Source organism: Prolixibacter sp. DSM 2831 (assembly GCF_056493735.1).
Window position 1 is genome coordinate 1,557,130 of record NZ_CM151379.1, and the last position, 57,671, is coordinate 1,614,800.

51 protein-coding genes (1 of these 51 running past the window's edge) are annotated in these 57,671 nt (G+C 45.6%); 20 read left to right on the forward strand and 31 right to left on the reverse strand.

Translation table 11 applies throughout. From position 1 onward, the window contains the following. From AC060N_RS06185 to nspC, 8 genes are all read left to right on the forward strand, one after another. Positions 1-2,975 carry the 3' portion of a proton-conducting transporter transmembrane domain-containing protein gene (locus tag AC060N_RS06185; protein ID WP_479526320.1) on the forward strand. 157 nt of this gene lie to the left of the window's left edge, so the window shows 2,975 of its 3,132 coding nt (coding positions 158-3,132); its start codon lies beyond the left edge, outside the window; it ends in the stop codon at positions 2,973-2,975. Next, on the forward strand, positions 2,976-3,890 hold the full coding sequence (locus AC060N_RS06190; RefSeq protein WP_479526321.1) for a respiratory chain complex I subunit 1 family protein: 915 nt from the start codon (positions 2,976-2,978) through the stop codon (positions 3,888-3,890). 12 nt (positions 3,891-3,902) lie between these two features. Beyond that, positions 3,903-4,544 (forward strand): NADH-quinone oxidoreductase subunit B, encoded by a 642-nt coding sequence (locus AC060N_RS06195; RefSeq protein WP_463231144.1) that lies wholly within the window; start codon positions 3,903-3,905, stop codon positions 4,542-4,544. A 29-nt stretch (positions 4,545-4,573) separates the two neighbouring features. Further along, the gene (locus AC060N_RS06200) at positions 4,574-5,101 is read left to right on the forward strand and encodes an NADH-quinone oxidoreductase subunit C (RefSeq protein WP_036984376.1); all 528 of its coding nucleotides are present in this window, start codon (positions 4,574-4,576) and stop codon (positions 5,099-5,101) included. Beyond that, positions 5,094-6,284 carry an NADH-quinone oxidoreductase subunit D gene (locus AC060N_RS06205; RefSeq protein ID WP_153638401.1) on the forward strand — a complete coding sequence of 397 codons (1,191 nt, stop codon included), beginning with the start codon at positions 5,094-5,096 and terminating at the stop codon, positions 6,282-6,284. The genes AC060N_RS06200 and AC060N_RS06205 overlap by 8 nt, the downstream gene beginning before the upstream one ends. A gap of 2 nt (positions 6,285-6,286) precedes the next feature. After that, positions 6,287-8,083 (forward strand): FAD-dependent oxidoreductase, encoded by a 1,797-nt coding sequence (locus AC060N_RS06210; protein WP_479526322.1) that lies wholly within the window; start codon positions 6,287-6,289, stop codon positions 8,081-8,083. 163 nt (positions 8,084-8,246) lie between these two features. Continuing rightward, a complete protein-coding gene (locus AC060N_RS06215; protein WP_463237781.1) occupies positions 8,247-9,230 on the forward strand; it encodes a dihydroorotate dehydrogenase-like protein in 984 nt (327 codons plus the stop codon). A 358-nt stretch (positions 9,231-9,588) separates the two neighbouring features. Next, the gene (gene nspC, locus AC060N_RS06220) at positions 9,589-10,731 is read left to right on the forward strand and encodes a carboxynorspermidine decarboxylase (protein WP_479526323.1); all 1,143 of its coding nucleotides are present in this window, start codon (positions 9,589-9,591) and stop codon (positions 10,729-10,731) included. Between the two features lie 492 nt (positions 10,732-11,223). Here nspC and AC060N_RS06225 read toward each other — a convergent pair whose 3' ends face one another. The 7 genes from AC060N_RS06225 to AC060N_RS06255 form a co-directional block, all read right to left on the reverse strand. Beyond that, entirely contained in the window at positions 11,224-11,757 is a 534-nt protein-coding gene (locus AC060N_RS06225; protein ID WP_479526324.1) for a hypothetical protein, read from the reverse strand. Positions 11,758-12,030: 273 nt separating this feature from the next. Continuing rightward, positions 12,031-12,579, reverse strand: coding sequence for a hypothetical protein (locus tag AC060N_RS06230; RefSeq protein WP_479526325.1), 549 nt, complete (start codon positions 12,577-12,579; stop codon positions 12,031-12,033). 156 nt (positions 12,580-12,735) lie between these two features. After that, positions 12,736-13,083, reverse strand: a complete 348-nt coding sequence (locus AC060N_RS06235) for a hypothetical protein (RefSeq protein ID WP_479526326.1) — start codon at positions 13,081-13,083, stop codon at positions 12,736-12,738. Between the two features lie 135 nt (positions 13,084-13,218). Then, entirely contained in the window at positions 13,219-13,887 is a 669-nt protein-coding gene (locus tag AC060N_RS06240) for a hypothetical protein (protein ID WP_479526327.1), read from the reverse strand. A gap of 128 nt (positions 13,888-14,015) precedes the next feature. Beyond that, entirely contained in the window at positions 14,016-14,576 is a 561-nt protein-coding gene (locus AC060N_RS06245; protein ID WP_479526328.1) for a hypothetical protein, read from the reverse strand. 608 nt (positions 14,577-15,184) lie between these two features. Beyond that, a complete protein-coding gene (locus AC060N_RS06250) occupies positions 15,185-15,919 on the reverse strand; it encodes a DUF3800 domain-containing protein (protein WP_479526329.1) in 735 nt (244 codons plus the stop codon). A gap of 98 nt (positions 15,920-16,017) precedes the next feature. Then, positions 16,018-16,269 carry a hypothetical protein gene (locus AC060N_RS06255; protein ID WP_479526330.1) on the reverse strand — a complete coding sequence of 84 codons (252 nt, stop codon included), beginning with the start codon at positions 16,267-16,269 and terminating at the stop codon, positions 16,018-16,020. 322 nt (positions 16,270-16,591) lie between these two features. On the opposite strand from AC060N_RS06255, the gene AC060N_RS06260 reads away from it, so the two are divergent. From AC060N_RS06260 to AC060N_RS06270, 3 genes are all read left to right on the forward strand, one after another. Further along, positions 16,592-17,155, forward strand: a complete 564-nt coding sequence (locus AC060N_RS06260) for a cupin domain-containing protein (RefSeq protein ID WP_479526331.1) — start codon at positions 16,592-16,594, stop codon at positions 17,153-17,155. Positions 17,156-17,207: 52 nt separating this feature from the next. Beyond that, positions 17,208-18,650: an NAD(P)-binding domain-containing protein gene (locus AC060N_RS06265; protein WP_479526332.1), complete on the forward strand. Its 1,443-nt coding sequence runs from the start codon at positions 17,208-17,210 to the stop codon at positions 18,648-18,650. A gap of 176 nt (positions 18,651-18,826) precedes the next feature. Next, the gene (locus tag AC060N_RS06270) at positions 18,827-19,765 is read left to right on the forward strand and encodes a cation diffusion facilitator family transporter (protein WP_479526333.1); all 939 of its coding nucleotides are present in this window, start codon (positions 18,827-18,829) and stop codon (positions 19,763-19,765) included. A gap of 470 nt (positions 19,766-20,235) precedes the next feature. On the opposite strand, the gene AC060N_RS06275 is transcribed toward AC060N_RS06270, so the two are convergent. Next, positions 20,236-21,663 carry a nucleoside hydrolase-like domain-containing protein gene (locus AC060N_RS06275; protein ID WP_479526334.1) on the reverse strand — a complete coding sequence of 476 codons (1,428 nt, stop codon included), beginning with the start codon at positions 21,661-21,663 and terminating at the stop codon, positions 20,236-20,238. A gap of 170 nt (positions 21,664-21,833) precedes the next feature. On the opposite strand from AC060N_RS06275, the gene AC060N_RS06280 reads away from it, so the two are divergent. After that, complete coding sequence (locus AC060N_RS06280) at positions 21,834-22,589, forward strand: helix-turn-helix domain-containing protein (RefSeq protein ID WP_479526335.1); 756 nt, start codon at positions 21,834-21,836, stop codon at positions 22,587-22,589. 156 nt (positions 22,590-22,745) lie between these two features. Here AC060N_RS06280 and AC060N_RS06285 read toward each other — a convergent pair whose 3' ends face one another. The 3 genes from AC060N_RS06285 to AC060N_RS06295 form a co-directional block, all read right to left on the reverse strand. Then, positions 22,746-23,522, reverse strand: coding sequence for a PIG-L deacetylase family protein (locus AC060N_RS06285; protein ID WP_479526336.1), 777 nt, complete (start codon positions 23,520-23,522; stop codon positions 22,746-22,748). An 89-nt stretch (positions 23,523-23,611) separates the two neighbouring features. Continuing rightward, positions 23,612-24,835, reverse strand: a complete 1,224-nt coding sequence (locus AC060N_RS06290) for a glycoside hydrolase family 172 protein (RefSeq protein WP_479526337.1) — start codon at positions 24,833-24,835, stop codon at positions 23,612-23,614. A gap of 165 nt (positions 24,836-25,000) precedes the next feature. Continuing rightward, entirely contained in the window at positions 25,001-28,201 is a 3,201-nt protein-coding gene (locus AC060N_RS06295; RefSeq protein WP_479526338.1) for a DEAD/DEAH box helicase, read from the reverse strand. A gap of 589 nt (positions 28,202-28,790) precedes the next feature. Here AC060N_RS06295 and AC060N_RS06300 point away from each other — a divergent pair. Further along, on the forward strand, positions 28,791-29,171 hold the full coding sequence (locus AC060N_RS06300; protein WP_479526339.1) for an HU family DNA-binding protein: 381 nt from the start codon (positions 28,791-28,793) through the stop codon (positions 29,169-29,171). Positions 29,172-29,711: 540 nt separating this feature from the next. Here AC060N_RS06300 and AC060N_RS06305 read toward each other — a convergent pair. After that, a complete protein-coding gene (locus AC060N_RS06305; RefSeq protein ID WP_479526340.1) occupies positions 29,712-30,653 on the reverse strand; it encodes an aldo/keto reductase in 942 nt (313 codons plus the stop codon). A 267-nt stretch (positions 30,654-30,920) separates the two neighbouring features. On the opposite strand from AC060N_RS06305, the gene AC060N_RS06310 reads away from it, so the two are divergent. Further along, on the forward strand, positions 30,921-31,919 hold the full coding sequence (locus tag AC060N_RS06310; protein ID WP_479526341.1) for a zinc dependent phospholipase C family protein: 999 nt from the start codon (positions 30,921-30,923) through the stop codon (positions 31,917-31,919). 91 nt (positions 31,920-32,010) lie between these two features. On the opposite strand, the gene AC060N_RS06315 is transcribed toward AC060N_RS06310, so the two are convergent. The 9 genes from AC060N_RS06315 to AC060N_RS06355 all read right to left on the reverse strand — a co-directional run bounded on the left by AC060N_RS06315 (position 32,011) and on the right by AC060N_RS06355 (position 41,488). Further along, complete coding sequence (locus AC060N_RS06315; RefSeq protein WP_479526342.1) at positions 32,011-32,709, reverse strand: LytR/AlgR family response regulator transcription factor; 699 nt, start codon at positions 32,707-32,709, stop codon at positions 32,011-32,013. Next, on the reverse strand, positions 32,706-33,755 hold the full coding sequence (locus AC060N_RS06320; RefSeq protein WP_479526343.1) for a sensor histidine kinase: 1,050 nt from the start codon (positions 33,753-33,755) through the stop codon (positions 32,706-32,708). Before AC060N_RS06320 ends, AC060N_RS06315 begins: the two co-directional genes overlap by 4 nt. Next, positions 33,755-34,399, reverse strand: a complete 645-nt coding sequence (locus tag AC060N_RS06325) for a hypothetical protein (RefSeq protein WP_479526344.1) — start codon at positions 34,397-34,399, stop codon at positions 33,755-33,757. The genes AC060N_RS06320 and AC060N_RS06325 overlap by 1 nt, the downstream gene beginning before the upstream one ends. 300 nt (positions 34,400-34,699) lie before the next feature. Next, a complete protein-coding gene (locus tag AC060N_RS06330) occupies positions 34,700-35,080 on the reverse strand; it encodes a GxxExxY protein (RefSeq protein ID WP_153638428.1) in 381 nt (126 codons plus the stop codon). A 246-nt stretch (positions 35,081-35,326) separates the two neighbouring features. Next, the gene (locus AC060N_RS06335) at positions 35,327-37,528 is read right to left on the reverse strand and encodes a xanthine dehydrogenase family protein molybdopterin-binding subunit (protein WP_479526345.1); all 2,202 of its coding nucleotides are present in this window, start codon (positions 37,526-37,528) and stop codon (positions 35,327-35,329) included. A gap of 4 nt (positions 37,529-37,532) precedes the next feature. Beyond that, positions 37,533-38,516, reverse strand: coding sequence for an FAD binding domain-containing protein (locus AC060N_RS06340; protein ID WP_479526346.1), 984 nt, complete (start codon positions 38,514-38,516; stop codon positions 37,533-37,535). Positions 38,517-38,539: 23 nt separating this feature from the next. After that, the gene (locus AC060N_RS06345) at positions 38,540-39,142 is read right to left on the reverse strand and encodes a (2Fe-2S)-binding protein (protein WP_479526347.1); all 603 of its coding nucleotides are present in this window, start codon (positions 39,140-39,142) and stop codon (positions 38,540-38,542) included. Between the two features lie 221 nt (positions 39,143-39,363). Beyond that, positions 39,364-39,876: a hypothetical protein gene (locus AC060N_RS06350; RefSeq protein WP_479526348.1), complete on the reverse strand. Its 513-nt coding sequence runs from the start codon at positions 39,874-39,876 to the stop codon at positions 39,364-39,366. Positions 39,877-40,081: 205 nt separating this feature from the next. Beyond that, positions 40,082-41,488 (reverse strand): methyltransferase RsmF C-terminal domain-like protein, encoded by a 1,407-nt coding sequence (locus AC060N_RS06355; RefSeq protein WP_479526349.1) that lies wholly within the window; start codon positions 41,486-41,488, stop codon positions 40,082-40,084. Positions 41,489-41,663: 175 nt separating this feature from the next. Here AC060N_RS06355 and AC060N_RS06360 point away from each other — a divergent pair, with 175 nt between their 5' ends. Next, positions 41,664-43,436, forward strand: a complete 1,773-nt coding sequence (locus AC060N_RS06360) for a glycoside hydrolase family 16 protein (RefSeq protein WP_479526350.1) — start codon at positions 41,664-41,666, stop codon at positions 43,434-43,436. A gap of 141 nt (positions 43,437-43,577) precedes the next feature. On the opposite strand, the gene AC060N_RS06365 is transcribed toward AC060N_RS06360, so the two are convergent. The 5 genes from AC060N_RS06365 to AC060N_RS06385 all read right to left on the reverse strand — a co-directional run bounded on the left by AC060N_RS06365 (position 43,578) and on the right by AC060N_RS06385 (position 49,784). After that, positions 43,578-44,504, reverse strand: coding sequence for a YitT family protein (locus AC060N_RS06365; RefSeq protein ID WP_106542045.1), 927 nt, complete (start codon positions 44,502-44,504; stop codon positions 43,578-43,580). Between the two features lie 232 nt (positions 44,505-44,736). Continuing rightward, positions 44,737-45,087: a 50S ribosomal protein L19 gene (gene rplS / locus AC060N_RS06370; RefSeq protein ID WP_479526351.1), complete on the reverse strand. Its 351-nt coding sequence runs from the start codon at positions 45,085-45,087 to the stop codon at positions 44,737-44,739. 140 nt (positions 45,088-45,227) lie between these two features. Continuing rightward, the gene (locus AC060N_RS06375; RefSeq protein WP_479526352.1) at positions 45,228-46,901 is read right to left on the reverse strand and encodes a dipeptidase; all 1,674 of its coding nucleotides are present in this window, start codon (positions 46,899-46,901) and stop codon (positions 45,228-45,230) included. Between the two features lie 115 nt (positions 46,902-47,016). After that, positions 47,017-48,069 carry an anhydro-N-acetylmuramic acid kinase gene (locus tag AC060N_RS06380; RefSeq protein ID WP_479526353.1) on the reverse strand — a complete coding sequence of 351 codons (1,053 nt, stop codon included), beginning with the start codon at positions 48,067-48,069 and terminating at the stop codon, positions 47,017-47,019. After that, positions 48,066-49,784, reverse strand: coding sequence for a M23 family metallopeptidase (locus AC060N_RS06385; protein ID WP_479526354.1), 1,719 nt, complete (start codon positions 49,782-49,784; stop codon positions 48,066-48,068). Before AC060N_RS06385 ends, AC060N_RS06380 begins: the two co-directional genes overlap by 4 nt. A 123-nt stretch (positions 49,785-49,907) precedes the next feature. Here AC060N_RS06385 and AC060N_RS06390 point away from each other — a divergent pair, with 123 nt between their 5' ends. From AC060N_RS06390 to rny, 3 genes are all read left to right on the forward strand, one after another. After that, positions 49,908-50,201 (forward strand): hypothetical protein, encoded by a 294-nt coding sequence (locus AC060N_RS06390; RefSeq protein WP_025863942.1) that lies wholly within the window; start codon positions 49,908-49,910, stop codon positions 50,199-50,201. A gap of 14 nt (positions 50,202-50,215) precedes the next feature. Continuing rightward, positions 50,216-50,509: a cell division protein ZapA gene (locus AC060N_RS06395; protein ID WP_025863943.1), complete on the forward strand. Its 294-nt coding sequence runs from the start codon at positions 50,216-50,218 to the stop codon at positions 50,507-50,509. Between the two features lie 121 nt (positions 50,510-50,630). Beyond that, the gene (rny, locus tag AC060N_RS06400) at positions 50,631-52,187 is read left to right on the forward strand and encodes a ribonuclease Y (protein ID WP_479526355.1); all 1,557 of its coding nucleotides are present in this window, start codon (positions 50,631-50,633) and stop codon (positions 52,185-52,187) included. Between the two features lie 50 nt (positions 52,188-52,237). On the opposite strand, the gene AC060N_RS06405 is transcribed toward rny, so the two are convergent. Together AC060N_RS06405 and AC060N_RS06410 are read right to left on the reverse strand one after the other, a co-directional pair. Beyond that, a complete protein-coding gene (locus AC060N_RS06405; RefSeq protein ID WP_479526356.1) occupies positions 52,238-53,098 on the reverse strand; it encodes a transglutaminase family protein in 861 nt (286 codons plus the stop codon). A gap of 9 nt (positions 53,099-53,107) precedes the next feature. Further along, entirely contained in the window at positions 53,108-53,983 is an 876-nt protein-coding gene (locus tag AC060N_RS06410) for a nucleoside phosphorylase (protein ID WP_479526357.1), read from the reverse strand. A gap of 152 nt (positions 53,984-54,135) precedes the next feature. Between AC060N_RS06410 and AC060N_RS06415 the strand changes: the two genes are divergently transcribed. Together AC060N_RS06415 and AC060N_RS06420 are read left to right on the forward strand one after the other, a co-directional pair. Then, positions 54,136-54,948, forward strand: coding sequence for a prohibitin family protein (locus AC060N_RS06415; RefSeq protein ID WP_153638442.1), 813 nt, complete (start codon positions 54,136-54,138; stop codon positions 54,946-54,948). A gap of 61 nt (positions 54,949-55,009) precedes the next feature. Further along, positions 55,010-55,474 (forward strand): DUF4293 domain-containing protein, encoded by a 465-nt coding sequence (locus AC060N_RS06420; protein WP_106542035.1) that lies wholly within the window; start codon positions 55,010-55,012, stop codon positions 55,472-55,474. A 72-nt stretch (positions 55,475-55,546) separates the two neighbouring features. Here the strand turns inward: AC060N_RS06420 and AC060N_RS06425 are convergent, their stop codons facing one another. Genes AC060N_RS06425 through pyrB form a run of 3 tightly spaced genes read right to left on the reverse strand, consistent with a single transcriptional unit; the run spans position 55,547 to position 57,441 of the window. After that, positions 55,547-56,005, reverse strand: a complete 459-nt coding sequence (locus tag AC060N_RS06425) for a GAF domain-containing protein (protein ID WP_479526358.1) — start codon at positions 56,003-56,005, stop codon at positions 55,547-55,549. A 59-nt stretch (positions 56,006-56,064) separates the two neighbouring features. After that, positions 56,065-56,517 (reverse strand): aspartate carbamoyltransferase regulatory subunit, encoded by a 453-nt coding sequence (pyrI, locus tag AC060N_RS06430; RefSeq protein ID WP_106542033.1) that lies wholly within the window; start codon positions 56,515-56,517, stop codon positions 56,065-56,067. Positions 56,518-56,529: 12 nt separating this feature from the next. Continuing rightward, complete coding sequence (gene pyrB, locus AC060N_RS06435; protein WP_106542032.1) at positions 56,530-57,441, reverse strand: aspartate carbamoyltransferase; 912 nt, start codon at positions 57,439-57,441, stop codon at positions 56,530-56,532. Positions 57,442-57,671 lie beyond the last annotated feature (230 nt).

Genomic DNA, 57,671 nt, shown 5'->3' on the forward strand with positions numbered 1-57,671 from the left:
TGTACGACAGGGCTGCCGAGTATATTTATACGGCAGGCTTTCAACCGCCATTCTCCATCAACCTGTTGATGGGAAAAGAGGAAGCACTGTTTACGTCCATGATAAACGTAGCCGGATTTTTCGGAGCGGTTTATCTCTGGGATAAGTTAAAGAAAATTGGTTCGAACGGTTACGTTACCCTGATGGGGATGATTCTCGGTCTGAACGTGATCATCATGACCCGCGACCTGTTCAACCTGTTTGTATTTCTCGAAATCAGCAGCATTGCAACGGCCGGTCTGATTATCTTCAGTCAAAACCTGAAGACCATCGCCGCCGGTTTTAAATACATGCTGGCCACCGGAATTATCTCCGGAATCCTGTTGCTGGGAATCATTTTCATGTACTATTTTACCGGTACCCTGAATATTGATGATTTCCTGTCCGTTCATTCCCTCGCGGTGAAAGGATTTGGCGTGGCTGTCTTCTTTGTGCTGATTGCCATTGTACTGGAACTGAAACCTTTCCCGGCTAACGGTTGGGGACTGGATGTATACGAAAGTGCCGATTCGGGCATTGCTGCATTGATTTCGGCCGGAACAGCCACTGCATCATTCTTCGTGATGTACAAACTGTTGCCGCTGGGAACTCCGCAGTTCCATATGGTACTGGCCGGCATTGGTCTGGCTACCTTCATCGGTTCCAACCTGATGGGCCTGAAACAAACCAATCCGAATCGTTTGTTGGGGTATTCATCCATCGGACAAGTTGGTTTGCTGGTAACCATTCTGGGACTTTCTGAATTCCTTGGTGATCGTACCACGTTCATCGCGTACAGCATTTTGATTAGTCACTTCTTAGCGAAAGCCGGATTGTTCTGGATTTCCGGAATTGTCAAGCGTTCGTCAATTAAAGAGTGGGCTGTATTACGTAACAATCGCTTGCTGATGATTCTTTTCGGCGTGTTCGTTTTCACGCTGATTGGTTTCCCTCCGTTCCCTTCTTTCTTCGGAAAATGGGACATGATGCTGCAGCTGGCTTCTTCTAACCAGTATTTCTGGATTATTGGCGTGCTGCTAGGCTCGTTGCTCGAAGGTGTTTATCTCTTCCGCTGGTTGGGATACGCGCTGAAACTGGACAATACGGAACTGCCTTCTTTCGAAGTGAAATGGAATAAGGTATTGCCGGTAGTTGTCTTCGGAGCTGCCACCTTCGTAATTGGCTATTTCGTTAGCTCGATTCATCCTTATGCAAAAGTGATTAACTACATCCCGCTGGCGGTTGCTCTGGCATTCGTGCTGATTGACTTCCTTCCGGTGTATGTAAAAAATACCCTGGCTATTCTGGCCATGGCTTACTACTATTATTACCTCTACCCAACACTTTCCAGTTTTGGAGCCGTGTTCGGAGCCATCTTTATGGTAGGAGGTATCGTTACCCTGATTGCCGGTTATGCTTACAAAGGTCAGCGTCGCGGATTTTATCCGTTTGCCCTGATGATGTTTGCCGGTTTGATTGGCCTGATTGAAGCAAAAACCACCATTGCATTCTTCTACGCATGGGAAGTGATGACCGTTGGTTCATATTTCCTCATTATCCGTGGTAAGAAATCGATGCCGCACGCATTGAGTTACATGATCTTCTCGATGGGAGGCGCTTACCTGATGCTGGCTGGTTTTGCCATCGCTTCGGTTGGTCAGTTCAACCTCGACATCAGTACGCTGTCACATGTGCTGGTTTACCCAACCTGGGTGTTTATCCTGTTGGCGGTTGGTTTCATGACGAAAACCGCGTCGCTTGGATTGCATATCTGGCTGCCGGGTGCACACGCTGAAGCAGAAACCGATGTTTCTCCGATGGTGTCAGCCATCCTGCTGAAAGCTGGTGTTTTCGGTCTCGTAACACTGTTCCTGGCCATGGGTGATCAGTTGATTGGCGGAGACGTTAGCGTGATTTACCTGCTGGGTTGGCTCGGAGCCATCACCGCTGTCATGGGTAACCTGATGGCTGCTTTCCAGGAAGATGCCAAGCGTTTGCTGGCATACTCCAGTGTGGGTGTACTCGGTTACATTCTGTTCGGCCTGTCGCTGATGTCGCACCTGGGATGGTTGTCAGCCATTTCTATTTCGGTGACTCACTTCATGTTTAAATCGTTGCTCTTCCTCGCTATTGGTGGGGTAGTATGGCGCGTGAAAACAAAAGAGATGTACCGCATGGGAGGACTCATCAAACGGATGCCGTTCTCATTCTTCTCGGTACTCATCGGTATCATCGTGCTGGCTGGTTTGCCACCGTTGTCTGGTTTCTCCGGAAAGTGGATTTTCTACAACGCTATCATGATGAAACAATGGTACCTGCAGGGAGCCCTGATTTTCTTCTCAGGAATTGTTGCTTTCCTCTACGTCTTCCGGTTAATTCACACCGTTTTTCTTGGTCAGTTGAAGGACGAGCATCGTGAAGTAAAAGAGGCTCCGTTCTGGTTGCTGGTTCCGCAATACATGATTATTGGCGTATTGTTGTACTTCTCAGCTATCCCGAACTCATTGCTCAAGCCGATTGGTAAGATCATCAAGCCATACTTCCCGGTAGGAGCGCTGGAATGGACCGGCCAGCATGCCGTAAGTCCTTATGGTTACTGGAATGGTTTGGTCATCTTCTATATCGTGATAACCATCTTCCTGGTCGCCCTGGTTTGGCTAATCATCAACAACCGAAGAGCACAGAAAGTGAAACAGTTCAACATCGTATTTGCTGCTGAGCGTCCGTTCAAACCGGAGACTTCACATTACGCCTATAATTTCTATGCGCACTACCGCAAAGCCCTTGGTATTCTGGTAGAACCGAAAATCACCGGCTGGTGGGAAGGTGTTGCCGAATGGGCGCACGCTGCAGGCGATAAATTCCGGAAAATCTACAACGGTGACGGACAGACCTATATGGTTCACATTATGGCATTCATCGTTATCATCTACCTAATATCATTTGGAGGTTTTTAAATGGGAACTATTGTAACGAAAATACTATATGCGCTGCTCACCCTGTTTATTGTGACCAACTACGGATTGATTCTTTCCGGTGTGGTTCGCAAGATTGGAGCCAGGGTAGGGCGCCGGCATGGCATACGGTTTTACCAGCCATACATCGACTTAATTAAGAACTATACATTCCGTACCCGGATTACCCATGGGATCATGTACTACATTGGCCCGGTTTTCCGGTTAACCGGAGGAATTGGCTTGTTGCTGTTCCTGCCTGTTATCTACGGCTCGCCGGTATTCGATAACTTCTCGTTTGCTGGTGACTTAACCTTTGTGCTCTACTTTCAGTTCTTTGGAGTTCTCGGAATGGCACTGGGAGCAGGCGAAAGCGGTCACCCGTATTCGGCACTGGGCGTTTCACGCGGTCTGGCACAGACCACAGCCATGGAGCTTCCGCTGACACTGGGTGTTCTGGCACTGGCCGTTCAGTATCATACCCTGAATATTCATGAAATTGTAGCTGCTCAGCAGGGAAGCATCCTTCACTGGACGCTCTTTACCAATCCGCTGGCTGCTATCGCGATGATGCTGTCGTTCCTGGCAATGATGGGACGCTCACCATTCGACGTGGTGCTGGCACCGCAGGAAATTCCGATTGGCCCGCCAACCGAGTACCATTCAGCATTGCTGGGTGTCCTGCAGCTCAACCGGGCTATTTTCCCGGCAGCCAAGCTCATCCTATTCATGAACCTGCTGTTTGGTGGCGCTACCAATTGGGGCGAACTGATTATCAAAACCTTCTTCATATACATGTGGTCGGTATTTGTTGGAATCGCTTACCCGCGTTTCCGGGTCGACCAGTCGGTGCGGTGGTACCTGGGTATCCCGCTGTTAATCGGGGTGGCCGCCATCCTGGTAGTCAAATACTTTTAAAGCTTAGTTGACATGGGTAAAGAATATATAGAAAAGAGGACCGTCATCTCACCGGAAGGTAATCCGATTGAGGTGGATCCGTTGAAGGATTACTTCTGTGATGCCGCTCCTAAATCATGCAAATCGGCCAGTGGCATCATCGAAAAGTTTGCCAACTGGGCCCGAAGCGAATCACTCTGGGTGCTTGGTTTCGGAACCGGGTGTGGTGCGATTGAAATGCGCCCGCTCATGACGCCCCGTTTCGACGCTTACCGTTTTGGTATCCAGTGGCGGCCGACACCCCGTCAGGCTTCGGTGTTCGTTATCTCCGGTTACCTTTCGGTGAAAACACTGAAACGTGTGGTTCGCAGTTACGAACAGATGCAGAACCCCAAATTTGTGGTAGCGCTCGGAAGCTGTACCATCAATGGCGGGATGTACTGGGACAGTTACAACACCATTAACCGTCTCGACCATTATATGCCGGTTGACGTGTACATTGCTGGTTGTATGCCGCGTCCGGAAGCATTGCTGGCCGGTTTCGACAAACTGAAGCATATCATCCGCGAAGGAAGAGGAGAGGGCGCCAACAAATACGCTGAGAACTTCGAATGGTACAAAGGCAACCAGAAGAAAATCATCAAGGACTGGGATATGCCCGATTATAACTGGTAAACTGGTTTGAACCTGTAAAAAAGAAGATTATGCAAACGATTATAGAAAATCTGCAAAAGCACTTTCAGGTGGTCAGCTATCACCAGCAACGGGAAAACCTCGGTTTTCTGATTGCCTCAAAAGAGGTGGCTGTTGGTTTGATTACACATCTGAGAGACTATGAAGGTTTCGCTCACCTGGTGCTGCTGACGGCAGTCGACTGGATTGAAGACGAGCATTTTCAGCTGACCTATCTGCTTCACCATCCTGAAAAGAAAGTGGATTTGGGTGTTCGCGTGATGATTAGCCGCGAAAACGCTGAGATGTACTCCATCCACCACTTGTGGGAGCAGGCTCGTACTTATCAGCGAGAACTGCGCGAGATGTTTGGTATCAACTTCCCCGGCAGTCCAGATGTGGACAAGCCGTTCATCCTCGAGGGATGGGAAGAAATTCCGCCGTACCGGCGCGATTTCGATACCAAAGAGTATTCGGAGAAAACGTATTTCCCCCGTCCGGGACGCGAAACACACGATCCGGCGGAATACATGAAGAAAAAGCTTTATCCCAATGAGTAAGAAGCTGCTGAAATGGAATGAGGACAGAACCCTCTTCCCCGAGAAAAATAGCGAGGGCAAGATTGACGTGGATTACGATTCGCATAAATTCATGAAAATCTGGCACGGCCCTCAGCACCCCGGTATCACCGGAAACATGTCGCTGGAGCTGACTTTGCTGGGCGATGAAGTAATGGATTGCGAAACACACGTGGGCTACCTGCACCGTGGTTTCGAAAAGCTGATGGAGCGCCGGAAATACATTCAATGTTTCCCGATTGTATGCCGTGTAGCCGTTCCGGAACCTGACTTTAACGAGTACTGTTTCGCTTCCGCGATGGAAGAGCTGGCCGGCATTGAAGTACCGGAAGCAGCCGAGTGGTTGCGTACTCTCGTACTCGAGATGTCTCGTCTGCAGAGTTTCCTCGCATGGATTGGCGGACAGGCTGGTTCCCTCGGACAAGGTATCATCGGACAGTGGACGATTTACCTGCGCGACCTGATTCTCGACCGTTTTGAGGAACTGACCGGAGGCCGTATTTATCACATGTACATGCTGCCCGGTGGTGTTCGTGGTTTGCTGCCTGATGGTTTCCGTCAGCGGATGACCGAGAACCTCGACGAAATCGAGAAGTTCATGAAGGATGTGAAGAAGGTAATGTTCGACAACGCCGTGTTCAAGAAGCGTACTGTTGGTATGGGCGTTATTGACCCCGCATGGATCAATCCCTTCGGAATCACCGGTCCCAATGCCCGTGCAGCGGGTGTGGCCAAAGATGTTCGTAAGGACAATCCGTATCTGAAATATCCGGAACTGGATTTCGAACCGGTAGTAGGAAAAGATTCCGACATCTACACCCGTGCTGATGTTCGCCGTCGTGACTTGCTGATGACCGTCGATTTGATTCGTCAGATCATGACGAAGATTCCCGATAAGGGCGATATCCGCGCGAAAACTCCGAACGTACTGCACTGGAAAGTGCCAGCTGGCGAGACTTACAGTCGTGCTGAGTGTACCCGCGGAGAGTACGGTTACTACATGGTTTCGGACGGAACGGAATACCCACGCCGAATCAATGTACGCGGACCGAGTTATACGCACGCTGTGGCCCTCCTCGAGAAGATGATTGTGAATGCCAACATCGCCGATGTGGCCGGATTAATGGTTTCATTGCATACGTATCCACCTGAAATTGAACGATAATTATGGCAAAGTTAAATGATATACTGTCCCCGTTCACAGCCTGGAAACATGTGGTCCGCGAACCCGTGACCATCAAGGATCCGCTGAACCGTGAGGCCGCCGACCGGTACCGGGGATTTCATAAGAATGATATCAGTGAATGTATTGGTTGCGGTACCTGCGAGTCCATTTGTCAGAATGCTGCCATCGACCTGGTGCCGGTGGAAGGTGTCGACACAAAGGATGGTGACAGTGGTCTGCGTCCCCGTGTAGACTACGGACGCTGCTGCTGGTGCGGTCTGTGTGTGGATGTTTGTACCACCAATTCGCTTTCGCTGAGTAATGAATATACCTGGGTTGACGAAGATCCGGATAGTTTCCGTTTCGTACCCGGAGCTGAAAACAAGTCGTGGGATAACCGCGAAAAAGGTTACAAGAAACCGGGTAACGGTTACGAACTGTACAACCCGAAACGTGAAGCGATGGAAGAGCTGGAGCCGGAAAAACGCGACCAGTCATTCATCGAAATCGTACAGGGATACTCGAAAGAGCAAGCTGAGAAGGAAGCCGACCGTTGTGTGGAATGTGGTATCTGTGTGGCTACCTGTCCTGCGCACATGGGAATTCCGGAGTACATCAAAGCCATCCGTAACGACGATTTGAACGAAGGTTTACGTGTGCTGTACGACACCAACCCGCTGCCTGAAATTTGCGGTCGTATTTGTACTCACAAGTGTGAAACCGTTTGTTCCGTTGGTCATCACGGCGATCCGTTGTCGATTCGCTGGCTGAAGCGTTACATCGCTGACCAGAACCCGGCTGAAGAGTACAAGCAAATACTCAATACTGAGAACATTCAACCTAGCGGGAAGAAAGTCGCTATCATTGGTTCCGGACCTTCCGGCTTGTCGGCTGCACACTATCTGGCCCTCATGGGTTACCAGTGTACCATCTACGAAAAATTGCCGGCTGCCGGTGGTATGATGCGTTTCGGTATTCCGGAATATCGTCTGCCGTACGAGCAGCTCGACAAGGATATCAACTACATCCTTTCATTGGGCGTTGAAATTAAATACAATGTCACGATAGGTAAGGATATCACCCTGGAAGAGTTGCACAACCAGTATGATGCGGTCTTCTCAGGAACCGGTTTGCACATGGGACGCAGTACCCGCGTACCCGGAACCGACCATCCGAAAGTTTACCAGGCAGTCGATTTGCTGCGTGATATCGTGCTGGGTAAAGAGATACCGCTGGAAGAGAATATCGTGGTGATTGGTGGTGGTAACGTGGCAATGGACATTACCCGTTCACTGGCTCGTCTGCAGAAACAGAAATACGGCAAAGTGGGTGTGTTGGCCACTTCTCTCGAATCGGAAGACATTATGCCGGCCGACCGGGAAGAGGTAATCGAAGCCCGCGAAGAGAACGCCGTTATCGATCCGGGATGGGGACCAGTTGAAATCGAAACCGAAGGTGATAAAGTGAAAGGTCTGCACGTGGTGAAATGCCTGTCGGTATTTGATGAAAACCGTCGTTTCGCTCCGAAGTTCGACGAAGAGCAGAAGAAGTTCTTCCCGGCTGACATGGTGGTTGAATCCATCGGTCAGGGAATGGATCTTTCGTACCTGCCGGAAGCGTTCAAAGAGCAGCTGGATATGGATCAACGTGGTCGTATCCTCGTAAACGACGATTTCCAAACCAGTGCGGGATGGTTGTTCGCCGGTGGTGACATCATCCAGGGACCTGATGTAATTCACGGTATTGCCAACGGTCACAAAGCGGCCATGGGCATCGATAAATATTTGTCTGAAAAATAATGTTAACCCGAGGCTGTGTTGGAATAAAAGGAGTTGAAGTTTGAGTGACTATTGGGTTTAACCTGTCGAGACCTCCCCGAAAGGGGAGGCTTTGGGGCCCTCAAAGGACACTCAATTCATCGTCCTGAAAGTTTCAGACGCAGTCTTATAAAAATTAAAGACAATGACCGATCTTTCGACAAAATACATGGGATTGGATTTGAGAAATCCCATTATCGCCGCCAGTTCAGGCCTGACCGATTCGGTTGAGAATGTCGTGAAACTGGAAATCAACGGTGCAGGTGCTGTCGTGCTCAAGTCGCTTTTCGAAGAGCAGATCATGATGGACATCGACGAGCAGCGCATGAACAACATGTATGGTTCGTACGACGATGTGGAAAACTACATCGGTTTCTACACCAAAAAACACCGCATCGACCATTACCTGGAATTGATTCGCGAAAGCAAAAAGAAAACTTCCATCCCGATTATCGCCAGTATCAACTGTGTGTCGGCATCGGAGTGGACCGAGTTTGCCAGCCGCATCCAGGAAGCGGGTGCCGATGCACTCGAGCTGAACATGTTCATCATGCCGTCGGACGGTAATTACGAAGGTGCCGATATCGAGCAGATTTACTTTGATATTGTGGCAGCCATTAAACAGCACATCACCATTCCGGTGGCCCTGAAGATTAGCAATTTCTTCTCGGGTATGGCTAATTTTGCCATCAAACTGTCGGAAACCGGAATTTCATCGCTGGTACTGTTCAACCGATTCTATCGCCCGGATGTGGACCTCGAGAAGATGAAAATCACCTCGTCGCACATTTACAGTAACCCCGACGAGAATGCCATGGTCCTTCGTTGGATTGGCATCCTGAAGGGAAAGCTGGCTTGCGACATGGCGGCTTCAACCGGTATTCATGATGGAGAAACCATCCTGAAGAACCTGTTGGTAGGGGCCAACGCGGTAGAAGTGGCTTCGGCTATCTATAAAAACGGCATGGGCATCATTCCGCAAATGCTGACCGATATGACCAACTGGATGAAAGCACACAACTACAACTCGGTAAGTGAACTCATTGGCAAACTGAGCCAGGAGAGTGTACACAAACCGATGATTTACGAACGTGCTCAGTTCATGAAATACTTTTCGGATGTAAAATAGAACCACCTGGGACTTTCTGTAAAGTCTGGTTGAAAAGATTGGAATTGAGAATTTAACAGTAACCTGGATTAGACCCCTAAAAACCAATCCTGAAGGAAGACTTAAAGTCCCCTTCAGGGGAGGTTTAGAGGGGAAAAAACGTGACTGCTACAATTTGACCGTTCTGATCAAAACACAACCCCGATTTTACGAAAGGCCTATTCAATACTACCGGGTGCCGCAACGACTTCCTGCTTTATAACGTTACTCTCTGTCGTTGCTGGTGCCCGGTTTGTTTTTATCTATTCCCTTCCTATTCTATCCTACCGGGAAAAACGTAACTTTGCTGCTGCATTTGAATAATTACGGCAGTTAAGTTATGGCTATCGATCTGAGTAAAGTTCCTTCGCCCTGTTATGTGCTCGACGAAGGTTTGTTGCGGAAAAATCTCGAACTCATCCGGGGCGTGAAAGACGCGGCGGGTGTGGATATCATTCTCGCGTTTAAAGGCTTTGCCATGTGGAGCGCTTTCCCCATTGTTCGCGAATACATCAGCGGGGCAACGGCCAGCGGAGCGTATGAGGCCCGTTTGGCAGTGGAGGAGATGAAGTCGCTGGCGCATACCTATTCGCCGGCTTATACCGAGGATGATTTCGATGAGGTACTCGAATGTTCGTCGCACATCACCTTCAATTCCCTTTCGCAACTGGAGCGGTTCCTGCCGGCCGTGAAAAACTATTCGCGCAAGATTTCTGTGGGTCTCCGGGTCAATCCCGAATTCTCTGAAGTCGATACCGATTTGTATAATCCCTGTTCGCCGGGAACGCGTCTGGGCATCTTATCCTCGCAACTGGGCGACGATTTGCCCGAAGGGGTGGAAGGCCTCCATTTTCATACGCTGTGCGAATCGAACTCTGTTGATTTGGAAAAAACACTGGCGGCGTTCGAAGAGCGTTTTGCCCGTTTCCTTCCCAACGTAAAATGGGTGAACATGGGCGGCGGCCATCTGATGACCCGCAAAGGATACGATACGGAGCATTTGATCAATCTCCTGAAAGCTTTCCGCGAAAAATGGGATGTGCAGGTGATCCTGGAACCGGGAAGCGCGTTTGCCTGGGAAACCGGCGTGCTGAAATCGACCGTGGTGGATGTAGTGGAAAACAAAGGCATCCGCACAGCGGTGCTCAACGTGTCGTTTACTGCCCACATGCCCGACTGCCTCGAAATGCCTTACAAACCCCGTATCCAGGGAGCTCATTTCGACCCGGTGGATGGCAAACCGACCTACCGCATGGGCGGAAATTCCTGCCTGGCCGGTGACTTTGTGGGCTACTGGTCATTCGACGAAGAACTTCAACCCGGCTATTCGATTGTCTTTGAAGATATGATTCACTACACGATGGTGAAAACCACCATGTTCAACGGGGTGGCCCATCCGTCCATCGGCATCTGGAACGACGAAACCGGCTTTCACTTGATGCGGGAGTTCAGTTATTCGGATTACAAGCAAAGGTTGTCGTAATATTTTCCACGGATAGGCTCGGATTTGAATCACGGATTTACACAGATGGGCCTTATTGTTGTGAGTAAGGACGAAGGGGCGAAATGCTTTTCGCCCCCGAGGCAATGCCCCGAAAGAAGAGGCGCACGTTTTGTCGTGGATTAGAATATAAATGTCCCTGCGCCGCACGTAGTCACCAATCTGTAACCGAATATTTCGTACAGAGCTGTAAAGGGCGACTACCGCGTAGCGGTTGCAGTATTGTAGCCTCAGGCCAACGAGCGCAGGTATTTCCCTGTAGGGGATATACCTATTTCCGGTCCGATTAGATAAATAATAATGTGTAACACCTACGGCGTAAAGGTTTGTGGTGCGACATTTCTGCTACAATACCTGATGCCCTACGGGCAACTCGGTTCATGATTGGCAGGCATTTCATTCTTAAACCTGAACATCCAACGCAAGCCGGTAAGATTTCCTTAAAAGGCCACCATCGCAAATCCTTAGCAGCACCTATTCTTTACTTTTTGCATCGCTGCCGTGGTCTCTCAACTGGGCATCAAACCATACATGAAGCGCATCGATGACGGCAGCATCTTTCGACGCAAATGTGAGCTTTGCTCCATCCGGTAATTGCTTGTAGTCAACCGTAAACTTACCTTTTGCACCTGAAAGTGTTTTGAGTCCCGGCATATGCATCCCGTGAAGGGTTTTGGGGTCTTTAAAATCGGCCTTCGAAAATAAGATTCCCTCTTTGTGAAGGTGTTTCCTAATCAGCGAAATCTGCAACGTATCTGTCGGGTCTTTTGCCTTGATTCGTAAAACGCCACCGTTGTTGGTTTTGATAAAGTAGTGGGTGACTTTATTCATATCAAAAGGCATTACCATATGACTCCGGGAGTGTATCATTTCCTGCCGCTTCATCAGGGTCGAATCCTTCATTTGCAGGCATGGATGGTGATGGTTATCCCGGGCCAGTACATTGCCCGAAAGAAACGGGCTTGCAAAAAACACAATGGCAATAGCCGTTTTCAGTTGACCAGGCATTGAAAATCTTTTCATATTCGTCTCCTCAAGATTGTTCTGAATGATAATACTGAGACATCTGGTTCGGGAAAAAGTTGAGTTCCCATCACAACTCTTTTGTTAAAGAAACTTAATCGTCAAAGCTTGTTTGTGGCCAATAAGGATGTCATCCCTCTGAGGGATGACATCCTTAGCAATGCGGAACGACGAAACCGGTTTCCGGTTGGTACAGGAGTTCAGCTATTCGGATTACAAGCAGCGGTTGTCGTAAATTAGGCGTGGAAAAATGCTATATTATTTTTCTTCTGCTCTCAATGTGTCAATTTCTTTATTAGCCGTATTATTAGAATCTTGATTGGAGTTAAATGTGTTTACTACACTATCCAGAGTAATCATTCTTTTCTCTAAATCGTGCACCGTTTTTTCTGATGGCTTTTTATCAATAAAAAAACTAACTATGGCGATGAGACTAACAGTAATTGTCAATATTGTCATTGGCCAATAAGCTCTTTTCTGTCTCCTTGAATTTGATAGTTCTATTTGTAGTTTTTCAATTGTAATCTTATTAATCTCATTTTGATTTTTTAGTTCATTTTCAAAATCTCCAAAGCTTGTAAATTCCCAACCTTTTTTGGTCAAGACAGTCCAACCTGTCCTATCTGAGAATTTATACTTTATTAAATCAATTGCAATTGCTTTGTCAACATACACATTGAGTATTCTAAACTCACTTCCAATCGATTTAAAAAAATCAGAGCTTTGGTCGTAACTCATTGTACCACCTTTTTTCTTATGAAATTCAATAAGTTTCTCAATTATGTATTTTTCTTCATCACTTAACATTTTACATATATTTTAGCTTTGGATAAAAGAAGACATTGTCAAATACTAAAATTGGTTTGAAGACTGTTTGCAATAAATTGACACGTTAAATTTTGGTATTAAATGCTATAAAGAACGGTCAAGATATAGATGATCTATTGAAGAAGTATAAAAGTTCTATTCTTGGCTTAATAGATTGTAAGAGTCTAATAAATCGACGTATTCCTCAAGAAGATTAACTGCTTTTACTGCTAGGTTTTTCATTGTATCCAAATTTAAATTCGGTGGATTTTTAACTATAGTATTCTCTACGTCATACGCAAAATCCATTCTTTCTCTTCTTGTAGGCCTAACGTCTATTTCTATAGGATTCATTTCATTATCTAGAGTGAAATCTTGAGATTTAAGTACGTAAGAACTAAGAATACTTGGCAAATAATCTTTGTTGTCTTGCGAACAGATGTTATCTTTTGCTAATTTCGTTTCTTTTCTAAATTCATTTAATGTCATCTTCATTTTTTTCATTGTGATATCAGATATTCATCCTCCTAGTTTTAATTTAATAATCTAGTTTTCATCACTGAAAGTAGCGTTTTTTATTATATATCAAAAGCGAGGCAAGGGGAAGTTGTCCTGTTTTGGAGTGGGGCTTTCTGTTAGCTATTTCAAATCTAGCGTTCTTAATTCTTCAAAGATATCGTCAAATTTGTCATAATACGCCGTTACGTTTGGTTCGTTTCGAGACTTCATAAACTCAATTTGTTTCCTAAGTATTTGGGCCATTTCATCAAATCTTTCGAACTGGCACAATTTGACAGCTGCCAGATATTCAAAAATCCAATCAGCCCCAACATCACTGAACTCTTGTTTTCTGTTTAAGAATGGCAAGACGTCATTGGTAAAGAAGTTCTCAATACTCTTATACTTGGAAAAGTATTTAGTGCTAATGTTTCGTACGGTTTCTGTAAAAGAAATAAAATCTTTATCAAATTCTGAACGTGAATCAAGAAAATAGAACTTGTCTATTGATTCTAAAGTTTTTCCATCGGCCATTGACGTTGAATTGTTTCTTTGGTCACTTGATGATTTAAAACTGTATTTTTCAAACCACGTCATCAATGAGTCAAAACGAACTCCATAAACCGGACGAATCTCCAAGGCTGGTTGCTCTCTTTTTAAATCATAGGATTGATGTATATAAAGTTCAATGTTATAAAAACCAAAATCTGTCTTTTGTCGAAGAGCCATTTGACTTTTTATAAACTTGAATTTCGAAAAATAGTCTTCATTTTGAAGTCTGGGGAGAATGTCTGTTGTAAATTCAACCATATTCAACTTGTTAACTTAATTTCTCTTTGAACGTTGTGTATCTAATTAGGCAGTATGTGGATTCTTCTTTGTGCCTCATTTTCTTGACGTCTTTTCCTCTCTTAGGGATATAGTTTAATAGCCAGCATTCAAAACCGGTATCCAAACTTCACCGACATTTCCGGGTCCAGGAGCGGCGGATCAAAGGTTTTATTATCAACCGGAATATGGCGGTCGCCTCCCACGCGGAGACTCAATCCGGCCCACGGACTGAGATAAAACCGCTGCGAAAGATTGAAGATATACCCCATGCTTCCGTTCAAAAGATAAGTTTGATACGATGCCGTTTCGAGCCGTTGGTTGGTTTGAATCTTTCCATCCCACAAAACAAGGCCGCCACCCAGCCAAAAACCGGTCTGTTCTTTTTTCAGAAAATAATCTTCCAGCAAGGCATACGAACGGATGGTATTGTTCGTAAATCCATCCCGCACGATAAAGTCGGGCATATGCACTTTGGCAAAAAGCGCCCGGGTGCGCAAGTGTCCTTTCCCTGCCCAGGCGGCACCAAAGTACCCGCCGGTCAAATAGGGCAGTACATCCAGTTCCACCCCGGCTTTCACCCGTTCATGTGACCGGGCCGCATGAATGGAAAAAAGGGGTATCAAAAGACACAAACATATCTTCATCGTCGTTCGGTGGGAGGCTTTCATCTTGCTTTGTTTTCTGTGTCGTGATTCGTTTCACACCCCTGAAAGTAACTTTTTCCCCCGGAAAACAAAAGAATCCGGCCAGCGGAGTCTGCCCACCACCCAGCGGACAATCAGCACCACCCAGCGAACGATCCACACCGGTAAGCGAAATCCCTGTCAGTGGTCTTGTAGCCTGACAGTGGTTGGTTCATCAAGCCTTCGCACAGTTCATTGAATAGACCCGAATAGCCCCGCAGCAGTAGCTAAAACATGTTAAGCATACATACTTTTGCCCGCAGGGGTGGCTGAAATATGTTGAGGATACATATTTTTCTCCGGAGCGATGTCGGAAATATGTTGAGCATGCATACTTTTTTAAACGGCGCACCCTAAAACATGTTCCGGGTACATACTTTTTCTTACGGCATACATACCTTTACCGGCTGTTGTGCATACCGCTGCGTCCACGGGCACATCACCAAACAGCGCAGGCAAGTGGTTGCCGGGGGAGGCTACTTGCATCTTTCGCATTTGTTATGTAGCTTTGTACCAGAATCAAACGCACTTAAATATTTTTTGGATTGGGGTGTCCCCGGTCGGCAAGAGTCCAGTAATGGGCTCTTGTTTTTTTATGGAAAGATCTTTAAGCTGTAAAGCTTGTTTCCCTTTGAATAGATTTTGGGTCTAATAATTTCGAAAGCCGGATTTGCCCTTTCTTTGTCCATACAGTAGCGGGCTATGGGATATGCTATTAAGTCGGACATCTGCAATCCATTTATATTTTGTTTCTTATCTCTGAATTCAACTTTAATTTGATATGCTTTCAATCTTTCAGGAGTAACATAGTAGGTTCCTAACTGAAGAAGTGTCTCAACGTGTTGTTTAAGCCTGGCATCTTCCTTTTTGCCGCGCTTTTCAATTATAAGGAAAAGTTTATTGACATGATTTGTATGCGAATCAAGATAAAATACCACCCGTTCAATGATAAATGAAAGAGCAATTTCGTAAACATCATTTCTGAGTTTTCCGTATTTTTTGATGTACCGTTCCTTATCGATCGCAGAGGAAATAACGGAATAGGTAGATTCTGAAATAATCTTATCAAGTTTCTTGTAGAACTTACTTTTTACATTGTTGTCAAGGAGAATTTTAAATTCTTTCTCACATTTCCGTATATCCCTCGAATGAAAAATGACCTTATGGTCTCCCCAAAATGTATGTTTTATGGTATTAAAATCATTTCGCAGGTTTTGATAATCAGCCTCTGAAAATATTACTCCGCAAAGAACAAATACAGGAAAAGACTTATCAATATTTTTAAGTCCATGGTCACCGGATTCGTCTAAAAACAAATAATAATTCATAGGAAAGACGTTAGGTAACCAAAGTTAACAAAATCCAATAGTACATAAGGAGTTACACAACATGGTTTTGAAGGTTTGGGGGGATTGGATAATTTTAATCAGAGCAGAGCAGTCTGTGCATATCGCTGCGTCCACGGGCACATCACCAGACAGCGCAGGCAAGTGGTGCAGAGTGCAATGTTTTGTTCTTCCGGTAAGTTCGAAACATCGACAAATTGGACGAAATCGACCCCGTGCTGGTTGAGTTGCTCTGTCAGTTCAGCCTGAATGGACATGTCGGTTGGTTTGGTTATTTCCTGATAAAGATACAAGAAGATAGCCGTAGTTCCCAGGTATAGTTGAAACCTCACACTCCCAAAGAATGTAACCTTCTCAAGGCAGCTCGGCATTTATTTGGAAGGCTGAGTGTTCACGAACGTCAGAAAATGAACCACAAAGTGCTCAAAGGAAGCACAAAGGTCACAATAGAACCTTCGTGTGCCTTGTGAAAAACTTAGTGCTCTTAGTGGTAAGTGAATTAATCACGAGGAACACAAAGAAAACTCAAAGTACACTATTCGCCTGCACATTTAAAAGGAACACAGCGTGATTTTGGTAGTCGATTGAAACCGGAATTCAGATGCAGAACTCCTTTATCCTATTTTTCTATATTTGCACAACAAGCCTGAATGGATGACACGAAAAATGGAGAACCCGGTCACGGGTGTGAAGGTTGAAATATTGGTCAGTACGGCGGAAAGCAACGGCGAGCTGTTTAAAATCCGCAGTACCATGAAAGCCCGGCAGATGAACCGGGCGCCTTATCATTACCACGGCCATTTTAGCGAGCATTTTCGTGTGGTGGAAGGGCAATTCAACCTGATTGTCGGTAACAACAAGGAGCAATTAATCCTGCATGCCGGCGAGTCTTACCTGGTGAAACCCGAATGTCCGCATACCTTTTGGAACGAATCTTCCGAACCGGTGACCTACACCGTGGAAGTAACACCGGCCAAACAATTCGAAAAAGCATTAAGGCTCAACCATGCACTGGCGGCTGCCGGAAAAGCATCCCCCAAAGGAACTCCTTCCAATCTTTTTCACATGGCTATACTGGCGCAGTTGGGGGATACGTGGCTATATGGAATTCCTTGCTGGTTACAGAAGGCGGCGTTTTTTGTTGTAGCCAGAATAGCCAAAGGGTTGGGGTTGGATAAGAGACTTCAAGAGCTGTTGCCAGTAGACGGAGATAAATAAAAACGGTGTTGATATGCCGGATACAGAAACGAAATAGAGAAAAGATAAACACATGAAAAGTGTGGCCATCATCGGGGCCGGAGCAGCCGGCCTGACCTGTTTGAAAAGCTTATTGGAATACGGTATTCAGCCGGTTGTTTTTGAACGAAGCGACCGATTCGGGGGACTGTGGAAGGTTCATGAAAACGGGCAGGAATGTGATACCGCGGCTTACCGATCGTTGATCACCAACACCTCGAAACAGATGATGGCCTTTTCTGATTTCCCGTTTGAAAAGGAGGTAGCTGATTTTCCTTCGCGGGAAGTGGTTTCGGATTACCTGAAGAACTACACGGAACAGTTCCACCTGGCGCAATACATTCAATTCAATACAAACGTTATCCGGGCCGATAAAGAAGCTGACGGACGATTTATCGTTGAGGTGGAATCGGAAGGAAATAAAGAAACACACACCTTCGACTGGCTGATTATTGCCAATGGCCGCCACGAGAAAGTATTTATGCCGGACATCGAAGGCTTGGATACGTTTCCCGGAAAGGTTTTACATAGCCGCGACTATTTCTCACCGGAGAGCTTTGAAGGTAAAACGGTTTTGGTGGTGGGAGCGGGGAGCAGTGCCATTGATATTGCCTCGGAAGTAGCGGAGGTAGCTTCCAGTACGTTTCTCTCCATGCGGAGCCCGTCGTGGCTGGTGCCCCGGTTCATCGATAACAAAGCCTACGATTTGCAACTGACCAAATTGTCAGCCAGTCTGCCCAAAGCAGTTCGGGAAAAAGCTTTTCGAAGTAAGCTAATAAAAGCTTACCGGCAGTATGATGTCGAAGCTATCCGGCAATATTTTGGTACACCCAATCACTCCCTCGATTTGGAGAAGCAGCGGTTTGTGCCGAATGATTTGTTGTTGAAACGGCTGGAACAAGGGAAGCTGGAGGTCAAGCCGGTCATTCAGTCCGTTTCCGGTAACGAGGTCACGTTTGAAGATGGCAGGGTCGAAACGGTGGATACGATTATTTTTGCTACCGGCTACCAGATTGACATTCCCTTTATGGAACCGGCCTTCACGGGAGTGGAGAACAACTATGTTCCCTTGTATCAGCAAATATTCTCTCCAAATACAAGCCATCTGGCGATGTGTGGCATGTGCTATATCGTCGGGCCGATTTTGCCGGCCCTCGAGATGCAGGGAAGGTACATTGCCGAGGTGATTGCCGGGCATACGCAGCTTCCGTCTCCGGAGGTAATGGATGCGGAAGTCGAGAAACACCGTCAACTTTGTGAGGAACGAAAAGTCAATCCGATGCGGGTGCAAACGCTGACCTACCTCGATGCCATTGCCCAAATCATCGACGTAGCTCCGAAGGTATGGAGCAACCTGAGTAGCCTTATCCAATTACTGACCGGACCGGTGGTAGCAGCCCGCTACCGGCTGAATGGCCGCCAAAGTAAGAAGGAGCTGGCTCAAAAGGTGCTGAAGGATTTGATGAAGAGAGTTTAAATGTATACAGACTCACCTCATGCGTACGTCACCTAACAGCGAAAAAACGTAAATTTACATCTAAAGTGTTATGCCTGGCAGAGAACCGGATGAGCCGGGTGAGGAGTCAAGGTGACAGGTCCTCTGTGTCCGGGGCTCTCAGACCTGTCAGGTTGATAAACTCATTATAGTCTGCGATGGAGGAACAGAACAGAGTCAGAACCATTCAGAACGTCACATTGGTTGGTTCGGCAGTCAATCTGCTGCTGACAGCCGGAAAGATCGTCGCCGGAGTCGTCGGTAAGAGTTCAGCGATGCTGGCCGATGGCGTCCATTCGTTGTCGGATTTGATAACTGACATGATCGTGCTGGCTTTTGTGAGGATTTCAGGGAAAAAGAGGGATAAGAATCATCGGTACGGACATGGGAAGTATGAAACCTTTGCCACAATGCTTATCAGTTTTGCGTTGCTGTTTGTGGGCATCGGGATTTTATGGACCGGAGCCAGAAAAATAGTGGCGTCGTTTCATGGCGTCGTCATCGAACAACCGGGTTATATTGCGTTATATGCAGCGCTGATTTCCATTGTTAGCAAGGAAGGCTTGTATTGGTATACAAAGATCATCGGTTCAAGGGTCAACAGTCGGGCCGTGGTTGCCAATGCCTGGCATCACCGGTCGGATGCGTTTTCTTCGGTGGGGACCGCGTTGGGCATTTCGGGGGCTATCCTGCTGGGGGAAAAGTGGCGGGTTCTCGATCCGATTGCGGGCGTTATTGTTAGTTTTTTTATTCTGAAGGTGGCCTGGGACATTGCCCATCCCAGTATCCGGGAGCTACTGGAGGAGGCTTTGCCTGACGAGACGGAGGAGGTGATTTCCGGGATTATCCGGACGACTCCCGGGGTGAAAGATTTTCACCAGGTACGGACCCGCAAGATCGGCGATATCATTGCCATCGAGGCTCACGTCAAGGTTGACAAAACGTTGACGGTGGTCGAATCGCACCATATTGCCACGGCCATCGAAAAGTCGATTCGGGCGAAATTCGGGCGCCAGACCCATATCGGGATTCATATTGAACCGTACAATGAAAGAGCTCCTGAAGACCCAAACGACACTGGGACATTGGATATATAATGAGTGGAACATTAGATGTCCTGCATTTTAGCAAGTGTGGTGTGACGATCATCTGACTGAACGATGACAATACCTGGCAAACTCACCATTTCTAAAGACGGTCAATCGGGTATCACCCTTGTCAGAGGAGGCAGCAGATGAACTGCCGGAATGTGTCCGGACAGAAACCTATCCCAGGGGAGCGTTAATTCATACAGAAGAGAAAGTTTGCAAGCACTTGTTTTTTGTGAAGTCCGGATTGTTTCCCGAAATAGTTGGTACAGCTTTCGTTCAGTTAGTTCGTTTTTCTATGTGCAAAGATATGCATCATTTGAAGTTGCTCATAACGAAAATTAAACAATAGACACTCGGACATACGAGCTGTATTACTCTCTTGTACTTTAAAGCAATCCTACAAATCATGCCCGGGATAAACCAGCCAGTGTACAGAGTGGTCTACCTCGGGCATAATTTCAAGTTTCAGATGTTTATTATTCGGGTAGAATGGTAATGATGATTCGTTGATACCTCGATAAATGAGGTGTGCCTTTGTCGGTCACTTTGAGGATAATGTGAGCCGTTTCCTTTTTCTGCACGTTGGGAGCAACCAACCATATTTTGTGCATATTCTCCGTATGGGTAATCAGTGCTTTTTTATAGGAGCCGGCCTCCGGGTAACTGAACCACTGAAAACTGAGGTTGTCTCCATCCGGGTCATATGAATTGCTGGCACTGAGTGAAATACCTTCCCCCGATTTGACGGTTATCTCATTGGGAGTACTCAGTACGGGAACGGGAGGGTGGTTAGCCTCCTGGTAGCTTTCGGTGCACCAGGCCATCCGGGCGGCAAAATCGTTCTGAAAATCATCGCGCCAGCGCCATAAACTTACTTTATTGCCGGTAAACGTAACCGTATCCAGCTTGATAGTACGTCCATATTCCTGGGGAAGCGTAGGTGTGTACGTGTCGGTTGCATTGGTCCATATGGCCCGCGGTTCCGGTTGATGAGGAACGCCGGAATTACCTCTCTTCTCTTTGGCAAAATCGGGCTTGTACCGTTCGTACCGGCCGCCCCAGCCTCCCCAGTCGGGATGTTCAGGCGCATTCAATCCATTTGGTATCAGTGACAGCCACGAAGGCGTATCGCCTTCCATCCCGTACGCGACATCAGGATATTCTGCACCAAGGGGACCGTGCCCTTGCTGAATGTTTTCGGCCAGCCATGAGTTGCTGATTTTATGGTTGTCGATACCGGTTATAAAACTGTTGATGGCAATCCAGGTGGCACTTCCGTAATCATCACCGGGGCTGACGATATAAAACAGGTTGGGAAAATTTTTCCGAATCCATATACCACTGTCGTCCTGGTCGGAGATGGTATACACCCGGAGTTTCGCGATCAACCTTCGGGCTTCGGCTTTCGATTTTGTGTGTTCTATCGTGTAGAGTGCCTGTGCCAGGGTATTGACTCCTCCCCAGACGGCTATCCACAATGGCCGATCATCTTTTTCTTCCAGCACTTTCACAATCCAGTCCGAACCTTCAGAATCTTTTCCTTCGCCAACTCCTTTCATACCGTATACCGGCAAACCCTGTTTCACTTTAGCCAAAAGGGTTTCAGCCGTTGGAAAACCGGCTTCGTGTTTTAACAGGTTAGGCTGAACCTTACCATAGGCACGAACGATTTTTTTTATGGCTTCCGGAGCCACACTCGTTTTCTTCCAGACCGATGTGGTCGCGATTAGGCCTTCGATATCGATTTCATTCGAATACAACATCAACCGGACAAACGATTCGGTATCATCGGCTTCTGCTTCAATATCCGAAAGTACAATGAGTCGGCTTTTCTTTATTGACTGCCCAAAGAGTGAGCAGGCACTGAGCATCAAAACGACGAGGAATAGGAAGTTCTTTGACATAGTTCTTTTTATACACGGTTTAAGTTGTAAATTTAGTCTCGACTTTGCATTAAAACTACCTGTTTATTGAATTAAATATGCTGGATTCCGAGTTTTTGAAGACATTTAATGAACGACGTCATGAGTTCAAGCCTTATGGGTTCACCTGTGAATTATGGACACCTGGTCTGATGAAGCGGCCAGACAGACATAATGAAATTGAGATAAATTATTTTCCGGAGGATTCAATCACCTATTTTTTTCAGGAACGAAAGGTAACGATACCCACGAAAAGGCTGACTGTATTTTGGGGACTTGTTCCGCATCAGATTGTCCATTACGAAAGTGTCACCCCCTATTTTGTTTGCACCATTCCCTTTGCCCAGTTTTTGGAGTGGAAGCTTCCATCCTTATTTGTCGATCGCATTTTAAAAGGGGAAGTGTTGATAGAGACTTCAGATGAATATTCGGTATATGATGAGTTCCTGTTCAATAATTGGATTGGAGACATCAACAAAAATAATCAAGCCGATGTGCCCCTTTTGGAGATACAAGCCCGGTTAGCCCGGATGGCCGGACGTAATTTGCGAGAGAAAAAGAAGGAGTTTTCTCTCGTACATGCCAATGAAATAAGTCCCGTCGAACAAATTGCTGTGTATATTGCTCAAAATTATAATCATCCTATCAAAGTTTCGGAAATAGGAGAAGCGGTTGGTCTTCATCCTGATTATGCGAATGCCCTCTTTAAGAAAGCTTTCGGTAGCACCCTCAGTGAATATATAACCGAGGAAAGAATTTCGCATGCTCAGCGTAAGTTGGTAACCACCGGTGCCAGCATCACCGAAATTGCTTTTGACTGTGGCTTCAATTCCATCAGCCGGTTTAATGCTGCTTTTCGAAGAATTAATCATTGCACTCCCAGGGAGTTCCGGAAAAGAAACCGCTAGCGATTGAAGATATCAAATTGAATACGTCGTTTGATGCCCAGGAGGCAGTGATTTATTTTTTCATACTTCAACGGTTCAGGGTATTTCAGCGTTCTGCTTTCAGTGGGGCGGGAGAGACTACCGTGCTCAACGGTCACGAGAGAATGGCGCCTTCCTTTAACTCACTTCATTCAAATTATCCCTGGGACTTCTTACGTGCTGCACAAATGCTTCGGCATAGTCACATCCGAACTCCATTCCGCGAAATATTTCCATTCTCGCATGATCATTCGGGTACCATTCGTCGACTTTCTGACTGACGTGGGCATAACAAGCCTCATGTTTCTGCTTGATAACGCCGGTGATATCCACATAGTCGGTCGGTGCAAAGTTCTGTGATTGAGCGCCGGTCATCACTTCACCGAAATAGAGCGAAGGTTTGGTTTTCATCCTTAGCCAGGTATCATATACCAGGTTGGAACAAATCCGGTGGTCGCGATGCGTATCGATGGGCCAGTGGGTAATGATGATATCCGGGTTTTCCTTTTGAAGGAATTCGGCGATGGGTGCGTATCTTTCTTTCGTTATTTCGGTATTTCCGTCGATTTGTCCCAGGAACTCAGGGCGACATTTCAGAATTTTGCAGGCCGTCAGTGCTTCGGCGGTGCGGATTTTGGCCGCTTCGTCATGCGATTTTCCTTCGATACCAGCTTCGCCTCGGGTTAGGTAAGCCGAAACCACTTCGTGGCCAGCATCGGCGTACAAGGCCATAACACCACCGCACATGGTTTCGGGGTCATCGGGATGCGCGCCGACGACCACCAGTTTCAAATTTTTTCCCGGTGAGGTGGACGGGATGTTTCCCATCGCATTTGCCTGGGTGATTCCCATCGTCGCACCAATAGTGATGGGTACCGTCTGGGTCAGGAATTGTCTCCGTGAATTTTTTGCCATAGCGTTTGGTGTTTAGTTAGGAACCTAAATGTAATGGAAAACTCGCAAACATCAAGTTATTTGGTTTGACGTTGGGCTTTGAAATGTTCTTATTCCTTACCCGCTTTTAAATGATAAACCCGGTATGCTCTCGATTTTAAGGCGGGTAAATCATCCGTCGGTTGATCGAGATAGAAATAAGCGGTGGAGGAAACATCGTCGGAACGGTAAAAGTTGGTCCATCCATTATAGGGGATGGCTGCCAGATTCACTACCGTATCCTTTTTGTAAATGGGATGCAGCGTACGGCCATCGTGGATGGTCACCGGTATCAGATTTGCTCCTTTTTTCTGCAGGTCGATTACCTGGGCTTTTGGAGCTCCCCCGATTTGCTGAATGGTTACCCGGCAATCGGAACCAAAATAGATGGGGTCGGGGATGTGATAGCGGTAGAAGGCCCATTGCCTGTTTTTGCTGTCGGCAATGGTGCAGCCCGAGTACCGCGTGATGAATTGGCCCTGTCCCCATGCCGTGGCGATGTAATCTTCGGTTCCGGTTCCCACCAGTGTCGGAAATTTTGTATCGCCGTCGAGGTACATTTTCACTTCCCCTTCGCCCCACCACGAATCTCCGTAGGCCGGGTTGGCATTCACCCCGATGTTGGTTCCCAGGAAGCGGCCTTTGCCCGATACATCAGGAAGGATGGTATAATCGATGCCCGGCGTGGTGGCGGTGTCCCTGTTCCAGTAGCAATGGAAATAGAGGTTGTCTTTCTTCCAGGGAGTCAACAGGTAATCGATGTCGTAGAACAGGGCCGAAACCGGTTGGTCCGATTCGTTGGTGAGCGTAATCTTTGCTCCGGTCTTGAACGGCATCTGGATGAAACTGACAAACGAACGCCCTTCCGGGTCGGCAAACAGTTCATTCTGGAAAGCAGTCATCCGGCCCAAACCTACGCCAAAGAAATCGCCGAAAGGAGCGGAGACGGCCGGTTTGCTTTCACCGTCCCAGTACATATCGATTCGAAGCGAACGCAGCATTTCCCGACTCCGGTCGTTGATGGTTAACCACATCCGGTTGATAACACCGCTGCCTTTAATGTCCATCAACACCCGGGTGGCGCCGGCGCCGATGCTGTCCTGCGGATGTCCTTTCGCCCCATAGTTCTCCATTCCGCCTTTCCCTTTCTCGCCGTGCGGGTTCTCGAAGCTAATCCAACGCGATTGGGTTTGCTCCGGAAAAGAGTACATCGATTGGCCCTGCTGCTCCGCCTTTTGCTGGCAGGAGACCAGGAAGAGAAGTGCGACAATAAGTAGGTTGGAGGTGTGTTTCATGGCGTGTTGGTTTAGTGGGTTCTTTTTTGCTATATCGGTAAATTGTTACGAGTAGTATCAGACTAAGTACCACTTTTTTGTCAAATCAATAGAGTTTTGTATGTGTTATCTTGTTTAAAATCAACTTATTTAAACGAAGTTCTATAGATTTTGAGCTGTTTGAATTCAATAATTAAAGTAGCATTTTAGTTTGGTTTCAGTCATTTCTATTACAGTACCATATACGGATCCAAGAAAGTTATTCATGTCAGAGGAAAGTTTTGACGTTTCTACTCCGGGTTGGGCAATTGCAAACTCAAAGGATACATTTGAATACTTTAAAGCCTTTTTTATTCTGTCAACGTCATCCATACTACCGTGGTAAAATCTTTTTTGTTTTAAAACACCAGTATTATTTCTTCTTTCCATATGTTTCAATAGCTCTTCTGGCTTCCATTTATATCTTAAAGAAACAATTGCTTGTCCGCAGACTTCATACAAATCAGATTTTCTTGCCCCCGATTTCTCTTTTGAATATTTGCAATGTATCAATTCAAAATGTACTAAATCATCTTTTAAAAAAATTGCTATAATATCAGCTCTTTCTCCGGAGTTGTCATCATTGAATACAACCCTAGCACCCCTGTTGACAAGAGTTTTCATCATATACTCTTGTATTGAATTATCTCTTTTTTCACCTCTTTTGTAAAGAGATTCTATCTTATAATCAACATCTTTCCAACGAAGTGGCTCAATTCTATCTTTAGGTATTTTATCAATAAGCGAATCGCCAAAGTCAGTATATATGCACCCTGATATGGTACAGCCATTCAATAAAAACATGGTAGGAGGATTTTCTTCGAAGAACTTTTTCATAGAAATGGGTTCATTTTTAAGTCCTTCGATATAGAATTTGCAATCATCTAGACCTTGAATACTATAGCCATTCTCTCCTCCAAGAGTAATTGAAAATGGGATGGTTCTGTCAAATAAATTTAAAGTAAAATCAGCTTTTTGGGCTTTATGTGAATTGTTGACCAATGCGCATTCGGAAAGTAAAAGAGAATGAGAATTTGGTGCTCCAATAGTAAGCTTATGTATTCTCTCATATAGTTCTTCAGCCCAATCAGTCGCGAGTACTACAACGTCCTCCGGGTATTCTTCTAACTGTATTTTTTGAGCCGAATCTTCTAATAATTTATTTGAGTCGATGTTTTCGTCAGTTACCAAACGCCCTATTTTCAAACACCATTCTTTCCATTCCTTTAAGTTGCCTATACGAGCTGGACTCCAAATCTTCCCTTTTACAGAAGCACCTATACTCTCCGGAAAGCCATCTCTAAATCCAATTCCAACGAAGTCAGATTTTTTGCATCTCTTACCTTCTTTCCATCTGCTCAATTCTGTTGTTACATCTGCGCCACTTAAGCGTGAATATCTGTGGAGGTGATTTGCTGGCTTGAAAATTCCTGCGTGAACAATACTAAGCCTTTTTATCGAATCAAAAGATCGAAATACGCAGTCTCCGTTAACCGGTATGGGGTCTTCTCCAGTAATTTTAGACACAAGTTCTTTTGTGTCCAGTCTTTTTTCTGAGTATCCAATGTAAAGTATTCCCGAAGATTTATCATGGTGCATCACTATAAGATTCCATGTTTGATCTTTTAAGGCGTCCGCTATTGCCCATTTTACATTCTCCCGTAATTGAGTTGTAAAGTAAAATATATCTTCTTTAGTACTTATAAATGGCTGTGAAAGTGCATATTTATTCAGATTAAATGCATCCTTAAATGAACTCCAATTAACTTTATTGGATTTATAAAGAACACAACTTAAGGCTGGGTAAACCAGTTTTGGATTCAATTCTATATCAGGCGAATCAAAACCTGAATATGGTTTGCAACCTTGAAGGAAAGATAATAGAGATTCGGCTTCTGCTTTTTTTGCATCAGCTATTTCACTAATAACTTTTTCCCAACCAGTTCCTTCTTGAAATAAATTCTCGAGTTCAATGGACATTTGTTCTTCAGCATAATTTACAATAAACGAAGCATTACCTAAACCTTTCATAGGGCGTGTAAATCGTCCGATAAATTGAAGGAGGACAGCTAAAGATTTATGGATACTATGAACCGCAGCAATCTTAAATTCAGGAAAATCAAATCCTTCCTTTAGCATGCCGACAGAAACAATAATATCGTATTCTCTTTTTTTTATTCGGTTGATGATCTGCTTTTTTCCCTTAATACTAGAATGAATTAATACTACTTTTTCGTTAGGATACCATTTTTTGTAGTTGAGAAATAACTCTTCAGCATGATTTGTTGTTTCTGTACGTACCATCATACAGTGTCTATCGAAGCCATTTTTTCTGTCCTCATTCAATCTGACCATTGCAGCATCAGCTATAGCTTTATCCTTCTTTCTGGGATGGCGCTCATCCACTGCAACTAATGAAATTTTTGAGAAACATTCATCCTTTAATGCTTGTGATAAAGGGTAGTTGTACACAATTTTCCCATCAATTGGTTTACGATCATTCCTATATGGAGTGGCTGTAAATTGAACAACTTTTGATTTATTGAAAAGAGTTTTTATTGATTCCCACTCTTTTGCCTTAATATGGTGTGCTTCGTCAAAGTATACATGAGAAAATATGCCTTCAAGATTTTGTTGTATTTCTTCTGGCGCTCGTGCAATGAAGGCAGGAGTTGTTATTACGACATCCGCTGATTTTAAAAACTCGATATTATCAATTTCATTTAAGGTTTTGGTTAAAACTAATATTGTTGGATTCGTCATTGTCGCAGGAATTACTCCTAGTTTGCGTAAAATTCCCCATGATTCAAATTTTTCGGCTATTTGATTTTTTAGCTCAATTGTTGGGACCACTACTAAGGTTCTTTTAGCTTGATCAGCAAGTGTCGCTACTAACATAGTTTCTGTTTTTCCTGTTCCTGTAGGCAGGACGATTGTTGCGACTTCTTTTGACAGGGACCAATGCGATAGAAGGGCATATACTGCGCCCTTTTGTGCAGATCTTAATTTCCACCCGGAATCTCCAATGCCATTAATGTGAATATTATTATAGTAATCTTTATAATGTCCATTAGTGTTTTGAACGCATCCTTTTTTTATTTTATATGTACTCTTGTTTTTCCCTCTCTCTCTTTTTAATTCAGCATTGAAAATTAAGTTTTTACCATGAACCTCATAAGTATTTCCACTTACATGAATAGCCTTCAGATTCCAATCTCCGTCGCTAAGAGCTAGTTGAGATAAAAGTCCCAATTTTCTTTTGTCGTATCTATAGTAAAGTGGACCGTTAGTATGTAAATCCTCTTCAATCTTTAGGTTTAGAGTTGTCTGTTCAGGTTCATTCTTCATTGTTATATTTTTTATTAAATACATTAATGAGCTAACTATTCATTCTTCCAATTGACTAAATTTCATTCATAAAAATATAAGTGTCTATGAAGCAGCTGTGACTGCAAGATGTTCGGTCTTTGGGGTTACGTCGAATTTATATGGAGTTTTATTATTACCTATTGTATGGCTTAGTTTCATCCGTCAGTTTTACGACGTTCAAATTAGCAAAAACTTATCATAAACCGATGGTGCAATAGCTACTATTTATGCACATAAAGTTAATAACTGGCAGGAGTGAGGTACAGAGCATCAGGGAGAAAGCAGGGCAGAAGATTTCTTTTTCGAACATTTTGATATGTTATTCAGCAGTTTGAGGTTATAATATGTGGAATAATTCCTAATTTATATTCCGAAAGAAACCAACAGATTATGACCACTAAATCGAAAGCCAAACTCCACTTGCGACCACATTGCGTAATTCCATGCCGGTATTTATTCGTCGTAAGTGGAGTACCTGAGCGCGGCTAGCCAACCTGCTTTTTTGCCAACCATCTTATCATTTCCGGGCTATCACCGGATTTTCCAGTCATCTTTAAAAACGTTTAATATGTCGATATTGTATAGCAAGGTTCAGCGGATTAATCCACGGGACCTGCAAGCTCCGAAAAAATGGTACATCGTCCCGCAACGGATAGGGCAGAAGAGTGAGAAGGAAATAGCGGAAGCACTCACCCGTAACACTACCTTAAGCCGTGGTGAAGCCAGCCTGGTGCTGGATGAACTGCAAGCGGTTATCATCAACTCGTTACTCGACGGCTACACCGTTCAAATGGGCGACTGGGGCTCGTTCCAGTTAACCGTCAGCAGCGAAGGCGCCGACGCAGAGGCCGATTGTACCGCCGATAAAATCAAAGCGGTGAACATCCGGTTTCGTCCCGGTAAGGGAATGAAAGAGGCTGTTGCCAAGGCTTCGTTCACTCCCCGTTAATCCGCTAATATGCTCCCGGAACCCGCCAGTTCCGGGAGTTTTTTTCTCCTTATTTTGTTCCTGTTTTTGCCTTCTCAGGTTGCCGCCCAAAACTTCTACGTATCAATTCAAAAACTTCTACTGTTCTTTTCGGAAACTTCTACTTAGAAGTGATCCACCTTTCTACTTAGAAAGATGGAAAAAGAACAGTAGAAAGATGGAAAGAGAAACGTAGAAGTTTTTTCGGGCAGTTTTTTCGTCTCCTGGAAAATGTTCTACTCACCCCATCTGAATTGCAATCGGAATATCCATTTCTACCAGTAACCAAGAGAGCGATTGCCCGTAGGGCATCCGGTATTGTAGCCGAACGTTGAATTGAATTTCGTTACTCCGTAGGAGTTATACATTAAAAATACCTCTTACCGGAATTGACGATTTGTGCATCCCCTACGGGGAAATGTCAGCATTCAACGCTGCTATTCTACCATACCCAAACCGTTACGCGGTATAATGCTTCGATTATGGATTTAGTTTCACACAACGGGCTGTTGAATGCTATTTTTAGCTCCACTCCGGGAACTGCGTTTTGTTCAGGTCGAGGGGGGCTATGGTCCGCATATCGGATTCAGTCAACTCAAAATCGAAAATGTTGAGATTCTCCATCCGATGCGCATTTTGCGACGAGCGCGGGATAGCGATAATACCTCGCTGGTAATGCCACCGCAAACTCACCTGTGCGTTGCTTTTGTTATACTTTTTGCCAATGGCTGCCAGCGTTTCGTTGGTGAAGAGTCCGTTGCGACCTTCAGCCAACGGAGCCCAGGCTTCCATTTGTATCTTGTGCGGCTTCATATAGGCGTGGGCTTTGTTTTGCTGGAAGAAGGCATGCGATTCGATTTGATTAACGGCCGGAGTAACATCAAAACCGGCCATCAAATCATCGAGCTGATGTGGCTCGAAATTACTAACCCCGATCGCCCTGATTTTGCCTTCTTTATACAGCTCTTCCATCGCTTTCCACGAACCTTTTACATCGCCCCGTGGACGGTGGATGAGATAGAGGTCGAGATAGTCTGTTCCCAACTTGTCCAGCGATGTTTGAAAGGCTTTTTTCGCCTTCTCATAACCAGAATCATCGACCCACACCTTGGAGGTAATGAACAGTTCTTCCCGTTTTATACCGCTTTGCCTGATACCGGCACCCACAAACTCTTCGTTGCGGTAGACCGTGGCTGTATCGAGCAGACGATAGCCCAGCGAAATTGCGTCGGCAACGCTATCCTTGCATACTTCACCGTTCAGTCCGTAGGTTCCGAACCCGAGAATGGGCATTTTCACGCCATTGTTCAGCGTGACATTTTCAATAGATACTTCCGGCAGACCGGTCGCACCGAATAACCGGGATGTTCCCATTCCCATGAACATGGCTGTTCCGGCAAACGCAGCACTGGTCTTCAAAAAGTCGCGACGTTTGATTCCTTTGTTGTGATTCTTCTGATTCATCTTCGTCTTGTTAGTTTGATTTTGCTTCAAAATACTAATATTTCGCCAGAAATGAGGTGGACACACTCTTCACCCTGACATTTCCCTTTCTCTTCCGGTATTTCATCTTAATACGTTCGTTGCCTGCGAATTTGATTTGGTTAATAGTATCGAGCGTAAGCGCTGTGGGATGACTATTATTTTAAATTATTCTTAATAAAGAGCATTTGTCTCAACTTTAGGTTAGTTTTGGAGCCAGAAATCTTCGACAGATATAAATTTTTAACAATGAAACGTTTTTTAAAGAGTTATTGGAGCCGGATTGTTCCTTTTATCTTCCTGGCACCTTTTCTGATGTCGTGGGGAACCTTCGGGCACGAACATATCAATCGCGCTGCAGTGTTAGCGCTTCCTGCTCCTATGCAGACTTTCTTTTTTAATCATATCGATTTTATGACAACGGAGGCGACGGTTCCGGATATTCGAAAATATACGTTGCGTTACAAAGCGGAGAGGCCCAGACATTATATCGATTTGGAAAGCTATGGTACGTTGGATAGTCTTCCGGCTACCCTGAAGGAGGCAGAAGAGAAATATTCACCGGAGTTTTTGCAGAAGAACGGGATACTGCCCTGGTACATCGAGGACATGATGAAGAAGTTGACCACCGCCTTTAAGGAAAAGAGCAAAAACGAGATCCTGTTTTTGGCGGCTGACCTGGGGCATTATATCGGCGATGCTCACATGCCGTTGCATACGTCGGTGAATCACGACGGCCAGTTGACCGGTCAGCGGGGAATTCATTCCTTCTGGGAATCGCAATTGCCCGAAATGTTCGGTGATCAATACAATTACAACTGTGGTCAGGCGAAGTATATCAAGAATATTCACCAGGAGGTGTGGAAGATTCTCCGCCATTCGCATCAATTGGCCGATACGCTGTTGCTGGCCGATCGGGAACTGAAGAAACACTTCAAAGGCGATGTGTACGAGCGGGATGCTTCAGGCAAGATCCTGAAAAATAAATATCATCAGCCCATCCATTCGGTGGCCTATGCCAAGGCTTACAACAAGGCGTTGAACGGAATGGTCGAGAAACAACTTCGGAGTTCAATCATAGAAACAGCCGATTTCTGGTACACGGCTTGGGTGAATGCGGGAAAACCGGACCTTTCGAGTCTCGATCCGTCAGAACAGACCAAAAGAAATCAACCGGAGCTGAAGAGGGAACTTCAGCTGTGCCATCAGGGCAAACTGACCGACCTGAAAGGCGATAAGGAATTTTAAGCGATAAGCTTAACTTTTAAGCAGGGAATCAATCATGTTGAACGGGGCTATCCCCCGGCGATGTGTTGGTTCCCTGTTTTCTTTCTATACCTTACGATTTTTCACCGAGGGTTTTCAGTAAGTCGTCTTTGTAGTTAGCTCCTATCGGGATGAGCTGGTCGGCTATTTTTACCTGGTTCCCATCGATGTATTGGATTTTGCTCACGGCAATGATGTACGACTTGTGAATGCGCAGGAACTCTTCCGGCGGCAATTGCTCGAGCATATTTTTCACAGTATCGTGGACCACCAGGCACTCTTCTGAAGTAAATACTTTGATATAGTCGCCAAACGACTGCAAATAGTCTATCTCGTCGAAATTGACCTTGTATACCTTCTTATCTGCCTTCAGCAAAATAAACCGGTTGCCTGCCGCGGTTTTCATGTTCGCGAAATTGATTTTCTCGACAGCCTTATTGATGGCTTTCAGGAAGCGTTCGAACGAAAACGGTTTGACGAGGTAGTCGACTGCATCCACCTCAAAACCTTCGATGGCATACTCCGGGTAAGCGGTGGTGAAAATAATGAGCGGCGGGTTGCTTAGCGTTTTAACGTACCGGACACCGGAAAGCTTGGGCATGTTGATGTCCAAAAAGATGAGTTGTACATCGTCGTTCTGCAGTTTGTCGTTCGCCTCAAACGCATCGAAGCAGATGTCGACCAGTTCGAGCATCGGGCTGTCGGCGATGTATTTCTTCAGGACATCCTGCGACAGCGGTTCGTCGTCAACAATTAAACATCTAATTTTCATTTGGCATGGTTGATGGTTAGTTCCACTTTGAAGGTTTCTTCACCGTCTGTAATTTTTAGCTGATGGGCACCGGGATAGATCATTTCAAGCCGCTTCTTCACATTGGCCAATCCAATTCCTTTGTATTCCTTTTTCTCCACGTCGTCGGTTATGCCTTTGTTGTTCTCCACGGTTAAGGTAACGTGGTCTTCCGTCATCTGCAAATCGATATGAACAAACGATTGGCTGGTGACACCTTTGATGCCGTGTTTGAAACTGTTTTCGATTAGCGGGAAAAAGAGTAACGGCGCAATCCGGATGTTTTCCGGGTCACCGGTCAATTCAAAGGTAACGGTAGCCCGATGGTCGGTTCGCAGTTTCTGTAGCTCGATGTAATCTTCCAGGTAGTTGATTTCCTTTGTAAGATCGACTCTATCTACGCTGGCTTCGTATATAATGTACCGCATGATGTCGGAGAGCTTCAGCACAATTTCCGGTGTTTTGTCGGAATGATTCAGGGCCAGCGAGTAGATACTGTTCAGGCTGTTGAAAAGAAAATGCGGGTTGATTTGTCCCTTTAGTGCTTTTAGCTCAGTTTCTACTTTTTCTTTCTGTAGTTGGTTCAGGCGGTGTTTGGCCTCCGAGAGTTCGAACCACCCCTTGGATAACTTGAGCAGGGTTGTAATCCCGACAAATACTACCACAAACTTGACAATGTCGAAGAACTCGTAATAGGAGATGAAATAATATCCCGGTAATAGGTAGCTAACCCATTTATCGAAAAAGAGCAGGTTGAATCCGGCGGTAGCCAGTATTGTCATAGTCAGCAGTATTCCGTACACGAAATACCTATTTCTGCTCAAATACCGGGGAATCAGAATCGATAAATTGACATATATGCCGGGAATGATGGTGACCAGAAACAAGATAGTGTAGATGATATCAATCTTTTCGATCTTCCCGGAAGGGCTAAACAGATTCAGCAAAACGTAATACGAAACACACCAAAACAGGATATGCTGTACAATCCTGTTCCGGTAGATGTTTTTTATTTTGACAAAGTTCATTACTGTACCCGTTTCAAATAAAAGCACATGATTTCATCCTTGTCTTTAGCACCGGGATTATCGACAAAAGCATTCGGGTCGGTTCCGTATTTTATCAGGAACTTTTGCAGCTCATCGGTCGATGCCGTTAAGATATAGGAATCATCCTGATACTTTTTGTGAATAGTTTCATGTGAGATACGGATTTTATTGTTTTTAAGCAAATCAGCCAGCCAGGCTTCGTTGAACCATTTGATGCTCAAACTGTCTTTCGATATTCCTATTTTGGCAATGCTATGGGCCTTTACCAAATGGAAAGCGGTGAGGTCAGGAACCTTGACATCGTCCGGGTAGAAATCGACGTATAGCTGGTGGTTGAGCTGAAACAGGTGGACGACAAACTTTGATGTGCCATCTTTATCGGTATACGAAACCGAATAATTGTTCTGCAGCGAATCGGCAGGATTGCCCGGGATTGGCCCTCCCGCATGATGTACTGTTTGTTTAATGGTCCATTTATTCGATTCCTGGTCGAGCCAGGTTCCTATCAGTTCCTTTTTGAAGATGACATCTTTGGCCTTATAGAAAGGATGAAGCGACTTGACGATACAGCTGCTGACGATTACTGCCAGCAGGAGAGTTAACAGGAGCGGTTTCGTTTTCATGGCGATTGAATTTAGTGGTTAAACAATCTATAACCAAAGTAAATTCAACCGGGCTTAGAAGGCAATTTTTTTCGATGAACACGCTTGTTTCTTCGATGAAAAGGAAAGTTAACGGTGAATTTTCATTCGGATACTCACTTTACCACAAAGAACACGAAGATTTTTCACAAGGGACACCAAGACCACTTTGTGAGCTCTGTGGTTATTTTTTTACCAGAAAGCACACGTTTTCAACAGAGCCAGAAAGGCGAGCTTATCAGTAGTACAGCTATCGATCTTCGGTAAGAATTACTCTTTATTTCAAATTGAACCGTTAATTACACGCCGGACTCCGTCTTTGAATAAAACAGTATTGAAATTCATCAATAATCCAAGGCGACTATGGCTCAACTTGAGGTAGGTCAATATTTGTGCTAGATGCAGGTCATTTAGTGCTTCGACAGATTTTATTTCCAAAACGAGTTTGTTCTCAACCAGTAAGTCAATTCTATAACCAGCATCCAGTTTCACCTCTTCGTATATTAACGGTAAAGCTTTTTGTTTCTCTACTCTTAGATTTAACTTATAAAGCTCAAAATAAAGACATTCTTCATAGGCACTTTCCAGTAGACCAGGTCCTAATGCTTTATGAACCTTAAGCCCTGCTTCGAAAGCAATTTTAGACAATTCATTTTCATTCATTACGTTCCGGTTAGTTGGTTTGAATATCCCTGATTTTAATCAATTTATAAAAATTAGATGTGTAACTGAACGAATTTTTTCAGTAAATGGAGTGACTCCGTTGTGACCTTCGTGTTTCCTTTGTGAGCTTTGTGGTAAATCGTCAGAGAAACACATTCTTCGTTATCGTGTTAATTGGTACTTTGACTGGTTTTAATAAAAAAGACCGACAATTTGTTGCCGGCCTCTCTATCTGTTCGAATTTATTTACGCATTGAAAAATCGCTCGACCGTGATGGGTAAGTCACGTACCCGTTTCCCGGTGGCGTTGAAAACAGCGTTGGCAATAGCGGGCGCTGCTCCAATGATGCCTACTTCGCCCAATCCTTTTGCTCCCGACGGATTGATATTCGGGTCGGGTTTGCCGATAAAGGAAACCTCGATGAGCGGCACATCGGCATTGACGGCAAAGTGATAGCCAGCCAAATCGTTGCCAATCAACCGGCCGGTTTTGAAGTCCACCAGCTGTTCTTCCATCAGGCCCATGCCAATGCCACCGGCACCGGCACCAATGACCTGGTTGGCGGCCGCTTTCGGATTGATAATCCGTCCGGCATCTACTACAATCACCATTCGGTCGACTTTGATTTTACCGGTCTTCTCGTGCACTTTTACTTTATAGAAATGTGCGGCAGAAGAGCAGAAGCCGTACTTCTTACGCTCTTCACCCGGTCCGGCAAATTCCTCTACCTTGATGTCATTAAGATTGTTTCTGCTGAAGATATCGGCATAAGGAACAAAACTGTCCCTGTAGGTAACGCCTTTATCGGACAAAGAGATGTCATCTATATTGAAGGTATTGGCGTCTTTATCGGGCCAGGCGTAACCGGCCACTTTTCTTTTTAATGCCAGGCTGGCGGCGTACACCGCACTACTGACGGAGGCCATTCCCCGGCTGCCGCCCTGACTGGGAGCTTTGGGGAAATCGGAATTTCCCAGCTCGATCTTAATCATGCTTTTGGGAATACCGGTAACTGTGTGAGCTACATTCTGCATTCCCGTGCCCGTTCCTGTCCCGATGTCGGTCATGGCTGTGCGAACGGTGATAACTCCGTCTTTTTGCATGTCGATGGAAGCCCCGGTGTACGAACGGCCCGAGCCCCACATACCGACAGCAACGCCGTAGCCGATTTTGTAATCGCCCTCTTTCAGGGAACCGGGAACGGGATTACGGTTCTTCCAGCCAATGAGTTCGGCGCCTTTTTCCAGGCACTCATTCAAATAATTGGTCGACCACGGCAGACCGGTTTCCATTTCGTAAGGAGCGATATTTTTCAAACGAACTTCCACCGGGTCCAGCTTCAGTTCGTGGCACAATTCATCGATGGCACTTTCCACACCAAAACAACCGGTTGTATCACCGGGACCGCGGTTCCAGGTCGGCATGGGTAAGTTGAGTTCAACGATGGCTTCCTCTGTTTTCACATTCTTAAAGCCGTAGATTTTGCGGGTAACGCGGGTAATTCCATCGGAGAAACCCTGTATTTTGGAAGAATTGTTCCTGGCCTGATGGATGATTCCCATAAATTGACCGTCTTTATCGGCTCCCAGTTTCACCCGTTGCCACGATTCAGGCCGGTAGCCGACCATAGTAAACATCTGCGGACGCGTGAGCATCACTTTTACCGGGCGTTTGACCTGTTGGGATGCCATTACTGCAGCGATGGTATGAGGCCATACGCGTAAGCCGCTTCCAAAGCCGCCTCCGACAAATTCGCTGATGACATGAATGTTGTCTGTCGGAATATCGAACAAGCTGCTGATGACCGACTGCACACGGTTGACCCCCTGGTTTTTATCGTACAGTACGAGTTTGTCGTTCGGTTTCCATTGGGCAATGGTGGCATGCATTTCCATCGGGTTATGAACTTCTTTCGCAATGGTATATTCCTGGTCGACCTGGTGCGGTGCATCTTCCCATGCTCCAGCACTGCCCCGGTCGTTTTCGGTCTCTTTCAGCGATACCTCTTTGGCTTTCTTTGAAAAATCCGTTTCCGGTATAGCTTCTTCATATTCCGCTTTGACCAGCGACGCCGCAAACATGGCATCCTCGATGGTTTCGGCTACCACCATGGCGATGGGCTGGTCGTTGTAGTAAACCTTGTCGGTATAGAAAATAGGTAGTCCGAACCGATTGTCCGGCATCTCTTTCATTCCGGAGAAACCGGATACATAAGGCTTGTTTTCATGTGAAAGAATATCAATCACGCCGGGAGCCTTCATCGCTTCTTCAACCTGCATTTTCAGAATTCTTCCGGAGGCGATGGTACTTCCGACCATTACTCCGTATGCTACATCGGGAATATCATATTCCGCTGAATATTTTGCTTTGCCGGTTACCTTCGCTATCCCTTCCACACGACCTTTCGGCATTTGTTTTGTGTTTTTCGAGTCAAAAAAGTAGCTCATCACCTTATGCTTTATTCGTGAGACAAGTGTGTAATGCAGTTTCTATCGCGCCTTTCAGTAACGGAACCTTAAAGGCATTCGTCGATAGGGGAGCGGTATCTTCAGCTGCAATTCGTGCTGCTTCGGCAAAGTTTTCGGCTGTTGCTTCTTTTCCCTTCAGGAAGTCTTCTGCTTTGGTCCAGCGCCAGGGCTTATGAGCGACACCACCGGATGCCAGCCGTGCTTCACTGATTTGGTTCCCGTTCATATTCAAGGCAGCTGCTACCGAAACCAGGGCGAAAGCGTACGATTCGCGATCCCGCAGTTTCAGGTATTCGAAATGCTTGCTGAAGTTGTTCTTCGGAACAAAGATGGAAGTAATCAACGCGTTTTCCGGAAGGTTGTTATCCTTTTCGGGATTGTTTCCGGGCAACCGGTGAAAATCCAGGAAGTTCATCGTCTCTTCCGAACCGTCAGCTTTCCGGATATTGACCTTGGCATCCAGAGCGGCGAGTGCCACACACATGTCCGAGGGATGGACGGCCACACAGGCATCGGAATAGCCAATGATGGCACCCATCCGGTTATTCCCTTTTAGCGCACCACATCCCGAGCCATTTTTTCGTTTGTTGCACGGAAGCGTCAAGTCATAGAAGTATGGACAACGGGTGCGTTGTAGCAAGTTTCCTCCGGCCGACGCCATGTTGCGAATCTGGGGAGACGCTCCCTTCAAAATGGCTTTGGAGAGTAAAGGCCAGTTTTCCAGAATGGCTTTGTCTACAGCTATGGCTGTATTCCGGACCATCGCCCCGATGACGACTCCGTTATCTTTTACTTCGATTTGGTCGGGCAAAGTGGTGGTTATGTCCAGCAACTTATCCGGTTCATCAATTTCTTTTTTCATTAAGTCCACCAGGTTGGTACCTCCGGCAATGTAATGGGAATGTTTGGTTACCGAGGACAGCGCTTCGCGGACCGTTTTGGGTTTCGTATATTCGAAAGGTTTCATCTGGTTATTTTTTCATGGACGTTTCATTTAGCTACTTGCTGGATGGCTTCTGTGATGCCGTTGTAAGCACCACACCGGCAGAGATTGCCGCTCATGTATTCTTTGATTTCCTCTACCGATCCGGTGTGTCCTTCGTCGACACAAGATACTGCCGACATAATTTGTCCGGAGGTGCAGTAGCCACACTGGAAGCCGTCGTGTTCAATGAAAGCTTCCTGCATCGGGTGCAGGTTGTCTCCGTCGGCCAGTCCTTCGATGGTGGTGATTACCTTCCCCTGGGCCATGGCGGCCAGGGTTAAACAGCTCAATGCTCGTTCGCCATTTATATGTACCGTGCAGGCACCGCATTGACCATGGTCGCAGCCTTTTTTACTGCCGGTCAGATTTAACTCCTCCCGCAGTACGTCCAGAAGTGTCGCCCGACTGTCAACCGTGAGCGAATATTGCTTTTTGTTGATTTCGAGCTGGATGGGAATCATCTGCTTTTTGACGAAGAACTTCTCTTTGACGTCCTGGTAAAAAGCCTTTACGCTGTTGGGAATGAATGACAATGCCGCCAGTGCAGAACTGGATTTTAAAAAGAAACGGCGGCTCATCGACATGGCATTAGAATGGGAATGTTTCATCGTTAGCAATTAATTTGGTTAATGCCTTAGCAGGTCTCTCTTTCAAATTTATGAAATTTCAACCAGTCCCCGGCATTGACTTTTGAAATATTGGCTAATGAATGAGGTTGTAAATCTTATGTTTACGACATGGATCTGGAATGTGCCGGTTTGAAAAATCGGCACTCAACCCTTCATTTTGAGTTTCCGTTACATAACAATTAAAGGAGCGGAAATGGGTTTTAGATAAGCAGAAGTACAATGGCAATCACCACTCCTGAACCTGCGACTATCATTCCTCTCTTGAAAATTTTTGCTTTGGGTTTGAACATCCACAGAGAGGAGACGGCTAAAAAGAGTAGTAATATTCCAAAGATCGTGGCAAACAGGTGTGATGGATTTTTGCTTGCTGATTTATGGACTGAGTTCATCTTTCCGAGGAACGGGGGAAGTGCTTTGACCGTATAATTGGTTACTCCGGTGGCCTTATTATAGGTGCCGTTGGCAAAATAATGCAGGTCGCCTTCCGTTTTGATGATTTTGAAACCTCTCATATGTAGTTCGTTGCCTAATGTCGCTTCGTCGAGATTTAGGGGGAGTTTTCTCTCTACTGTTGTTTCCCTTTTCAGGAAATCGGTATCCCGGTAAACCAGAATGATTCCGCTGATGGAATAGATGAGGGTAAAGCCTAATACGAAATAGCCAACATAGCGATGCAACATTCGCATATAATAGTGGATGCTTCTTTTTTTCATTGTTTGGTTTTTAGGTGAGGTGAAACGTTAAATTGTCCGGAATTGTCGCTCATTTGCGCTATTGTCTGAACGACATATAATTGGATGAGGATTCCGGATGAAGGTTTAACTTAACTTTTCAATTTTTTATTCGATTCGCAGGGAAGGGCGGATCACAGACCGAATTTTGAGGGGAGTTTCTACGGTCTGGCTATTTGTTTTAAGGCTATTGGATTGGAAACTTTGCTTTTTCTTCTTCCAGTTTTCCGGTCAGGTATTCGGTAATGTCCATCCGGATGCGCCACTCTTTAGGATAGTTGCTATTGAAACGATTGCCCAGGTTTTTAGTCCATCCTAGCGGGATATCCCGGTACGTGAGTAGATGCCAGCCGCGCTCTTTTGCTTCCGGGCGGATATCATCGCGGTGCAGAAATTTGATGGCATCGTTCAGCGTTAATTCGATTTCGGGAAATCTGCCTCTTTTCAGGATGGGAGACAACGCGAGTTCGTGTGCCGGAACGACCTCTTTCTTTTTCTGTTCCCCGATTTTGACACCGGCGTGTACAATCCGCAGGCCTTTTTGCAGCCAGGTTAACTCGGCTGCGTATTTCGAAGGAAAAGCAAATAGCGTTTCGTTCAGTTTGAATATGTCAAGATTATCGCCGGAAAGCCAACCTTCAACCGGAACTTTCTCACCGCGTGATGCAGCAGAGAAGGCAGCACTCTTCAGTTTCTTGGGCATGCGGGACGTTTCGCCGTCCAGCTTGCGGACAACTGCCATGAAAAAGCCTTCTCCTCTGGTTTTGTGCGGATAAAACCGGTATCCTGAAAGACCGGCCGCTTCCGTTTCGGTAACGCCCCATTCTGCTTTCAACGGAAGGAAAATATTTTCGACTTCGGCAAATTCGTTCAACCATTTCAGGTTTTCCTCGTTCTCACCTGGATTGTAAGTACACGTGCTGTAAATGAGTACACCTCCGGGCTTTAGTGCCGGCCAAACATCGGCGAGGATACGTTGTTGCCGTTGCGTGCAAAGCTGTGTATTCTCGGGTGACCATTCTGCAATGGCGTTTTCGTCGCGCCGGAACAAACCTTCGCCGGAGCACGGAGCATCCACCACAAGTACATCGAACTGACCTTCGAATGCGGCAAAGTCCTTCGGATCACTGTTCGTAACGATTACATTGGGATTTCCCCACTTTTTCAGGTTTTCCGAAAGGATAACCGCCCGGCTGCGAATGACTTCGTTTGAAACAAGCAAACTGTTTTCCGGAAGGAGAGAAGCAATGTGAGTCGATTTGCCACCCGGAGCACCGCATAAATCCAACACCTTCAAAGGCTCGTTGGGCAATTGACGGAAAGCCTGTTCGAGGAACATGGAACTGGCTTCCTGAACGTAGTAGACACCGGCGTGTAAAAATGGGTCGAGCGTGTAGAAAGGACGCTCTTCGAGATAGAAACCGGTTTGGCACCAGGGGACCGGTGTTCCGTTTGCCGGATTTTGGGCTTTCGCTGAATTGACCCGGATGGAACTGACAGCTGCTTCCGAAAGCGATTGTTGAAATGCTTCGAATTCATCCCCCAACTGAGCTAGCATTCGTTGAGTAAAACTTTCGGGAAGTTGTGTCGCCATGGTCGTTCGATTTCCATTTAAAATTATGCAAAATTAGCTTTTTAAATCAGAGGGAAGTTCTAAATTGTGGCCCCGAAACGAAATATTTGATTTGTTTTCACGTTAGTTATTTGACAACATAAGCTAATTAAAAAGGCCGGATTATCCGGTTACACGCTCGAAATCAGTATAAAATATGTCAGGTTTTAGTTTGAAATACAAGCTGGGACTCATCCCGGGTACGGCAAAAATTGATGCAAAGTGGAACAAGTTGCTGGGCATGCGCGATGAGCTGCAGGAATTGGAGCAATCGGACGAACTGGCTCGTTACCGTGAGCTGGATGCTGAACTGAAATCTGCCGAGTTCTGGGCCCGGAAAAAAGAGCTGACCCAATTGAAATTTGAAGGGAGCCATGAGCAAAAAATACTGAGTGAACTGGAGCACTTAAGTCGTTCCAAGTCGATGAAACAGTATTTTAAAACATTGAGCTCGGAGAAACTGGCCCGCTTCAAAAAGGTTGAAAAAGGCGACAAACTGGCCCGGTTTAACGAACTCAAAGAAATTGTAGCCACTCCAGAGTTTACCAAACGTCGGAAAGACGTTGAGAAACTCCATTACAATAATTCTCCCGAAGCAGCTAAACGAAAAGAGTTTGAGGCGTTGAAAAATGACAAGCGACTGAAGTCATATTACAGCACGCTCGCTTCCGACAGTTATCGTTTGTACATGAAAGTGGAGGAGAGTGGAGAGAAACCTTCGGATCCTAATGAACTCAAGCGTTATGAGAAGTTCCTCGAGTCGGGTGAGTACAGTAACCTGAAAACGGTTGAGAAACAAAACCTGACTCAGCGATATGAAGAGTTGCGCGGAGAGGTGCAGTCCGACGAATTCCTGGAAAGAGAGAAGTTCCTGAAAAATAGTAAGCGCTATCAAACTACCGATGATTACCGTTTGCTGGCGGAATATGAAAAATTGAGCAAAGATCCGGAAATTAAATTTTACCATAAGTTCAGCAAATCGGCCGAGTACCTCAATTATCAGCGGGTGCACGATTCGAAGGAACTTGAGCGGCTGAACGAGTTGGAAGACCTGGTGAAAGACGAAGGTTTCCGGGAGCGGGTTGCTTTCCTGAAGGACAAGAAGCGCTACGAGAAATCGGAAGACTTCAAGCTGGAGCAGGAATTGGCTAAGCTGAAAAACAGTGGGGTGATTAAGAAATATTTTGCCTTGCACAAAGCGAGAGAGCTCAATTTCTTCGATAAGTGGCAAGTTGCTTTCGACGATGAGTTTACACGCGACGGCGTTAATTACGAACGCTGGAATTCCGGGATTTATCCTGGCAAGGAGGTTTTCGGGGACAACTATTCGCAGGCGAATGAGTTGCAATGCCTGAATGGTGAAGAGAATCTGCAGGTGCATGGTGGAATTCTATCGATTGTTACCAGGAAAGAGGAGTCGAAAGGAATGCGTTGGAACCCGCAGTATGGATTGATTCCCGCAGAATTTCAATATACTTCGTCCATGTTGAATACCGGAAACAGTTTCCGGATGAAACAAGGTATTATTGAGGCGAAGATACGCGTGAATCCATGTGCCGAGATTGTGTCGGCTTTCTCGTTGAAAGGCGACGGAGCGTTCCCGCAAATCGATATTCTGCGCAGTGGCAAAAATGAGGTAAGCATGGGAGTTATTCGCGAAATTAAAGGAGAACCGGTTTGGCAACATCAAACGATTACCGGATTGAACTTTAAGAAGTTTCACGTATATCGACTCGAGTGGGACGGACAAACACTGACGTGGAAAATCAATAATGCGGTGGTTCACCAGAGCAAGGTCGATTCTTCGTTTGATAATATGTTCCTAAACCTGCTTTCGAGCGTGCACGAGGAAGTGCACCACCAAAATCTACCCCATTACTTTGAGGTGGATTGGGTTCGATGCCTGGTGCCTCAGGCCGGGAATAATTAGGACGAAGCACAATTCAGAAAATATAGACAGGTCACTTTTACAGAAAACAAAAGGAACAATAACGTGCAGCTAAGCATTGTTTATTGTTCCTTTTTTCATGGCAACAGGTAAACCGTTGTCCGTTGTTGTTAGCCTTATATACTATTGGTCGCTCATTTTCGTGCGTAGCGATCGGAAGCCTTCCCCCAGAATTTCACTGGCATCCATAATGGTAATAAAGGCATCCGGGTCCACCAGATTGATGTGCTCTTCCAAAATGGCTACTTCACGACGACTTACTACCGTGAAGATGATTTCCTTTTCCTGGTTTGTAAACATACCGACGCCTTTCAGATAGGTGCCGCCACGTTCCAAATCGACCAGTATCTTATCCTTTATCTCGTCATGTTTCTCGGAAACGATGATAAGCGCTTTGTTGTAATTGGCCCCGGCCATGGTTTGGTCGATGGCTTTTCCGGTGATATAGATAACCAGCCAGCTGTAAAGCGGAATTTGCCAGTCTTTGAACGCAAGCAATGCCATTAATACAATCGTTGAGTCGACATAAATCATCAACTGTCCGAGTGGCATGTTGGTGTATTTGGCGATAATCATGGCGATGATATCGGAGCCACCGGAAGTTGCTTTCGATTTGAAAATTAGTCCCAATCCAAAACCAATCAGCACCCCTCCGAAGATACAGGAAAGGAGTACATCGTGAACCAACGGTGCATCTCCGTCCACACGCATGTAGGTTATGGCATCCATAAAAACGGATGACAGGACAAACCCAACAATGGTTTTTACACCAAAACGAGGGCCCAGAATTTTGATCCCGGCATAGGTTAGCGGTATGTTCAATATTAATCCGAAAAGACCAATGGGAACACCTTCGGGCCAGAAGGAAAAAAGCCCATGCGTGAGGTAGTGCACGATGATGGCAATACCGTATACGCCTCCCGGAACAATTTTATGGGGCGAGATGAAGTAGACAAATCCAACGGCCAGAATAAACGAGCCGACAATGATGTACATGTAGTCGATGAACCATCGCAGGGAAAAGACCCGCTCTTTCGGTAGGAAAGCCATAATGTCTGAGTTAAATTGTTTGGGCTAAATTAGATATTTTAACCTGTTTACAATACGATAAAACCTGATCCTTTTCTTAAACATTTCAGCGGGTTTGGACCATTGAGCACTTGCTTGTAAAAGACTTTTATTAAGGAATAAAGCCCGCTTATCAATTGTAATCAGAAATGAGCTGCAACTATACAAAAAAAGGCTTTCCGATCGGAAAGCCTTTTCAATAATAGTGGTAATCTTAGAATCTTTTCTCTTTGATCCGGGCTTTTTTACCAGTCCGGCCACGCAGGTAGAACAAGCGGGCACGACGTACACTACCTCTCCGGTTCACATCGATCTGATCGATGAAAGGAGAATTGGACGGGAAAATTCTTTCCACGCCTACGTTACCCGACATTTTCCGAACAGTAAAGGTCTTGGTTAAACCTGAACCTTTGATCTGAATTACCGTACCGCGATAATTCTGAATTCTCTCCTTGTTACCCTCACGGATTTTGTAATGTACCGTGATAGTATCACCAGGACCGAACTGCGGAAGTTCTTTCTGTTCGCCTATAAATGCGTTTTCTGCTGCTTTAATGAGATCCATCGTATTTAATTTAAGTATTTGACGAACGCAATATTAACAGGTCGTCTGCCAGAGATTACGTACGGAAATTTCGCGGCAAAAGTATGGATTTTTTTCTGAATCATAAAATATTAGCTCCAAAATCCACTTTTGCGTTCCGCTTATTTTTCTTTTAAATGGTCACCGGTTTGCTTCGCCACGTTGCGGTACCACCATTCCGGGTAACCGGGTTGAGCTGGCATCACCGGAAGTTTACCGCTTTCGTTGCGCTCGAACTTACCATCTTTCTCTTTCATGATGTTACCATCCTTGTACTTGATAATCAGGTAATGTTCCAGCTGTGTCCAGCGGTTCACCGTCAGGTTCACCTGCTTGTCGGAATATTCCGTCAGGAATTTGCGGGCCATGTTGTGCTCGCCTTTATTCCATAAGTCCATGGCAGCTTTATCAACCGCAGGGGTGAAATCGACAAATTTGGTTTCGAGTTCACTCTGTACTTTCTGAATGTCTTTGATCATATAATCGTAACGCAGGTAAGCCAGATTCGATACGGTATTGAATACCCAGAACGCTGAGGTATTTGACCAGGTCAGCATATCGCCGTTCCCTACGCGAATTGGTTCCGGAACTTTCTGAATACCGCAATATACCGGCATGTAGCAGGTAGAATAAGTATCATCAACGCCAAACCACATGATGCCACCAATTGGATCGGGGTATTTGGAGCGCATTTGAGCAATGAATGAGAAACCGGTTTGTTGAGTTGAGATAGCACGCTCGTTGACGTAAGTCGTCGAATCAACCTGCCAGGTCAACGGACGCCAGCGGTAAGGCAGTTTGAATGGACCGGCACCCGGGTCTTTGGTCATATCCAAAGCAGTTCCTTCGAAGTGGTCGCGCATCATGCCCATTACGTCTTTTACTGTTAACAATGTATCAGGTTTTACCCAAAGCGGCATGCGGTTGGTTGCATAGCCGTTGGCTCCGTGAGTAATTTTACCCATGGCATAGTCCTGATATTGATCCATGTTGCTGGCTACTTTACGGAAACCAGCCCAAACACGAGCATCGCAGAAACGGGCTCCTCCGAAATCAACCGGAGCGTAAGTGCCCGAGAAGCTAAAGTCTTTGTTTTTGCCATCGAACCATCCTTTTTCACGGGCAAACGAAATAACATCGCTTGAGTAAAGGCAGTTATCTGGATCGTTCAACGGGAAAGTGGTGATACGAGCCTGGTTGGCATGTCCTGAGATGTATCCGTCAGGAATGCGACGAGCTACCCAAACAGCACCTTTTTCAGCTTCACCTTTTCCAATCATTTCCAGAATCCATACTTCGTTCGGGTCAGCAATCGAGAAAGATTCTCCTTCGCTGGCATATCCGTACTTGGCAACCAAATCGGTCATGACATGAATAGCCTCACGAGCTGTTTTGGCACGTTGCAGAGTCAGGTAAATCAAGCTACCATAATCAACAATCGCTCCGGGTTGATGATGCAGTTCCTTGCGGCCACCAAAAGTGGTTTCACCAATCGAAAGCTGGTGTTCGTTCATATTTCCGGTTACCTGGTAAGTGTGGGCAACCTGTGGGATTTTTCCCAGGAATTTGCCGGTGTCCCATTCAGTGACGTCAACCATATCGCCGGGCTTGTGATCGGCTGCCGGCCAGAAATACATTTCTCCGTAAAGTGTATGTGAGTCAGCTGCATAGGTTATCATGGTTGAGCCATCGACCGTTGCACCTTTGGTGATCAAAAAGTTGGTACAGGCGTCGGCTACGTGAACCTGCAGCGCCAGCCAAATCAGGCTAGTCAGTAAGAGCGTTTTCTTCAGCATAATAGAAAGGAATTTTTTCGTTTTTGACAAAAATAGGAAAATAAATGAATGGGCTACTGCGGCAAACGCCCACTGTACGACCTTTTTATATGATATTTGTTAGGTTTTCTCTGTCTTATGGTAAGTAAATGGTTCCACCGGTGTTGTCGCGGGAAGCTCCGGTAACAGCAGAAAGGCAGTTGATTTCGTGCCGGTTGGCCAATACGCCCAGGAAGGCAAAGATGAGTGCTTCCTTAAAATCGATGATCTCCTTCTCGGGAATAATGACTTCTGCTTTAGAACATGCGGCAATGCGATTCATCAACAGGGGATTGCGTGCGCCACCTCCGGTAACCAGCATTTTCCCTGGATGGCGGATGGCCTGGCCAATTTGAATAGCAACATGTTCGTAGAGCGTCCTCATTTGGTCGGCTAACGAAAGTGAATATCCCTGCAGTAAAGGAATCATTTCGCTGTCGAGCCATTCTTTGCCTAACGATTTGGGTGGTTTTTCTGCGTAAAAGGGCAAATTATTCAGCTCGTTCAGCAGAGCATTATCTACTTGTCCGCTTTTCGCGATGAGGCTGTTCTTATCATATTCTTGCCCCTTTTGCTGGGCCAGATAATTGAGCACGATGTTAGCGGGACCAATGTCGAAGGCAATGCGTTGTTCTTCTTCCTCGTACGAGATGTTGGCAAAACCGCCCAGATTGAGGCAGTACTCATATTCTCCAAAAAGCAGGCGGTCACCTATCGGGACCAGCGGAGCTCCCTGGCCGCCGAGTGCCACATCCATGTTACGGAAGTCGGCAATGGTTTTGATGCCGGTTTCGGCTGCGATTATCGTTCCGTTTCCCAGTTGAAACGTGAACTGTTTTTTAGGCTGATGAAAGATGGTGTGCCCGTGCGATGCGATAAGTTGTGGCATCGTTTTTCCTTGCAGAAATCGGTTGATGACTTCTCCGGTATACCGGGCATATTCGTTATGAAGTAGCAAGATTTCTTGCGCTGTACTTTTTTCCGCTTCTCTTAGTTTTTTCTGCCATTCGGCAGAATAGGGAACGGTTTCGGCGGCTTCTATGAGAAATGACCAGCCGGAGTTCGTATGCTCAAAACGGCACAATGCCAGGTCGATTCCATCGAGCGAAGTGCCTGACATTAGACCTAATGCAATAATACTTTCTTTCATTTATAGAAGGTTGCCGTATATACCGATTGATTTCCTTTTGCGTCGGTTATCGTGAGTTTCAACTGGTGGGTTTTTCCCATTTCCAGACGGGTCGGGTCAATCGTGTAAGTTAGTAAATCATATTTGGGATCGTAGGCAAATAGTGCCCATTTTCCGTCGATTTCGCCCCGGTAGGTTGCGATTCCCGAAAGGTTATCTTTGATTCTGAACCGGATGTGCTTTGGATTCACGAGGTGCTTGTGCTCTTTAATACTAAGTGAACGAATCGTGGGAGGAACGGTGTCCACTGCCACGCTGAAATTTCCAAAATAGCGCGGATAACCTACGATCCAGCCATCGGAATATCCACCACCGGCGCTCCATTTCTGGCCATCCGGGTCGAGAATGACGAGCAGTGCTTTGCTTTCCAGCGAATCAGGAAGACTGTCCGGCTTAATAGACACGCGAATAGGCTTTTGTAGCGGCGTATATTTATCCTGAATTTCCTGCAAGGGGGCATAGCATCCCTCGGGTGTGGCTTCTTCCTTGAAATGAAATGCCAAATCATCATACAAGGCTCCAGCAGGTACTTTCAATTTCAGGTTATCTGCCTGAAAGTAATTGTCTTTGTCGTACGAAAATATCCGGGCGCCGTTATTCTGTCGCTGTGTACTATCGGGCGGTGTGCTTTGCACCTGGAATTCAAGTGTTGACTTATTGTCATAAGCGTCAGCGGTAATTACTTTCACCTGGTGGATCTTGTCATCCGTGAAATTGACAATGCCGTTGTTTTTATCGATGGTGTATATGTCGAGCTTATTTCCCGGCTGGCGGAAGAGCCGATGAACCCAACGTCCGTATCGTTCGCGCTCGGCATAGTCAGCCAGGCTGTTCACGTAACGCGTTTCAGTAAAAGAGATATCGTTTATCTTAAAACCGAAGATGGTATCCTGATCGACCACCAGTAACGCGCTGTATATACCGCATTTGCTCCAGCTTGCATTCAGGTAATCGACAGCCTGTATACCAAAGGCAGTCGGACCGCTCACTTTTAAAACCGGATTTCCTTTCAGGTGATATTCCGACGAATAGTAGACGGTTGAGTATCGCTTGTGATTGTACATGCCGGTTGAAGGAAAGGAATAAGCGTAAAGCGAAATCATTTTGGGCGGCATATTGTCTTTTATCGGAAAGTGCCACTTCAGGCCGTTTTGCGGACGCTGAGTTTGCGTGTCACGGATTTCGAAATGCAGATGCGGACCTCCTGAACTGCCGGCGTTTCCCGACCAGGCAATTACATCTCCCTGTTTCACCGGAAACGAATCACGGGGAATGGTAAGATTCACAGCAAACTGTTCCCGTTTATACTGAATTCGCCTTATATATCTTTGTAAATGTGGCATCAGGCGCTCCAGGTGGCCATATACCGAAGTGATTCCGTTTGGATGATTAATATAAACAGCACGGCCATAGCCGGTGGGAGAGATTGCTACGCGTGTAACATACCCATCGGCGACTGCATGAACCGGAAGGCCTGTATGACCGCCGGTGCGCATATCGAGCCCGGAATGAAAGTGATTGGGGCGTAGTTCTCCAAAATTACCCGAAAGGGAAATTGGTGGTTTGATGGGAGGAATTAACTTCTGTGGTTCATCGGGTGGTGGAGGGGCCTCTTGACCATAAACCTGAAATGACCATATCCATAACAGCACAAAAAGCGGTGTAAATAGCTTCATTCTCTTTCCCTTTCAGTTTATCTCACGAAAATAAAAACTTTACACCGACCATACTAGCATTATGTGTAACGAAATTTTTTCGATTTGATTAAAATATTAACTTTGTGTAGGAAATCCTGAAGTATGACAGAACGTGAAACTGTTTTATTAGGAGAGTTTAAGGAGAAAATCGATAAGCTTATTCGGCGTTGTGAAACGTTGAAAAGTGAGAACTATCGTCTCCTGGAAGAACAGGTTCAACTCCAGGATCAAATCAGGTTGTTGAGCAGTCGCAACGAAGAGTTGACTGAAAAAAACGAACAACTGAAATTTGCTAAGTCGTTACTGGCGTCTGATGGTCAATCGCACGATGCCCGTATCAAGATTAACCGAATAGTGCGGGAAATAGATAAGTGTATTGCTATGTTAAATAAGTAATACCACCTGCTGAAATGGAAGATAAGCTTTCAATCAATATTAATATAGCCGACCGTCGGTATCCGTTGCGAATTGACCGCAACGACGAGGAAAAGATACGGAAGGCGGCGAAAATTATTAACGACAAGGTACTGCAATACAAGCAGCGCTATGCCAATAAAGACAGCCAGGATTGTTTGTCGATGGCAACTTTGCAGTTTGTAATTCAGATGCTTGAAGTTGAGAAACGAAATGATATTTCGCCATTGGTTGAAGAACTGGAAGAACTAAACGATTTTTTAGCAGAATATCTGGAAAAGGAAAGTTAATTAAGTCAGTTTAATTAATGATATTTGCCCGCATTTTGTCTTCTTTCAATTAAGGAATTTGATTGAGAGAAGTTGAAATTGCGGGTTTTTTGGTAAAATTGAACTATTAATAAATTGTGACATGACAATGACAATCATAGCTGGTGTTGTTGGCTTAATATTAGGAGGAGTGATTTCCTACTATGTTTGGGACAAGGCACTTAAGAAAAAGAAAAACAAACTCATCGGCGAGGCCGAAGCCAAGGCCGAAATGCTGAAGGAGAAGAAAATGCTCCAGGCAAAAGAAAAATTTATTCAGCTCAAGTCGGAGCACGAAAAGTATATCAACGAGAAAAATCAGCGGATTACCGGTGCTGAGAACAAACTGAAACAGCGCGAAAGCAATTTCCTGCAACGCAAAGAAGAGTTGCAGCGTAAAGTGAAGGAATTTGAAACTACCCGGAAAGAGGTAGAGGTAATTCGCGAGAACCTCAGTGCTCAGATGGAAATGGTTGAGCAGAAGAGTGAAGAGCTTGACAAAATGCACAAACAGCAGGTGGAACAACTGGAATCAATTTCGGGTTTGTCTGCTGAAGAAGCAAAAGCTCAATTGACCGACTCACTGAAAAATGAGGCCAAAACCGAGGCAATGTCGTACATCCAGGAAATTATGGATGAAGCCAAGATGACTGCCAATAAGGAGGCCAAAAAGATTGTTATCAAATCTATTCAGCGAGTTGCTACTGAAACTGCGGTTGAGAATTCAGTTACCATCTTCCACATCGAGAACGACGAAATCAAAGGTCGTATTATCGGTCGTGAAGGACGTAACATCCGTGCGTTGGAAGCAGCTACCGGTGTTGAAATTATTGTCGATGATACGCCGGAAGCAATTGTTCTTTCTGCGTTCGATCCGGTACGCCGCGAAATTGCCCGCTTGGCTTTACACCAACTGGTCACCGACGGACGTATTCACCCGGCCCGCATTGAAGAGGTAGTAAACAAGGTGAAGAAGCAGATTGAAGAAGAGATTATCGAGACCGGAAAACGGACTTGTATCGACCTGGGTATTCACGGAATGCATCCTGAGTTGATTCGTTTGATCGGTAAAATGAAATATCGTTCGTCTTACGGACAGAACTTGTTGCAACACTCGCGTGAAACAGCCAACCTCTGCGCTATTATGGCCTCTGAGCTTGGGTTGAACCCGAAACAGGCCAAACGTGCCGGACTGTTGCACGATATCGGTAAAGTGCCGGATGACGAGCCGGAATTGCCACACGCTATTCTTGGTATGAAGCTGGCCGAAAAGTACAAAGAGAAGCCGCTTGTGACGAACGCTATTGGTGCGCACCACGACGAGATTGAGATGACCAGCTTGCTGGCACCAATCGTTCAGGTTTGTGACGCGATTTCTGGTGCTCGTCCGGGTGCCCGTCGTGAAGCTGTTGAATCGTACATCAAACGTCTGAAGGATCTGGAAGCCATGGCGCTTTCTTATCCGGGTGTAATGAAGACCTATGCAATCCAGGCCGGTCGTGAGCTGCGTGTGATTGTGGGAAGTGATAAGCTGACTGATAAGGAGGCTGAAGAACTTTCGTACGATATCGCCAAGAAAATCCAGGATGAAATGACGTATCCCGGACAGGTGAAAATCACGGTGATTCGTGAAACTCGTGCAGTGAATTATGCGAAATAAGTAACAATACCATATACAAAAAAGAGCTTCGAATTTTCGAAGCTCTTTTTTTATGCGGTAATAATCTCTTTTAATACATCCAGCTGTTTTATTTTCTCCTCATCGCCTGTTGCCCGGTAGGCATCCTGCAAACTATCAATGAGTCCTTTCAGACAAAAACGGTCGTCCATAATAATATCCGAACCTATTTCCAATTGCTGCCGACTCAGGTAGTAATCCATCTCCTTGTGACCAATGATGGCTCCTTTGTTTGCCGGATTGATGTAGAAAAGGATCGGAGAAGACGTGGTGCCAAAAGCTTCCTTCGACATCTCCGGGTCGTAATATCCCAGGAACAATACCCGCTTCAAATTCAGATGATAGATGGGTAATTGCAGCTTTCTGGCTACCAGGCAATAGAATAATGTCAGCGTGGACGGGTTTCCCTTACGGGAAGTAAGTAAATCGTTGATAAAGCAGTTTTGTGGCGCGCCAAAATTAGCCACATTCAAATCGAAATGATATAGTTCGAAAAGTACATGGTTCAGGATGGTGGTTTTTTCGAGCGAGGTTAACGACTCATTCATCTCCAGCCACGCATCTGTGACAATTTGCTGCACCTGGGTTTCCACGTCTTTCGAGTCCAGATCGGGATACTGGATTTGACTCACAATGATCCAACCATCCAGAAAGGATGGGAGTTCAGACTCATTCCAGCTTCTCAGACGGTCAGCTACTTTGCGGAACCGGAGGTGTGCAATCACTTTTTCGAGCCGATCCTGTTGTTGCAGGGTGTTGGCATTTTCCCACGCGATTTCCAACTCGGGAATTAACAATGGGTCAATTTCCATCAACTCCTGTAGCACTGCTTCATAAACCGTTTTTTCCGGGTCTTCCAGCAGCGAAATCATGGCCTGTAACTGCTTATCCATTGTTCGGATTTACATAACAATTCGTTCAAGCACGGTTTTCACCAGGTCTTTAATCACTGGTTTATAATTTTCATTCGCTTCACGCGTTACGCGGTTCGCAATGATGGCACAAATAGTGAGGGCGTGGTGACCCAGCAGATGGCTCAGTCCGTAAATCGCCGAGCACTCCATTTCGTAGTTGGTTATCTTCATTCCGTTAAAACGGAAAGACTCAATTTTGTCATTCAATTCCGGATCAGCTGTCGGCAGACGAAGCTCGCGGCCTTGCGGACCATAAAATCCCGGTGCCGAAATAGTTACTCCGGGTACCATGTCTTCCCCGACAATCTTCTTGAAGAGCTCTGAATCGCTTTCCACTACATACGGCGAAGTCAACAGCGGGTTCCAACTCGTGTGTTCTTTAAAGGCTTTTTCGAAATCTACATCGGCAAAGGTTTCACGTCCGGCGTAAAAGTTCATCAAACCGTCAAAACCAATGGCGCGCTGCGAAGCAACGTAGCTATTAACCGGAATATCGCCCTGAAGTGCACCGGATGTGCCAATGCGGACAATGTTCAGTGCCGTATGCTCTTCTTTGACTGTGCGGGTTTTCAAATCGATATTCATCAGCGCATCCAGCTCATTTACTACGATGTCGATATTATCGGTTCCAATTCCGGTCGATAAAGCCGTAATCCGCTTGCCGCGAAATGTCCCGGTTGCCGATACAAACTCCCGGTTCTCGGATGTCGATTCAATGTTGTCAAAAAATGAAGAAACCAGCTTTACACGTCCCGGATCTCCCACTAAAATAATGTTTTCAGCAAGATTCTCAGGTTTGAGATGCAGATGAAAAATAGTCCCGTCGGGATTGATAATAAGCTCAGATGCTTTTATTTTTTTCATAGATTTGTTCAAAATTGTTGTATATCCAAAACTATCGAAAAATAATCATAATTTCAAAGCTACGAATTACCTGCTTTTTCAGTATTTTTCGACGTACCTGACCATTTTTCGTTTCAAACAGAAATTTCAAACTAATCACTTAAAATAACCGTATGAATTTTAAACGATCCTATCTTATTCTTGCTGCTATTGTTGTTGTCGTTGTTGTTTTTTTCAGTAGTAGTATGTTTTTTACCATCGAACCTGGCGAACGCGCCGTTATCTTCCGGAAGTTTTCGACGGGATTGGATAAGGAACATGTCTATCTCCCCGGATTCCATATGATTGCTCCCTGGAACAAACTCTTCGTTTATGACGTGAAGGAAAAGAAGCGTGAAGAAACAATGGACGTGCTCGATAAAAATGGTTTGTCCATCAAAATGGACGTTTCCATTCGTTTCAATCCGGTTCATAATCGCATTGGATACCTGCACGAAACCTTCGGTAAGGACTACATTGACCAGCTGATTATTCCTGAAATTCGTTCAACTGTCAGGCGCGTAGCGGGCCGCTACACTGCCGAGGAGATTTATTCGACCAAACGGTCAGAGGTGGAGTCCGCTATTATCGATGAAGCCCGGAAAGTGATGGAGCAAAATAACATCGACTTACGTGCTCTGTTGATTCGCTCCATTAATCTGCCTAACGAGATTAAAATGGCGATTGAGAGCAAGCTGAAGCAGGAGCAGGAAGCGCTGGCTTATCAATTCCGTCTGGAGAAAGAGAAAAGCGAAGCTGAACGGAAACGGATTCAGGCTGAAGGTATCGCTGCATACAACGATATCATCAATAAATCGTTGACGGATAAAATATTGAAGCAGCGCGGTATTGAGGCGACGTTGGAATTGGCCAATTCACAAAACTCCAAGGTGATTGTGATTGGTGCCGGAGATAATGGTCTGCCGTTGATTTTGAACAATAACTAATCGGTCGATTTCTGTTGATGCTTAGCGGCGAAAGATTAATTTTGCAGGAAAAAGAATAACCATGTTACAACGAATACAGTCCATTTATCTGTTGGGAGCACTGTTGTTAATAGTGGCCCTGTTTTTTGTGCCGTTTGCCGAAATAGTCGGGAGCGACGGTTCTATTTACGTTTTCGACAAAGCGGGAATTTACCTGCAGGGAGCCAAAGACCCGGAGATTCTCTACAGCGGTCTTGCTATTCAGGTTTTCCTGGGAATTATTGTGCTGGTGAACCTGGTTACTATTTTCTCCTTCAAGAAACGGATTCGTCAGATTCGGCTGTCGGTTTTCAATATCCTGCTGATGATTGGCTTGTCGGGCGTTATCTACTATTTCGCATCGCACAGCGCCAAACTGCTCGACGGAAAATTTAGCTTTGAGCCCAGCCTGGTAATGCCGTTAATTGCCGTGGTGTTGACGTACCTGGCTATTCGTAGCATCGGCCGTGATGAAGCGCTGGTTCGCTCCATCGACCGCATTCGTTAAGCGAAAAAATCACCAAAAATAAAAGGCTGTTCCGATGTGGGACAGCCTTTCTTATTTTGAAAAGGTATGTTCTTAAAATTGTTCGGCTACCATTTTGCAAATGGCTCCGAGAAATTGCTCGTCTTCGTCGGTAAATGGTCCGGCCGAGTGCGAATCGATATCGATTTCGGCCACAAATTTTCTGTTTTTCATAACCGGAACCACAATTTCACTTTGTACATCGATGCTGCAGGCAATGTAATTGTTTTCGGCACTTACGTCCTGCACTACTTTGCTTTTTCCGCTTTCAGCAACCTGTCCGCATACGCCTTTTCCTACCGGGATATGGGTGTGTTCCGTTGGTTTGCCAACATACGGACCTAAGACCAGTTGGTTGTTGCTTTCATCCAACAGGTAAAAGCCGACCCAATCGTAGTGGTAGACCTCTTCTTTCAGTTTGGCGCAGATGTCGGCCAGTAGTTGCTCACGGCTCTTCGAAGCATCGAACAGCGGTTTTATGCCATTCAGGATATTTTGAAAATCAGTTTGCATGGTATCAAAAAATTAGCATTTCGTTTTCCGGTTCAACCGGAAGTCCAAAGATGACAATTCTATTTGATATCCATCTGATCCTGATGGGTGATTTTTTCACAATAATGGCATTTCAAAGCTACCGGTGATTTGGAAATTACCTCGAAATGTGTGTCGATGTTTTCGTTGTTCGTGATGCACTTCGGATTGAAGCAACGTGCGATATCCTGGATTTCGTCCGGAATTTCGACCACGTATTTTTCCACGACCTCGTAGTCTTTGATGGTATTGAGCTTGGCATGCGGAGCTACCAGCGCAATTTTGTTAATTTCTTTGTCTTTGAAGAAACGGTTTTCCACCTTGATGATGGCTTTCCCTTCCATCACATTACTGTCCAGGTTGTTTCCAAAGGTGACCATGTCTTTGCATTCGTCGAGCTTCAGAATGGAAATTACTTTGAAAAGGGCAGTGGTGGGGATATGATCGATAACGGTACCTTGCTTAATGGCACTTACGTTTAATTGCTTTTTCATTGTGTTCGGGAATTATTTCAGGTTCAACAAATGAGCGATAATAGCCATACGGGTGTAAACGCCGTTTCGGGCCTGTTCGAAATAGTAGGCTTTCGGATTGCTGTCTACATCGGTATGAATTTCATTCACACGGGGCAGCGGGTGTAAAATTCGCAGGTTGTCCTTGGTGTGTTTCAGCATCTTGTTGCGCAGGATGTAAACGTTTTTCACCTTCTCGTAATCAACCGGGTCAGGGAAGCGCTCTTTCTGGACTCTCGTCATGTAAATAATATCGGCTTCGCTAATGATGTCAGTGAACTCAGTGTGCTCGAAATAGCGCAGGCCTTTCGACTGAAGGTACATTTTGTACTCATTGGGCATGGTCAGTTCCGGTGGTGCGATGAAGTTGAAAATCGGATTGTCGAAATGCGACATCGCCATGAGCAGACTATGCACTGTTCTTCCGTACTTCAGGTCACCTACCATAAACAGGTTGATGTTGTCGAGCGTCTCCTGCGTTTTCACGATAGAATACATGTCGAGCAGGGTTTGAGTGGGATGCTGATTGGCACCGTCACCAGCGTTGATGACCGGCACGTCCGACACTTCGGAAGCGTAGCGGGCACTTCCTTCCAGCGGGTGGCGCATCACAATCAAATCGGCGTAGTTGCTCACCATTTTAATGGTGTCGTGCAATGATTCCCCCTTGGTGACACTGGAAGAGGACGAATCGGTAAAACCAATGATTTCTCCACCCAGACGGTTAATGGCCGTTTCGAAACTTAAGCGGGTGCGGGTGGATGGTTCAAAGAAAAGGGTGGCTACCACTTTTCCGTCAAGAAGTCGCTGATCGGGATTGGCTTCAAAATCAGCCGCCAATTCCATGATGCGCATGTATTCTTCTTTCGAAAAGTCGGTAATTGAAATCAGATTTTGTGCGTTCATTGGAGCTACGTTTACAAGTTAATGAATGGTGTTTTAAAATTGCGGACAAAAAAAAACCAACAGTTCCAATTGAAAATGGCTCTGTTGGTTTCTTTTGAAAGAAATATCTTTAGTCGAAATGATCGATCTGCGAAGAAATGAAGAGAACGCCCTTCCCATCGCCTGAGTTTATTTCGAAAGCGAAATGGTTCGTACAACCGAATGTTATCAATTGCTAATGGCTGTTCTTG

Coding starts and splice junctions, on each gene's coding strand:
- AC060N_RS06190 (WP_479526321.1), top strand. CDS start 2,976: ATGGGAACTATTGTAACGAAAATACTATATGCGCTGCTCACCCTGTTT.
- AC060N_RS06195 (WP_463231144.1), top strand. CDS start 3,903: ATGGGTAAAGAATATATAGAAAAGAGGACCGTCATCTCACCGGAAGGT.
- AC060N_RS06200 (WP_036984376.1), top strand. CDS start 4,574: ATGCAAACGATTATAGAAAATCTGCAAAAGCACTTTCAGGTGGTCAGC.
- AC060N_RS06205 (WP_153638401.1), top strand. CDS start 5,094: ATGAGTAAGAAGCTGCTGAAATGGAATGAGGACAGAACCCTCTTCCCC.
- AC060N_RS06210 (WP_479526322.1), top strand. CDS start 6,287: ATGGCAAAGTTAAATGATATACTGTCCCCGTTCACAGCCTGGAAACAT.
- AC060N_RS06215 (WP_463237781.1), top strand. CDS start 8,247: ATGACCGATCTTTCGACAAAATACATGGGATTGGATTTGAGAAATCCC.
- nspC (WP_479526323.1), top strand. CDS start 9,589: ATGGCTATCGATCTGAGTAAAGTTCCTTCGCCCTGTTATGTGCTCGAC.
- AC060N_RS06225 (WP_479526324.1), bottom strand. CDS start 11,757: ATGCCTGGTCAACTGAAAACGGCTATTGCCATTGTGTTTTTTGCAAGC.
- AC060N_RS06230 (WP_479526325.1), bottom strand. CDS start 12,579: ATGTTAAGTGATGAAGAAAAATACATAATTGAGAAACTTATTGAATTT.
- AC060N_RS06235 (WP_479526326.1), bottom strand. CDS start 13,083: ATGAAAAAAATGAAGATGACATTAAATGAATTTAGAAAAGAAACGAAA.
- AC060N_RS06240 (WP_479526327.1), bottom strand. CDS start 13,887: ATGGTTGAATTTACAACAGACATTCTCCCCAGACTTCAAAATGAAGAC.
- AC060N_RS06245 (WP_479526328.1), bottom strand. CDS start 14,576: ATGAAAGCCTCCCACCGAACGACGATGAAGATATGTTTGTGTCTTTTG.
- AC060N_RS06250 (WP_479526329.1), bottom strand. CDS start 15,919: ATGAATTATTATTTGTTTTTAGACGAATCCGGTGACCATGGACTTAAA.
- AC060N_RS06260 (WP_479526331.1), top strand. CDS start 16,592: ATGACACGAAAAATGGAGAACCCGGTCACGGGTGTGAAGGTTGAAATA.
- AC060N_RS06265 (WP_479526332.1), top strand. CDS start 17,208: ATGAAAAGTGTGGCCATCATCGGGGCCGGAGCAGCCGGCCTGACCTGT.
- AC060N_RS06270 (WP_479526333.1), top strand. CDS start 18,827: ATGGAGGAACAGAACAGAGTCAGAACCATTCAGAACGTCACATTGGTT.
- AC060N_RS06275 (WP_479526334.1), bottom strand. CDS start 21,663: ATGTCAAAGAACTTCCTATTCCTCGTCGTTTTGATGCTCAGTGCCTGC.
- AC060N_RS06280 (WP_479526335.1), top strand. CDS start 21,834: ATGAAGCGGCCAGACAGACATAATGAAATTGAGATAAATTATTTTCCG.
- AC060N_RS06285 (WP_479526336.1), bottom strand. CDS start 23,522: ATGGCAAAAAATTCACGGAGACAATTCCTGACCCAGACGGTACCCATC.
- AC060N_RS06290 (WP_479526337.1), bottom strand. CDS start 24,835: ATGAAACACACCTCCAACCTACTTATTGTCGCACTTCTCTTCCTGGTC.
- AC060N_RS06295 (WP_479526338.1), bottom strand. CDS start 28,201: ATGAAGAATGAACCTGAACAGACAACTCTAAACCTAAAGATTGAAGAG.
- AC060N_RS06300 (WP_479526339.1), top strand. CDS start 28,791: ATGTCGATATTGTATAGCAAGGTTCAGCGGATTAATCCACGGGACCTG.
- AC060N_RS06305 (WP_479526340.1), bottom strand. CDS start 30,653: ATGAATCAGAAGAATCACAACAAAGGAATCAAACGTCGCGACTTTTTG.
- AC060N_RS06310 (WP_479526341.1), top strand. CDS start 30,921: ATGAAACGTTTTTTAAAGAGTTATTGGAGCCGGATTGTTCCTTTTATC.
- AC060N_RS06315 (WP_479526342.1), bottom strand. CDS start 32,709: ATGAAAATTAGATGTTTAATTGTTGACGACGAACCGCTGTCGCAGGAT.
- AC060N_RS06320 (WP_479526343.1), bottom strand. CDS start 33,755: ATGAACTTTGTCAAAATAAAAAACATCTACCGGAACAGGATTGTACAG.
- AC060N_RS06325 (WP_479526344.1), bottom strand. CDS start 34,399: ATGAAAACGAAACCGCTCCTGTTAACTCTCCTGCTGGCAGTAATCGTC.
- AC060N_RS06330 (WP_153638428.1), bottom strand. CDS start 35,080: ATGAATGAAAATGAATTGTCTAAAATTGCTTTCGAAGCAGGGCTTAAG.
- AC060N_RS06335 (WP_479526345.1), bottom strand. CDS start 37,528: ATGAGCTACTTTTTTGACTCGAAAAACACAAAACAAATGCCGAAAGGT.
- AC060N_RS06340 (WP_479526346.1), bottom strand. CDS start 38,516: ATGAAACCTTTCGAATATACGAAACCCAAAACGGTCCGCGAAGCGCTG.
- AC060N_RS06345 (WP_479526347.1), bottom strand. CDS start 39,142: ATGAAACATTCCCATTCTAATGCCATGTCGATGAGCCGCCGTTTCTTT.
- AC060N_RS06350 (WP_479526348.1), bottom strand. CDS start 39,876: ATGAAAAAAAGAAGCATCCACTATTATATGCGAATGTTGCATCGCTAT.
- AC060N_RS06355 (WP_479526349.1), bottom strand. CDS start 41,488: ATGGCGACACAACTTCCCGAAAGTTTTACTCAACGAATGCTAGCTCAG.
- AC060N_RS06360 (WP_479526350.1), top strand. CDS start 41,664: ATGTCAGGTTTTAGTTTGAAATACAAGCTGGGACTCATCCCGGGTACG.
- AC060N_RS06365 (WP_106542045.1), bottom strand. CDS start 44,504: ATGGCTTTCCTACCGAAAGAGCGGGTCTTTTCCCTGCGATGGTTCATC.
- rplS (WP_479526351.1), bottom strand. CDS start 45,087: ATGGATCTCATTAAAGCAGCAGAAAACGCATTTATAGGCGAACAGAAA.
- AC060N_RS06375 (WP_479526352.1), bottom strand. CDS start 46,901: ATGCTGAAGAAAACGCTCTTACTGACTAGCCTGATTTGGCTGGCGCTG.
- AC060N_RS06380 (WP_479526353.1), bottom strand. CDS start 48,069: ATGAAAGAAAGTATTATTGCATTAGGTCTAATGTCAGGCACTTCGCTC.
- AC060N_RS06385 (WP_479526354.1), bottom strand. CDS start 49,784: ATGAAGCTATTTACACCGCTTTTTGTGCTGTTATGGATATGGTCATTT.
- AC060N_RS06390 (WP_025863942.1), top strand. CDS start 49,908: ATGACAGAACGTGAAACTGTTTTATTAGGAGAGTTTAAGGAGAAAATC.
- AC060N_RS06395 (WP_025863943.1), top strand. CDS start 50,216: ATGGAAGATAAGCTTTCAATCAATATTAATATAGCCGACCGTCGGTAT.
- rny (WP_479526355.1), top strand. CDS start 50,631: ATGACAATGACAATCATAGCTGGTGTTGTTGGCTTAATATTAGGAGGA.
- AC060N_RS06405 (WP_479526356.1), bottom strand. CDS start 53,098: ATGGATAAGCAGTTACAGGCCATGATTTCGCTGCTGGAAGACCCGGAA.
- AC060N_RS06410 (WP_479526357.1), bottom strand. CDS start 53,983: ATGAAAAAAATAAAAGCATCTGAGCTTATTATCAATCCCGACGGGACT.
- AC060N_RS06415 (WP_153638442.1), top strand. CDS start 54,136: ATGAATTTTAAACGATCCTATCTTATTCTTGCTGCTATTGTTGTTGTC.
- AC060N_RS06420 (WP_106542035.1), top strand. CDS start 55,010: ATGTTACAACGAATACAGTCCATTTATCTGTTGGGAGCACTGTTGTTA.
- AC060N_RS06425 (WP_479526358.1), bottom strand. CDS start 56,005: ATGCAAACTGATTTTCAAAATATCCTGAATGGCATAAAACCGCTGTTC.
- pyrI (WP_106542033.1), bottom strand. CDS start 56,517: ATGAAAAAGCAATTAAACGTAAGTGCCATTAAGCAAGGTACCGTTATC.
- pyrB (WP_106542032.1), bottom strand. CDS start 57,441: ATGAACGCACAAAATCTGATTTCAATTACCGACTTTTCGAAAGAAGAA.